Annotated in this window: 45 protein-coding genes and 1 pseudogene (2 of these 46 running past the window's edge); 19 read left to right on the top strand and 27 right to left on the bottom strand. The window is 44.0% G+C overall.

Translation table 11 applies throughout. The features are described from left to right. From ACRD7P_RS00665 to ACRD7P_RS00650, 4 genes are all read right to left on the bottom strand, one after another. On the bottom strand, window positions 1–133 hold the 5' end (the start) of the coding sequence (locus ACRD7P_RS00665) for a DoxX family protein (protein ID WP_430905534.1). 344 nt of this gene lie to the left of the window's left edge; 133 of the gene's 477 nt are visible here — the first part of the coding sequence; the start codon lies at window positions 131–133; its stop codon lies off the left edge, out of view. A 21-nt stretch (window positions 134–154) separates the two neighbouring features. Next, on the bottom strand, window positions 155–1,978 hold the full coding sequence (locus tag ACRD7P_RS00660) for an amidohydrolase (protein ID WP_430905533.1): 1,824 nt from the start codon (window positions 1,976–1,978) through the stop codon (window positions 155–157). Window positions 1,979–2,147: 169 nt separating this feature from the next. Further along, on the bottom strand, window positions 2,148–2,753 hold the full coding sequence (locus tag ACRD7P_RS00655) for a superoxide dismutase (RefSeq protein WP_430905532.1): 606 nt from the start codon (window positions 2,751–2,753) through the stop codon (window positions 2,148–2,150). 346 nt (window positions 2,754–3,099) lie between these two features. After that, window positions 3,100–3,927, bottom strand: coding sequence for a phospholipase A (locus ACRD7P_RS00650; RefSeq protein WP_430905531.1), 828 nt, complete (start codon window positions 3,925–3,927; stop codon window positions 3,100–3,102). A gap of 502 nt (window positions 3,928–4,429) precedes the next feature. Here ACRD7P_RS00650 and ACRD7P_RS00645 point away from each other — a divergent pair. Next, on the top strand, window positions 4,430–4,684 hold the full coding sequence (locus ACRD7P_RS00645; RefSeq protein WP_430905530.1) for a hypothetical protein: 255 nt from the start codon (window positions 4,430–4,432) through the stop codon (window positions 4,682–4,684). Between the two features lie 12 nt (window positions 4,685–4,696). Here the strand turns inward: ACRD7P_RS00645 and ACRD7P_RS00640 are convergent. Together ACRD7P_RS00640 and ACRD7P_RS00635 are read right to left on the bottom strand one after the other, a co-directional pair. Next, window positions 4,697–4,816 (bottom strand): annotated as a pseudogene (locus ACRD7P_RS00640) (transposase domain-containing protein); the annotation flags it as partial. A gap of 33 nt (window positions 4,817–4,849) precedes the next feature. Further along, entirely contained in the window at window positions 4,850–5,569 is a 720-nt protein-coding gene (locus ACRD7P_RS00635) for a ribonuclease activity regulator RraA (RefSeq protein ID WP_430905529.1), read from the bottom strand. A 163-nt stretch (window positions 5,570–5,732) separates the two neighbouring features. Here ACRD7P_RS00635 and ACRD7P_RS00630 point away from each other — a divergent pair, with 163 nt between their 5' ends. From ACRD7P_RS00630 to ACRD7P_RS00555, 16 genes are all read left to right on the top strand, one after another. Then, the gene (locus tag ACRD7P_RS00630) at window positions 5,733–7,751 is read left to right on the top strand and encodes a polysaccharide lyase family 7 protein (RefSeq protein WP_430905528.1); all 2,019 of its coding nucleotides are present in this window, start codon (window positions 5,733–5,735) and stop codon (window positions 7,749–7,751) included. Window positions 7,752–7,892: 141 nt separating this feature from the next. Continuing rightward, window positions 7,893–8,255 carry a cupin domain-containing protein gene (locus ACRD7P_RS00625; RefSeq protein WP_430905527.1) on the top strand — a complete coding sequence of 121 codons (363 nt, stop codon included), beginning with the start codon at window positions 7,893–7,895 and terminating at the stop codon, window positions 8,253–8,255. A 587-nt stretch (window positions 8,256–8,842) separates the two neighbouring features. Continuing rightward, window positions 8,843–11,947, top strand: coding sequence for a SusC/RagA family TonB-linked outer membrane protein (locus ACRD7P_RS00620; protein WP_430905526.1), 3,105 nt, complete (start codon window positions 8,843–8,845; stop codon window positions 11,945–11,947). A gap of 11 nt (window positions 11,948–11,958) precedes the next feature. Next, window positions 11,959–13,407 (top strand): RagB/SusD family nutrient uptake outer membrane protein, encoded by a 1,449-nt coding sequence (locus tag ACRD7P_RS00615; RefSeq protein ID WP_430905525.1) that lies wholly within the window; start codon window positions 11,959–11,961, stop codon window positions 13,405–13,407. Window positions 13,408–13,424: 17 nt separating this feature from the next. After that, window positions 13,425–15,386: a PKD domain-containing protein gene (locus tag ACRD7P_RS00610; RefSeq protein ID WP_430905524.1), complete on the top strand. Its 1,962-nt coding sequence runs from the start codon at window positions 13,425–13,427 to the stop codon at window positions 15,384–15,386. Between the two features lie 323 nt (window positions 15,387–15,709). Next, on the top strand, window positions 15,710–16,633 hold the full coding sequence (locus tag ACRD7P_RS00605; protein WP_430905682.1) for a polysaccharide lyase family 7 protein: 924 nt from the start codon (window positions 15,710–15,712) through the stop codon (window positions 16,631–16,633). Between the two features lie 9 nt (window positions 16,634–16,642). Further along, window positions 16,643–17,590: a polysaccharide lyase family 7 protein gene (locus ACRD7P_RS00600; RefSeq protein ID WP_430905523.1), complete on the top strand. Its 948-nt coding sequence runs from the start codon at window positions 16,643–16,645 to the stop codon at window positions 17,588–17,590. Window positions 17,591–17,771: 181 nt separating this feature from the next. Continuing rightward, complete coding sequence (locus tag ACRD7P_RS00595) at window positions 17,772–18,479, top strand: FadR/GntR family transcriptional regulator (RefSeq protein ID WP_430905522.1); 708 nt, start codon at window positions 17,772–17,774, stop codon at window positions 18,477–18,479. A gap of 67 nt (window positions 18,480–18,546) precedes the next feature. Next, the gene (locus ACRD7P_RS00590) at window positions 18,547–18,687 is read left to right on the top strand and encodes a hypothetical protein (RefSeq protein WP_430905521.1); all 141 of its coding nucleotides are present in this window, start codon (window positions 18,547–18,549) and stop codon (window positions 18,685–18,687) included. Further along, window positions 18,684–19,985: an MFS transporter gene (locus tag ACRD7P_RS00585; RefSeq protein WP_430905520.1), complete on the top strand. Its 1,302-nt coding sequence runs from the start codon at window positions 18,684–18,686 to the stop codon at window positions 19,983–19,985. Before ACRD7P_RS00590 ends, ACRD7P_RS00585 begins: the two co-directional genes overlap by 4 nt. A 32-nt stretch (window positions 19,986–20,017) precedes the next feature. Then, window positions 20,018–20,782: an SDR family NAD(P)-dependent oxidoreductase gene (locus ACRD7P_RS00580; protein ID WP_430905519.1), complete on the top strand. Its 765-nt coding sequence runs from the start codon at window positions 20,018–20,020 to the stop codon at window positions 20,780–20,782. Window positions 20,783–20,934: 152 nt separating this feature from the next. Then, window positions 20,935–21,975: a PfkB family carbohydrate kinase gene (locus tag ACRD7P_RS00575; protein WP_430905518.1), complete on the top strand. Its 1,041-nt coding sequence runs from the start codon at window positions 20,935–20,937 to the stop codon at window positions 21,973–21,975. 8 nt (window positions 21,976–21,983) lie between these two features. Next, window positions 21,984–22,652 (top strand): bifunctional 4-hydroxy-2-oxoglutarate aldolase/2-dehydro-3-deoxy-phosphogluconate aldolase, encoded by a 669-nt coding sequence (locus ACRD7P_RS00570; protein WP_430905517.1) that lies wholly within the window; start codon window positions 21,984–21,986, stop codon window positions 22,650–22,652. A gap of 170 nt (window positions 22,653–22,822) precedes the next feature. After that, window positions 22,823–23,077: a hypothetical protein gene (locus ACRD7P_RS00565; protein WP_430905516.1), complete on the top strand. Its 255-nt coding sequence runs from the start codon at window positions 22,823–22,825 to the stop codon at window positions 23,075–23,077. 84 nt (window positions 23,078–23,161) lie between these two features. Beyond that, window positions 23,162–23,842: a carboxypeptidase-like regulatory domain-containing protein gene (locus ACRD7P_RS00560; protein WP_430905515.1), complete on the top strand. Its 681-nt coding sequence runs from the start codon at window positions 23,162–23,164 to the stop codon at window positions 23,840–23,842. Between the two features lie 33 nt (window positions 23,843–23,875). Further along, the gene (locus ACRD7P_RS00555; RefSeq protein ID WP_430905514.1) at window positions 23,876–24,889 is read left to right on the top strand and encodes a transglutaminase domain-containing protein; all 1,014 of its coding nucleotides are present in this window, start codon (window positions 23,876–23,878) and stop codon (window positions 24,887–24,889) included. Window positions 24,890–25,020: 131 nt separating this feature from the next. Here the strand turns inward: ACRD7P_RS00555 and ACRD7P_RS00550 are convergent, their stop codons facing one another. The 3 genes from ACRD7P_RS00550 to ACRD7P_RS00540 form a co-directional block, all read right to left on the bottom strand. After that, window positions 25,021–25,770: a helix-turn-helix domain-containing protein gene (locus ACRD7P_RS00550; RefSeq protein WP_430905513.1), complete on the bottom strand. Its 750-nt coding sequence runs from the start codon at window positions 25,768–25,770 to the stop codon at window positions 25,021–25,023. Window position 25,771: 1 nt separating this feature from the next. After that, complete coding sequence (locus tag ACRD7P_RS00545; RefSeq protein WP_430905512.1) at window positions 25,772–27,889, bottom strand: tetratricopeptide repeat protein; 2,118 nt, start codon at window positions 27,887–27,889, stop codon at window positions 25,772–25,774. Between the two features lie 403 nt (window positions 27,890–28,292). Next, the gene (locus ACRD7P_RS00540) at window positions 28,293–29,645 is read right to left on the bottom strand and encodes a hypothetical protein (protein WP_430905511.1); all 1,353 of its coding nucleotides are present in this window, start codon (window positions 29,643–29,645) and stop codon (window positions 28,293–28,295) included. A gap of 657 nt (window positions 29,646–30,302) precedes the next feature. On the opposite strand from ACRD7P_RS00540, the gene ACRD7P_RS00535 reads away from it, so the two are divergent. Together ACRD7P_RS00535 and ACRD7P_RS00530 are read left to right on the top strand one after the other, a co-directional pair. Then, window positions 30,303–31,457 (top strand): sugar transferase, encoded by a 1,155-nt coding sequence (locus ACRD7P_RS00535; protein ID WP_430905510.1) that lies wholly within the window; start codon window positions 30,303–30,305, stop codon window positions 31,455–31,457. Between the two features lie 36 nt (window positions 31,458–31,493). Next, window positions 31,494–33,833, top strand: a complete 2,340-nt coding sequence (locus ACRD7P_RS00530; protein WP_430905509.1) for a GumC family protein — start codon at window positions 31,494–31,496, stop codon at window positions 33,831–33,833. On the opposite strand, the gene ACRD7P_RS00525 is transcribed toward ACRD7P_RS00530, so the two are convergent. The 18 genes from ACRD7P_RS00525 to ACRD7P_RS00440 all read right to left on the bottom strand — a co-directional run. Next, entirely contained in the window at window positions 33,816–34,760 is a 945-nt protein-coding gene (locus ACRD7P_RS00525; RefSeq protein ID WP_430905508.1) for a hypothetical protein, read from the bottom strand. The genes ACRD7P_RS00530 and ACRD7P_RS00525 overlap by 18 nt on opposite strands. Beyond that, window positions 34,761–36,197, bottom strand: coding sequence for an MBOAT family O-acyltransferase (locus tag ACRD7P_RS00520; RefSeq protein ID WP_430905507.1), 1,437 nt, complete (start codon window positions 36,195–36,197; stop codon window positions 34,761–34,763). Window positions 36,198–36,200: 3 nt separating this feature from the next. Continuing rightward, window positions 36,201–36,956: a hypothetical protein gene (locus ACRD7P_RS00515; RefSeq protein ID WP_430905506.1), complete on the bottom strand. Its 756-nt coding sequence runs from the start codon at window positions 36,954–36,956 to the stop codon at window positions 36,201–36,203. Beyond that, window positions 36,957–38,024 carry a DUF354 domain-containing protein gene (locus tag ACRD7P_RS00510; protein ID WP_430905505.1) on the bottom strand — a complete coding sequence of 356 codons (1,068 nt, stop codon included), beginning with the start codon at window positions 38,022–38,024 and terminating at the stop codon, window positions 36,957–36,959. It abuts the gene before it with no gap. Then, window positions 38,021–39,028, bottom strand: a complete 1,008-nt coding sequence (locus ACRD7P_RS00505) for a lipid II:glycine glycyltransferase FemX (protein ID WP_430905504.1) — start codon at window positions 39,026–39,028, stop codon at window positions 38,021–38,023. The genes ACRD7P_RS00510 and ACRD7P_RS00505 overlap by 4 nt, the downstream gene beginning before the upstream one ends. Further along, window positions 39,025–39,945, bottom strand: coding sequence for a glycosyltransferase family 4 protein (locus ACRD7P_RS00500; protein WP_430905503.1), 921 nt, complete (start codon window positions 39,943–39,945; stop codon window positions 39,025–39,027). Before ACRD7P_RS00500 ends, ACRD7P_RS00505 begins: the two co-directional genes overlap by 4 nt. A gap of 11 nt (window positions 39,946–39,956) precedes the next feature. Beyond that, window positions 39,957–41,021 (bottom strand): ATP-grasp domain-containing protein, encoded by a 1,065-nt coding sequence (locus ACRD7P_RS00495; RefSeq protein ID WP_430905502.1) that lies wholly within the window; start codon window positions 41,019–41,021, stop codon window positions 39,957–39,959. Continuing rightward, window positions 41,018–42,751, bottom strand: coding sequence for an asparagine synthase-related protein (locus ACRD7P_RS00490; RefSeq protein ID WP_430905501.1), 1,734 nt, complete (start codon window positions 42,749–42,751; stop codon window positions 41,018–41,020). Before ACRD7P_RS00490 ends, ACRD7P_RS00495 begins: the two co-directional genes overlap by 4 nt. A gap of 10 nt (window positions 42,752–42,761) precedes the next feature. Beyond that, window positions 42,762–44,171: a hypothetical protein gene (locus ACRD7P_RS00485; protein ID WP_430905500.1), complete on the bottom strand. Its 1,410-nt coding sequence runs from the start codon at window positions 44,169–44,171 to the stop codon at window positions 42,762–42,764. Next, window positions 44,158–45,252: a glycosyltransferase gene (locus ACRD7P_RS00480; RefSeq protein WP_430905499.1), complete on the bottom strand. Its 1,095-nt coding sequence runs from the start codon at window positions 45,250–45,252 to the stop codon at window positions 44,158–44,160. The genes ACRD7P_RS00485 and ACRD7P_RS00480 overlap by 14 nt, the downstream gene beginning before the upstream one ends. Continuing rightward, entirely contained in the window at window positions 45,253–46,083 is an 831-nt protein-coding gene (locus ACRD7P_RS00475; protein WP_430905497.1) for an FkbM family methyltransferase, read from the bottom strand. 24 nt (window positions 46,084–46,107) lie between these two features. Continuing rightward, complete coding sequence (locus ACRD7P_RS00470; RefSeq protein WP_430905496.1) at window positions 46,108–47,541, bottom strand: lipopolysaccharide biosynthesis protein; 1,434 nt, start codon at window positions 47,539–47,541, stop codon at window positions 46,108–46,110. Between the two features lie 8 nt (window positions 47,542–47,549). Continuing rightward, a complete protein-coding gene (locus ACRD7P_RS00465) occupies window positions 47,550–48,521 on the bottom strand; it encodes a Gfo/Idh/MocA family protein (protein WP_430905495.1) in 972 nt (323 codons plus the stop codon). A gap of 4 nt (window positions 48,522–48,525) precedes the next feature. Beyond that, the gene (locus ACRD7P_RS00460; protein ID WP_430905494.1) at window positions 48,526–49,125 is read right to left on the bottom strand and encodes an acyltransferase; all 600 of its coding nucleotides are present in this window, start codon (window positions 49,123–49,125) and stop codon (window positions 48,526–48,528) included. Next, window positions 49,122–49,694 (bottom strand): hypothetical protein, encoded by a 573-nt coding sequence (locus ACRD7P_RS00455; protein WP_430905493.1) that lies wholly within the window; start codon window positions 49,692–49,694, stop codon window positions 49,122–49,124. Before ACRD7P_RS00455 ends, ACRD7P_RS00460 begins: the two co-directional genes overlap by 4 nt. A gap of 722 nt (window positions 49,695–50,416) precedes the next feature. Continuing rightward, window positions 50,417–52,951 (bottom strand): RICIN domain-containing protein, encoded by a 2,535-nt coding sequence (locus ACRD7P_RS00450; protein WP_430905492.1) that lies wholly within the window; start codon window positions 52,949–52,951, stop codon window positions 50,417–50,419. 44 nt (window positions 52,952–52,995) lie between these two features. Beyond that, window positions 52,996–54,909, bottom strand: coding sequence for a T9SS type A sorting domain-containing protein (locus tag ACRD7P_RS00445; protein ID WP_430905491.1), 1,914 nt, complete (start codon window positions 54,907–54,909; stop codon window positions 52,996–52,998). A gap of 787 nt (window positions 54,910–55,696) precedes the next feature. Beyond that, window positions 55,697–57,671: the 3' portion of an Ig-like domain-containing protein gene (locus ACRD7P_RS00440; RefSeq protein ID WP_430905490.1), read on the bottom strand. It continues 1,874 nt past the right edge of the window; the window shows 1,975 of its 3,849 coding nt (coding positions 1,875–3,849); the start codon falls outside the window, past its right edge; it ends in the stop codon at window positions 55,697–55,699.

Here is a 57,671-nt window from a genome sequence, read left to right as displayed (position 1 = left end):
ACAAAAAAGCCACGGAAATCGCTACACGATATACCAACAGTAATAAATCAGGCCTACCGTGAGGTACTTTCGTATGGAGAATCTGTTTCATCCATTTTTGAAATTTGTTCAGCTGTAACGTCGTAGTTTCCATGGGTTCTATTTTCTTTTGAGCTTAGTTGTCTTGATATCCGCCAAAATATTTGACAGGAGACCATTCCGGTAAAACCTCGGGTAACTCTGGGTTGAGATTTTCAAATTCGTTCGCCGCGTATACCACCTTCCCATTGGTGACGGTCAAGACCGAATGCAGGTTGTTGATTTCCGATTCCGGAATGTTGAAGTAATCGTCTGACAGTACTGCAAAATCCGCATACATTCCCTTCTCCAAAGTACCCTTTACATCTTCCTCCTGTGAGAACCAGGCGCTTCCCTTCGTGTATAGGTGAAGGGCCTCTTCACGCGACATTCTATTTCCGGCCTCCATATATTGGAGTCCTCCAACCGTTTTGCCAGACACCAACCAATGTAACGCCGGCCATGGATTATAACTAGCTACACGTGTGCCATCGGTACCCGCTCCAATAGGGATTTCCATATCCAAAATTTTTCGAACAGGGGGTGCTTGGGCCGCCTTTTCCTTTCCATAGCGTTCTACGAAGAACTCGCCCGCATAAGCCATTCGTGCCTGTACCGCAACACCTCCATTTAAATCCTTGATACGCTGTAGTTGTTCTTCCGTTACGGTCTCCGCATGGTCGATGGCCCACCTAATATTGGAAAATCCGTTGTTGGTCTCCTTGTTAACCTCTTCAAATACATCCAAAAACTGAGCAATGGTCTCACCGTAGGTAGCATGTATTCGAAAGGGCCATTTCTTGTTCACCAAAAGTGTAACGATCTTCTTCAATTCCGGTCGCCAATTCTTTCTATCCTTCAACATCGGCTGGGGCGCTAGAAAATTTTCAAAATCGCCTGCACTCCATACTAAAAATTCACCACCGCCTTCCAATTCATAACCATGATCAAGATGCAATGCACCATCGTGAAATATGGTATTATTGTCCATCCAAGTCTCAAATTCCTGAAATTCTTCCCCTTTGTTCTGTGGAAAAAGATAATATGACAATCGTATGGGCATTTCACCATCTTCGGCCAACACCTTGGTTCCGGAATAGTCTTTTGGGAATTTATGTCCGCCTCCGCCCGCATCGATTCCACTGGTAACACCCAATCGGTTGAGTTCACGGTAGAATTGTTTGGTAGAATTCACCATTTGATCTTCGTTCAGCGGAGGAAGTGCTCCTATACGTGCGTATAGAATTCCAGGGTTCGGTTCCGCCAACAGTACGCCGGTCAATTTACCGTCCTCGCCCTTTTCAAAAGTGCTTCCTTCGGGAGCCTTCGTAGTTTCATCTATTTGGAGTTCTTTCAACGCGGCTTGGTTGAGCCAGCCTCTACTGTAGAGAAATAAGACGTACGTAGGGACGTCTCCGGTAGCTTCGTTGATTTCTTCGGGAGTAGGAAATCGGTTTTCTTCAAATTGATATGGACTCCAACCTCCAATAACGCGTACCCATTGTCCGTCAGGAGTTCTTTCTGCCTGTTCCTTGAGCATTTCAAGAGCCCTTTTCAATGTCTTTACGCCATCCCATCGAAGTTCGGCATTGTAAAAACGCCCCCCACGGGTAAGATGCAAATGCGAATCGTTCAAGCCCGGTATAACGGTTTTGCCCTTAACATCAATGATTTGCGTATTCTCACCTTTAAAATCTTGCAAGGCTGCCGTGGTGCCCACTCCGGAAATCAACCCGTCTTTTATCGCTATGGCCTCGACTGTAGACCTACTTTTATCCATGATCGCAATACGACCATTGGTGATGATCAAATCGGCAGTTTCTTGACCGGAATCTTCGGAATTCTTATTTGTTTGTGACGTCCCATCTTTACAGGAAATCGATAGTAATATGACCAGTGAACATAGTAAGGTGGACTTCATGACTATAGAATTAAGTTTTTTCAAAATTGTTTAAATCCTTCAAAAATTCCGTAACACTAATTGATGCTTTCATATTACTTTTTAGGGTGATCGGTTTATCTAAACGAAGAACTCCCTAGAAAACCAATTCAAGTTTTCTAGGGAGCTATTTAACTATCAAATTAATATCTTACTTCGTATTCATATAGTTTGTAGCCACGGTAGGCCAGTCAATTAGTTCAAAGAAGGCGCTCACGTAGTCGGGTCTTCTATTTTGATAATTCAAATAATAGGCATGCTCCCAAACATCCAAGCCTAAAATGGGAGTCCCGTTTTGTTCTTCAGTGTCCATCAGTGGATTGTCTTGATTTGCAGTACTTGAAATAAAAAGCTTTCCAGAATCTTCAACCGAAAGCCACGCCCACCCCGAACCGAATCGTGATTTCGCGGCATCGCCGAAATGACCAATAAAATTCTCCATGGTACCAAAAGTTTCGTAAAAGGCGTTTTTGAATTCACCCTCCGGAATTTCGGTTTTGTCCGGAGCCAAAATGTTCCAGAACAGGCGATGATTATAAAATCCGCCACCGTTGTTCCGAACTGCCGTATTGTATTTGGAAATATTTCTCAAGATATCCTCCATGTTTTCGTTTTCCCAGCCGCCTTCTTTCAAAGCATTGTTGAGCTTGTCAGTATATCCTTGATGATGTTTGGTATGGTGAATACGCATGGTCTCTGCGTCAATATAGGGTTCCAATTCATCATAGGCGAACTGTAATTCAGGTAATGTGTACATCGTTTAAATTTTTAAGAGTTATAGTTATTCTTAAAGTTACGGATGGTATCCGTTTAGAAGTTTCAATTATTGAAGAATTCATGTACTAAAAACTGAGATAAGGCTATCGTGGGGCTCGTTCTTTGACCACGTGAATTATATGAAATAGAAGTTTTCCTTGAGTTCAACTGCTCCATATCAACGGTGTCGTTCAAACCAATAAATAAATTTTATTATGATCTACATTTGGCAAACATTAAAGTCCATTGCGTGGGCTTTGGACTATACCGTATTTCGTTAAGGTCATAGTTTGTACTACATTTAGTTCTGGCAATCTCAAACAATAGCAGTAAAAAACTATCAAGGCCTAATCCCAAAACAACAAATCCTTGAAAACAATTCCTATCCTTAGAAAATTCGAATTCATCTGATAGTCCAACATCGATTCGCCCTGTCCCACAAAGTATTGGAGGTACAAAAACTGATTCGTTCTTTTAGAGTATCTTAAGTTCACCGAAATTTGCGCACTCCCGCGCCAATCAGCTCGTAGTGCTTTCCTGAATTTGCCCTCGATAAAGAGGATGTCGGTCGGTCGCCAAGTAGCAGTCAACTCACCATAACCGATATATTCCAAGAGGTCTTGATTACCATCTTTAGTTCCGATCGGCGCCCAAGCCTCCAAGGAAGAATGGAATTTATCCGAAAAAGCTTTATAGTAAAGTAGGGAGAAATAGTTCCAACTTCTGGAGTCCTCCTCGTCGCGACCGTTGGATTGATGTTCAAAAGCGAACCACAGACCACCGTTTATTTCCCCGGCTTTATCGAACAACAGTCTGCCTAGACCAATGGATGGATTGTAATTCGTATCCCGAAAGGGAAAGGAATCTTGATAGATGTCCCAAAAGGAGATTTGTTGATAGGTAAAAAACAAATGAGTATCAAAAGGCAATAAATCCCTTGATATAATTTGCTTAAAGCCGAGTTGATATTTGGCGTCGCTATTCTGAGAATTCGGCGATTCATTTATCCTGGTTCCCGTTACGAAATAATTATCCCCGTAGATGGAGAAGGACGGTGTTTTCGACAATTCTTTTTGATACCTGCCGTCGTCTTGGTCCGTATCATTTTGTGCATTTAAATATGTCGATAGACAACCTATTAAAATTATAGCGGAAAAAATTTTCTGATAACTCACTTTAAGGAGGTTTGCGATGGGTAGAAAGCCCAACAATTCTTAGTCCTCAAATGTCAGTTATTCACACCGCTCATGAATCTCACGAACTATTGCGATGATAGTACTTTTTAGGGTTATCCAGAGTTCTGGACTACTTTTCCCGTTAAAGATTCTAGTAAGGAATAAAAAGTCCGGAACACGGAATTTAATAGGGATTGGTTTAGATTGTTCTAAAATATTCAGTTACCTTTAATGGTACGGAGGAAATCCGAGCAAAAGTTACCTATTCGGTTACCTAGTTTAAAAATTTAAGAGTAACATTTTGATTGTTAAGACTATAGGGTTTGGCGGTTAGTTCTGCCACCCCGACGAAAGCCAGTTCGTTTATGAACTGGCTTTTTTGTTATGTAAAGTATGATGGCAGGTTCTCCCGATGCTTCGGGACTGCCACCCCGACAAAAGCCAGTTCAACTTATGAACTGGCTTTTTTGTTTTGTAACGTATGTGATGGCAGGTTCTCCCGATGCGACAGTATAAAAAAGCTTTAGAATACCTAGAACTAGCCAAAACATATGGGGCAAACACAAAAAATGATATTTATTATGCAGAGTATGAGCATATGGTGTATTATAAAAATGGACTATTCAATAAAACAATAAAATCTATCGAAAAGGCGCATACCTTTGGAAAGCGGTTTAAAAATAATGTAAGTTTGAAAAAAACATACGAAGCTGCTAAATCAAAATTAGATTCAATTCGATTAGCAAAATATAAGTAAGCCTCCGAGCAGCTACACCTCTAGTTTTTGATAGCCGGGCAGCAGCTCTTCCAGTTTTTGAATGCTGTGGTCAGGTAACCGCTCAAGGGTCTGGGCAAGCCATATCCTAGGGTCGATGTTCTGCATCTTGCAGCTACCGAAGAGTAAGCATTTTAATGCACACCCTCATATAGGATTTTGCTTTAGCCACTGTTCGAAGGCTGCTTTCAAACGGGAATCCGTAAGAGGGTAGAGCCCGATTACCGGGCTCCCGGAAGTCACTTTTTCCAGAACGAACGCCTCATAGGCCTCCATAAGCAGGCATTCTTTCGCAACTTCCCTTGCCAAATATTGGGGAATGACCATAACACCGTCGTTATCGCCAACGATATAATCCCCTGGGAAAACCGCTACGTCGCCACAGCCAATAGGTTCGTTGACCGCAATGGCCTGGTGTAGGGTGAGGTTGGTGGGGGCCGAAGGTCGTTGGTGAAAGGAAGGAAAGTCCAAGTCGGCAATTTCCGCAGCATCCCGAAAACCACCATCGGTAACCATACCGGCAACACCCCTGATCATCAATCGGTTGGCCAAAATACTACCCGCGGAGGCCGCTCTGGCATTTGCCCTGCTATCGATGACCAATACATGGTCTTTCGGACAGGTTTCCACGGCCACCCGTTGCAGATGCTTTGGGTCTTTAAATACATCAATGGTGTTGAGGTCCTCCCGAGCGGGTATGTAACGCAAGGTATACGCTTGTCCTACCATAGGTTCGGTCATCTTTTTTAAGGGAACCACATGCTGTATATATTGATTTTTGAGCCCTTTTTTAAACAGGCAGGTCGCTATGGTCGCCGTACCGGTTTTCTTGAAGTGTTCCCGAATTAGGGGCGCTGAATTTTCCATAAGTTTCTTAGTGGATGAAAACAATTATTTGCATAAGTTGTAAATATACGTATATTTGGTAAACCAAACTGGTTAACCAATTAAACGAATACAGGTTTCAACTTGCCAAAAGGTGAAATTGGTTTTCCATGGGCGAGACGCAACAACCGATATAAGAGCTACTATGAAAATCAAAAAAATGACTGCAAAGGCTGTCCCATTCTTTTTAACGGCAAGTGCTTTGGTACTGCTCAATTGTTGTGCGGAGGGAAAAAAGAAGCAGGTTTTTGCTAGCGATGTTATTCCATTTTTTCAGCACTGGAACCTTATTTTGGGCGATGGTACCAACGCCGGTGAAGTGACCGACTATGAGAACGGCGATTTCTTTTATACCGCTTCGGACGATGCCGGTGATTGGGTGGTTTTTAAAACACCCAATGCGGGAAATACCCATGGTACCTCCAACAATACCAGAACAGAACTGGCCCAACTAAAAAAATGGTTGCCGACCACCGAGGCGCAAATGGAGGCTACCCTTAAGGTAATGCAGGTAGCCACCACGGGAGATGCCCGTGTTGCGGCATCGTACTCCGTAGTCGTCGGGCAGATCCATAGTGCCGATGGCCATGAAAACGAACCGTTCAAAATATTCTACAAAAAATTTCCGGGCCATACCAAGGGCTCCGTTTTTTGGAATTATGAAATCAATACCGCGGGTGACGATAACTCCCGCAGATGGGACTATTCCTATCCAATTTGGGGCCATGATTTTTCCGTGGTAGGTCCCGATAAAGATAGTTTTCCGCCCGAACCTGAAGACGGTATCGCCTTAGGCGAAGCGTTCAGTTACGCCGTTAAGATTGAAAAAGGGATGATGCACCTTACTTTTACGAGTGCAGGGCACGAGACGAAAACGTTTACCAAAAACCTGATCTCCTCCGAGTATTCCGAACCCTCAAAAATACCGAACCAAGTAAACAGCCTGTTCGTGCCTATTGGTCAAGATGGGGTAGAACGCAAGAATGCCTATGCCGATGAAGGACTCTTTTTTAAACTGGGGTGTTACAACCAAACGAACGGAAAAGACCCTAAGGTCAACAAGGTATGGTGTTCGGGGGCCGAAACCCATAGCGGAGACCTTCAAAAGCAGTACGCGGACGGGAATTACGCCGAAGTTTGGTTCCGATCGGCGGCAATCAGCATTAGTGACGATGCGATATCCAATGCCGGATATTTTCGGGCCAATGATGGCCTGAGCGCAAAAACCGTTTATCCGAGCGAGGTCATCCCTTTTATGGATAAGTTTAAAATGCTGATGGGCGATGGTACCAATGTGGAAAATTTGGTCGGTTTCGAACACCCGGATTTTTTCTATACCGTTATAGATGGTACCAGAAGATGGGTCGTGTATAAAACCCCTAATTCCGGGGTCACCTCAAAAAATTCCAGCAATACCAGAACGGAACTGCACGAAAAACGGGAATGGACGCCCGAAGAGGGCGGAAGGCTCACCGGTACCTGTAAGGTAATGCAGGTATCCGTTTCCGGTGATGCCAGGGTTGCCGCTTCCTATGCTACCGTAGTAGGGCAGATCCACAGTGGGGAAGGCCATGAAAATGAACCCTTAAAAATATTTTACAAAAAATTTCCGGGCCACGAAAAAGGCTCGGTATTCTGGAATTATGAAATCAATACCGAAGGCAGCAACGACAAAAGATGGGATTATTCCAGTGCGGTATGGGGGCACGATATGTCCGTTGTCGGATCGGGGAAAAACGCGTATCCCGCAGAGCCGGAGGATGGAATAGCATTGGGCGAGGAATTCAGTTACGAGGTAAACGTGTACAAGGGTATTATGTACCTTACCTTTAAGAGCGATACCCACAAAACCAAAACCTTTACCAAAAACCTTATTGCATCGGAGTATACCGACCCGTCCAATATGCCGGAACAGGTACGGCAACTGTTCGTGCCGATCGGGCAAGATGGTACCGAACGGGCAGCGGGCTATAAGGGCGAGCTCAATTTTTTCAAACAGGGCGCCTATAACCAGACCAACGGAAAAGACCCAGAAAAAAGTATGGTATGGTGCGCCGGTGCGGAAACCTACGGGGGTGATATCGCCAAGCAATATGAAAACGGTTGTTTTACCGAAGTGTGGTTTAGGGAAGCCACCGTGGGCCCTGGGCTGGCACCGAAATAAGGAGTTAAGGAAAAGGAAGTGGCGATGGCCAAAACGATACCATTGGTCGAAACCATAATGGACATGGATCGAGGGCCTACCGGAACCTGGGGAACACAACCCAACAAGAACATTTGATAACCAATAAATAGTAATAACAGGATGAAAACATTCGGAGCAAGTAAAGAATTTATATTGGACCAGGAGCTCGACTGGGAAACGGTCGGAGAAGGGGTACAACGCAAGATTATGGGATATGACGATAAGATCATGTTAGTAAAAGTTCATTTTAAAGAAGGCGGTATCGGGTACAAGCATGAGCATTACCATTCCCAAGTTACTTATGTGGAAAGTGGAGAGTTCGAATTTTCAATAGGGGAACAGACCAGAACCGTAAAAGGTGGCGATACGGTTTACATACCACCTCATACACTGCACGGTGCCATTTGCGCCAAAGAAGGAATTTTGATCGATGTGTTCAGTCCCATACGGGAGGACTTTATGGAAGCCAAAGAAAAAGGGTAATACCATTTTAGCTTTGAAATCGCGCGTATAGAAATTGAATTATTTTTTAGTTGTTCGAGGCAAAAAGCCTGTCCCGGCTTGACCGGGGATCTAAGCATAGCCTTAGCTACGGTTATTTTTTTTAACGAAGGACAGCTGAAAAAGAAACGATTTATTAGTGCTATTTCAAAGTTAAAATGGTATAATACTTTCGTTTACAGTTATTTGATAATCATCAAACAAAACTGTCAGTAGCCTAAAATTTTAACATTTAAATGAAAATTTCATTTTTTTTTAACTGTTACTTCACATATATTTGGTAATCCAAACTGGTAAACCAATTTGGTTTACCAAATAATCAAACAAGCGTACATGAAAAAAACACAGAAATAAAAAAAGGATAGGTGCACGCCTATCCTTTTTAAAAAACTTACTTCTTTGGAGGGAAGTAAAACTCGACAAACACGCATTGCTGCAAATTTGAAGAACTCAAAAGTAACGATTTCTTATCAAAAATTTGCTGCATATAGGCGATAACTAAACGCGATCGGTAGCATTCCCAAATTTTTGGGGGAGCGAATTGAACTTTTGAAACTAACGAAATGAAAATGAACTTAAAAACGAAACTATTGATAATTGCGACCTTGTTGGTCAATTTGCAATTATTCGCCCAGGATACCTATAGTGTATCCGGAACGGTCAAAGATGCGAACAACGTGCCCATTCCGGGAGCAAATGTGATCGTATTGAATACCACGCGCGGTACCCAGACCGATTTTGATGGGAATTTTTCCTTAACGGTCTCCAGTGGGGAGGCATTGCAATTCTCTTATATCGGTTATGCCGGACAAACCGTAATACTCGACGGACAGACCAGTCTGAACATCGTACTACAGGAAGATACGAGCCAATTGGATGAAGTGGTGGTCATCGGGTACGGAACCCAAAAGAAGTCAACGATAACCGGATCGATTTCAAAGGTGGTCAACGAATCCTTGGACCAGATTGCCGTTTCCCGTGTCGACGATGCCTTGGTAGGGCAGGTTTCCGGTGTAAACATTCAGGCGACCAACGCCGAAGCGGGAGGGGCCCCGACCATTACTATTAGGGGTGTCGGTTCCGTTACCGCCGACTCCGGTCCTGCTTTGGTGATCGATGGAATCGTGGTCAGTTCGGAATTTTTTGCCAATATCGATATGAACGATGTGGAGTCCTTTGAAATTCTTAAAGATGCCGCCTCCGCGGCTATTTATGGTAGTGAAGGCGCAAATGGGGTGATTTTGATTACCACCAAAAGCGGTAGGGCAGGAAAAACAAAATTTAGTTATCAAACCTATACCGGATACAAACAGGCCCATGGAAGCGACGATTACCGCAAAAGTGTGGCCGATTGGGCCCGGGAAGAGCAAGCGGCGACCGGAACCCTTTCCGGGGAGACCTTATATGCCCAGTTGTTGGTGGCCACAACCGGTATCGATCGGGATTGGCAGGATGTTTTCTTTGATGGGGGAACCGTAACCAGCCATTCGCTTTCCGCTCGCGGGGGAACGGAAGATACCAGTTTTAGTGCTTCGTTACGCGCATTGAGCGACGAAGGGGTGGTCATTACGGATGATTATCAACTGTATACCGCTAACTTGAAATTTGATACCAAGATCGGGAGGAAATTAAAATTCGGACTTAGGGCATCCCCGTCATATACCAAACAGAGAAGATTGCCTACCTCGATCCATAACCCCACACGGCAGTCGCCATGGTTGCCCATCTTTCATACCCAAGAGACCCTTCAGTTTATCGATCGGTCCGTATACCCGGATGTTGGCGTAGGAGATTACTTTTTTGAGAACCATTTGGTCAATCTGGATCTGGATAATGATGGAAACACTGAAAGACCAAGAACTTCGGGCGACTCCAACCCCTATCAACAATATGTAGAGCGGCAACATTATGAATTTAATACCAAATTGTTCGGTTCTACCTATTTGAGCTATAAGTTGGCCGATGGCCTTGTTGCCAAAACCTCTTTGGGGGTTACCTTGGAACAACGGAAAAGAGATCGTTACGATGGTGTCAATTACCATGCGGCCGGTGCCGGAAGGTCCAACTACTTTTTGGAGAACAGGTTCCGTACCAGGCTAATTTCCGATAATACCCTGTCCTACAACAAAATGTTTGGCGATCATAAACTCAGCTTGTTAGGGGGGCTTACGGTACAACAGCGTAAAAGTGAGACCAGTCAGGTAAATGCAAACGGTTTTACCGACGATCGCCTCAGAAATGTACAAGGCGCCAACCCTGACAATACCACCGTATTTCAGTCCAATACCGAGCTGAAAAAAATTGGGATGTTCGCTCGGATAAATTATGATTACAAGGACAAATACCTGTTCAACGCCTCTTTTAGAAGGGACGGTAGTTCCGTTTTCGGTCTAGATTCCAAGTGGGGTAATTTCCCCTCGGTTTCGGTCGGTTGGAACGTGGCCAAGGAAGATTTTCTATTGAACAGTGATGTCATAAGCAACTTTAAACTCAGGGGCAGTTATGGTTTTACAGGTGCCGAAAACTTTAATGTAGGCAATGAGGTGGTGAATACATGGCCCTACCTAGCGCTTTTGCAAAATAGTAATGCCATTGTGGACGGAAGCATCGTTTCGGGCATATCGCCCTTGAACATCGCCAATGCGCTATTGCAATGGGAGGCCTCCGAGGAATTTACGGTCGGTTTGGACTATGGTTTCTTGAACAATAGAATTTCGGGCTCCATTGATTACTACCAAAGAAATAGTGACGAGCTGCTGTTGCAAAACCCGGTTTCATACATTACAGGATTTTCAAGCGGAATCGTAAACCTGGGCGAAGTTCAGAACAGGGGTGTGGAATTTGAACTGCGAACGAAGAATATCGTCAAAGAAAATTTTCGCTGGAACTCCACGATCATCGCCTCTACCAACGAAAATGAACTATTGAGCTTTGGTGATTCCAACAACGCCTTGATCGAGGATACCTACGGTAGAAACTCCCAATGGATCAATAGGGTCGGAGAGCCTATCTCTTCCTTTTGGGGATATGTAGTGGATACGGACGCCTATGACGAAACCTCCTTCAGGACCACATACGTAGACAATCCCTGGAACCGTATCAACGGTGAGGCCGATGATACCATTGTAAAAGATCTCAATGGTGATGGCCTGATTACCGAGGAAGACAAAACCATTTTAGGGGACCCTTATCCAGATCTGATCTATAGTTTTACCAATGAGTTTCAGATCGGAAAAGTAGATGTATCCTTTATGGTACAGGGCAGTTTGGGGGCCCAAGTAAACAACATTGGAGATCAATACTTTTATAACTGGTTCGGCAACAGAACTAGAAGTGGGGGAGAGGCCCAGGCGGTTGCCGACGGTTTGGTTTCCCATCCCTCCTTTATTCAGGAAAAAGTATTGACAAGCGAGGTTATCGCCAGCGCGGACTATTTCTCGCTTCGAAATGTGAACATTGGCTTCAATTTTGACACGGACACCGTTTCGCGTCTCGGTTTGGATGGCCTAAGGGTATATGCTACCGGTCAAAACCTGTTGTACGTTACTGCGGACGATTATCACGGGTTCAACCCAGAGCACGTCGATGGTGCGAACCCTAGGGCGTATGGTTCGCAACGGGCCGGCACCCCTATTTTTAGAACACTTACACTAGGCCTAAACATTGACTTTTAAAAAAAATGATCATGAAAAACATCAAATATATAGCAGTTGCAGTGGCGACACTTTTTATGTCGTGTGACGCTGACGAGTTTTTAAATCCGATACCGGACACCGTAGTCGTAGAGGAATCGTTTTTCCAGACCGATGCCGATGTGGAAGCGGGCATATTGGGAATCTATGATGCGCTTCAGGGCGTTAATGAAAATACGACGACCAATATCGGTCGGGCGAACAGAGGGATGCAATTTGAACATTTGTTGACCGAGCACAGAACGGACAATACCAGAAATGCCACTTTGGAAGGTTCCAAATCCGATTTTCACAGGTATGTGGTCAATGCCAACAACGTGGAATCCGAAGATTTTTACCAATCGATGTACGAGGTCATTTTTAGGGCCAACAACATCTTCAAATTTATTCCCATCGCGGATGCCGGCAATCAGGCAAGGTACAGCGCCGAAGCCAAGTTTTTAAGGGCCTACGCCTATTTTAAATTGGTACGGTTGTTCGGGGACGTTCCCTTGGTTACCGAAGTGGTGGGTGTTGAGGACAAAGAAGCACTTTTTACCCGAATACCGGTAGCGGAGATATACGCCCAAATCGTGGAAGACTTGCAGGAAGCGGTAGCCGTATTGGACAATACCTATAAATCAAGGGCGTCCAAAGCAGCGGCACAGGGTATTTTGGCCAAGGTTTATCTGTCACTGCCAAATCCCGACTATACCGCAGCGCAACAGCTATGCGAGGCCATTATCGCTAACGGGGATTTTGCATTACAAAGCAATTTTAGCGATGTGTTTTACAATGAATTGAACGATGAAATTATTTTCGCCCTACAGTACGATTTTGGAAACCCCTTGGAAAGCCAGAGCTTTTCTTCGGAGTTCACCTCCTCGGTACGTCAAGGTCGGGAAGACGGCCAAAACATCGTAAACGATAATCTGGTTGCCGACTTTAGTGCCTTTGGCGGTGTTCGCGGACCACAGTCGTTTATCAATCTGGGCAGTTCGATCGAAGTTACCAAGTTTTTGCCCGAGGGATCGGACATCACCGTTTCACCGCCAACATATGGTGAAAATCCACGGAACGCGGGTAACGACTACATCGCCCTGCGCTATGCGGATGTGTTGTTGATGCACGTAGAGGCGGCCATCGGACCCGGAACCAGTACTACGGATGCGGGGGCCGTACAATCCTTTTTACAGATTCGCGACAGGGCTTTCCCTGATACTGCGCCAAACGCCCTAACAACCGTATCAAAAGAAGAACTCTTAACGGAAAGACGGGTAGAACTAGCATTCGAGAACCAGCGCTGGTTCGATCTGTTGCGCTTCGATGAGGCGGACAACGTACTGAGCGACCATGCCGATGAAATGGGATATGTCTTTTCACCAAGGGCCCTGTTGCTACCGATTCCTGCAAGGGAAATCAATTTGAGCGATGGGCTGTTAACACAAAATCCTGGGTATTAATACTAAGCTAAAAAATTATGAAACATACAGTAAATAAATGGGTAAGGACAAAACTGCTACTGCTCACTTGGGTTGCCGCCGGTATGGTTGCAAGTTGTGTCGGGGACGAAGCTTTTAGGGAGGAGTTGCCCGATTCGAACTCCAAGGCAGATGAGGTGTTCCCAGAGGCCAATTTTTCCTATGCGTCTTCTGCGGACGATTTTATGACAATCAATTTTACCAACCTTTCTTCGGAGGCGATAACGTTTGTATGGGAGTTTGGCGATGGCAATACCGCTACCGAAGAAGACCCTTCGTTTACCTTTGCAGATGGTGAAGGCACCTATCCCGTAACCTTGACCGCTACGGATGGCAATGGGATAACGGGAACCACCACTATTGATGTTATCGTTGTGGAAGGCCCGTTCCAGCCCATCATTTTAGAGCCCGGTTTTGAAGACGATACCCTGCCGGAGGGCGGTGGTGATGGAAGGGACTCTTGGCGGAACAGCGACCTGGGCGGGGTGATCCAAATTACCGGTAGTCCGGTAACCTTTGGAGATCAAGGCGCCAAACTGCCGATTCCTGCCGGAAATCGTATCGGTTATCAGGAAATTACCGTGGATCCGGACACCAATTATGATCTAAGGTTTTGGTACACCATGCTTAGCGGTTCATCGGATGCACGGGTCATCGTTTCCATATTGGGGGTTACCGAAAGCGGTACCATTACTACCACGGAAGAAGCCGTCGATGCTACGATCGCCTCGGTTACGGTAACGGATGATTCGGAACCCGATGTGTATGTACAACAAAAGTTGCCCTTTAACTCCGGTGTCAACAACACGGTCGCCATTTATTTCACGAACGGGGATGTAGAGGCCAGATTGGACGATTTTACGATCGATATCGGTGCCGAAGGAGCCGTACCGCCCTCTGCCGGATTTACGCCTGAACAAAGCGAGATCGACTTTTTAGAATATACCTTTGACAATTCATCTACAGGGGCCGTTACCTATGAATGGGATTTTGGCGATGGAAATACTTCTACAGAAGAATCACCGACACATGTATATGCGGTCGCGGGCATGTATCCCGTCACATTATTGGCGACCAACGCGTCCGGCCTGTCGACTAGCCTGACACAGTCTATTGAAATTTTGGCACCGGTTACCGCAGCTTTTACGTCTCAGGTAGATGCCGCCGATTATAGAACCTTTAGCTTTATGGATGCCTCTGAAGGTGCGGAAATGTTGTTATGGGAATTTGGGGACGGATTCCAGTTTGCCGGAGCCGATCCATCCCATACCTATTCGGAGGACGGTATTTATACGGTAACCTTAACGGCGACCAGTATTACCGGAAATACCGATGTGGCCACGGAAGAACTTGTGGTCTCCGATGGGTTTGTCGTTCAAGTGCTCAACGGAACCTTTGACGAGTTTACTGTAAATACGGGCGATAATGCCGATGCTTGGGACATGACCCCCAACAGCACCGTTGTCGATAATAACGGTACCGAAATCCCCAGCCCTTATGACCCGCTTTGGGATAACGGAGCGTTGGATAGTTGGTTGGAAGGCGCCTATGGCGATGGTAGTGAACAAGCAGGTTCTACCAGCGATGGAAACAATGGTACCAGAGGGGCAAAACTGGACGAATCGGGCCGCCGTTTGTATCAGGTGGTGACCGTACAGCAAGGGGCCACCTATACCTTTTCCATTGATGCACGTACCACGGCCGCGGGAATTACCTCCGAAGTGTTTCTATTGAATACGGAAATTGCCGATGAAACCGGAATCAATGTATCGACCTCCGATTCCGCTGTTGACGCGTATTATGCCATTCCGAATATTTTTGCGACGGATGGGGATGCCTATGCTACCAATACCTTTGAATTTACGGCATCGACCAATCAGATCATCATTTATGTTAGAAACATAGATGTAGTGGATGGTGTTGCCGAAGCATTTTTTGATAACATTACGATTACCAATTAGTAAATTGACTAACCATTGCGAATCGCCCGGTCATCGTATTCGGTACCGGGCGGTTCTAAGGTTAGCCACTGAAACGTCCGGTCTAGCGCAGTTGAGACCTTGTTGAAAAATAAAGCAGTATTGAGATGTCAGGTCGAGCGCAGTCGAGACCTCTTTCGAAGAGAATGAGCTACTGAAATGTCCGGTCGAGCACAGTAGAGACCTTGCTGAAAGATAAAGCAGTATTGAAATGTCAGGTCGAGCGCAGTCGAGACCTCGTTTGATTAGGGTTATACAACAACGATACAGAAAAGCCTTTTGGTAAAACATACACAGGATTAATGATGCATAACACGAAAGTTCACATAGCGAAATCCATATGGATCGGTGTCATGGCCTTTCTAACGGTCGGTGCCGTTGCTCAGGAAAAGACCGATCGTGCGGCGGATGTAAAAACCAAGCTTGTTAAAAAAAAGAAAAGGGGTAAAGGAAAAATAAAGTTACCAAAAGTTGATCTGAGCCATTGGAAGGTGACCATTCCCGTGGGAAAGGGAAAAGGGGGCGCTGTAAGCGTTTCGCCGCCCGAAATTCTGGGTTACGCTACCGATTCGGTATTGACGCCTTATATGTACAACGATTCTACTTCCGGGGCCTTGGTTTTTTATGCTTATCCGACCAGCGCCACCACCGCGAATACCAAATATTCACGATCGGAACTTCGGGAACAGATGGAACCTGGGAACGACAAAGTGAATTGGACATTTGCACAAGGCGGTACCTTACGGGCCAAAATGGCAATGGGCGAAGTTTCCAGAGCGGATGATGGAAAGTACCATAAGGTGATTATTGCCCAGATCCACGGTAGGCTAACGGATGAGCAACGCAAGCTCATAGGGCAAAAGGAGAACAACGCGCCGCCCATTTTAAAGATCTATTGGCAAAACGGAAAGATCAGGGTCAAAACAAAAGTGCTAAAGTATGCCGGGGTCGACCAAAAAGGAATTTTGTTCAAGGAGGCATGGACCGATGATAAGGGAAGAAACTTTGAGCAGGAAGTGGGCTTTAAAAAGTTTACCATCGAAGTAAAAGTGACCGATGGCAAAATGGTGGTCTCCCTCAATAAAAGCGAGTTTTTTGTTTATGATGACATGAGCATAAAACGCTGGGGGATTTTTGAAAATTATTTTAAGGTCGGCAATTATTTCCAATCTCGGGATAAAGGGGCATTTGCCAAGGTAAAGTTGTATGAACTCGATGTGGAACATTGAAATACCGAAATGAGGACAGATGTAAAATTGCGTTTAGGGAATATGATCGGGTCGAAAAGGATTGGTCTTGTTTTTTTGCTACTGCTCACGTACGCCTGTAGCAGCGAAAAAAGTACCAAGGACGTAGAAGAGGTGGTGCAAGAAGAAGTGGTTCCCGAAGTCGATCCGGTAGCGGAGGATAACGATACGTTCAACCTTCCCGAAATCGATTTGAACAATTGGAAAGTAACATTGCCCATTTCCGAGAATGGCAAACCGATAGAAGTGGAGCCGCCCGCAATTTTGGAGTACGCTTCAAATATCGTTCTAAAGCCGTTCATGTATAACGATTCCGTGAATGGGGCACTTGTTTTTTATACCTATCCGGGAGCTACCACCACTAACACCAAGTATTCCAGAACGGAGCTAAGGGAACAAATAGATCCGGGTAGCAATACTACAAATTGGACGTTCGGTGAAGGGGGAAGTATGAAGGGAACGTTTTCCTTGGACGAGATTTCAAAGGATGGTGATGGAAAGTATCATCGTACTATGGTGATGCAGATCCACGGAAGGTTGACCAACGAGCAGCGCGATCGTATCGGTGAGAACGACAACAACGCGCCCCCTATGCTAAAGATATATTGGCAAAATGGGTACATAAGGGCGGTAACCAAGGCCTTAAAAGACTTGAGCGTTACCGACACGGAACTGTTGCATACCGATGCGTGGCAAGACGGGGAAAGCCATACCTTTTCCGAAAAGATTGATTTTGAAAAGTGTACCATTGAAATAAAGGCATCCGACGGAAAAATTGAGGTGATATTGAACGAGGGCGATTCCAAAACCTTCGAGGATATTCACATGCAAAAATGGGGCGTTTTTGAAAATTATTTTAAGGCGGGAAATTATTTGCAGACTACCGATGCAGAGGCATTTGCAAGGGTGAGCTATTATGCTTTGGAAGTCGTTCATTAACGGTCGCAGGGTTAGGCTTGGTAAGGTTGCGGAACATGCGATTAACCAGTGTTGTGCCCGCTTGTAAACCGTCTAAAAAATTATGTCGATATAATCGCGGGCAATAGCGAAAAGTTAAAGTTATTTTCCTAAATTTAACAAACCAATCTGGTTAACCAATTTGGCCGATTAAAGAAATAGTATGAAAGTTGAGGTGTTGACGAATAAGGAAAAACGGGATGTACAACAAAGTATCATTGCGAAACTTCGGGATTTAATTGAATATAAAAATTTGGAGCCCGGTGATAAATTGCCTTCGGAACGGATGCTTTCTGAAAAATTTGGCGTAAGCAGGAGCAATATCAGGGAAGCCATTCAAAAACTGGAGTTTTACGGAATTCTATATTCCAAACCACAGAGCGGAACCTTTATCGCCGATATCGGGCGTGTTGCCATGAGCGGTATGATGGAGGATATTCTTGGATTGGAGGAACCCGATTTTAAGGCATTGGTGGAAACGAGGATCTTGTTGGAGCTAAAAACCGTACGATTGGCGGCCTTAAGAAGAACGGCAGCAGATCTGGAAACCTTGCAAAGCGCTTTGGACGCCTATAAGAAGAAGGTACTGAACAAGGAAGATGCCGTTGAAGAGGATCTGTTGTTCCATTTGGCCATTGCCAAGGCGAGCAAAAACAGTTCCATGAATACTTTTATGTTGATCATTACCCCTGAAATCATTACCAATTTTGAAAAGTATCATGTTTGCGATTCCAATCAATCGTTTATTGGGATCAAAGAGCACGAAGACATATTTCAGGCCATAAAGGACCAAGATCCAAAGCGGGCCAAAGAAATGATGAAAGTTCATTTTAAGGTTTTATATCAATACTGTTATCATACGGATAATTAGCATAGCGTACTGAAAACGGAAAGTGCACGATTCTGTTTTCAACGAATAAAAAAGGAGGGAGTAAAACTTGATGAATACCATACCGGTCGTTTTCCGAACGGTATTGTACAGTCATTTTATAATAACGATCGAAATAGAACGAAAGATGATGGGCAGCAATGCCCTGCTGTTACCGTTCGTACCGGTCGTCATTAGAATACTATTATGAAAATAAAAGGATTAAGATGGTGGGTGATTACGTTGATCGCATTGGCAACGGTAATCAATTATATGGACAGACAGGCGCTTCCCGTGCTTTGGCCGGATATGGCCGAAGATTTGTATCCGGATAAAACGGCCGATGAGCGCAAGGGCATCTATGCCATTATTTCGACCATTTTTATCTTTTCCTATGCCTTCGGACAGGCCATTTTCGGGAAAATTTTTGATAAGGTCGGTACGCGGTTGGGGTTTACCCTATCCATTGGTTTTTGGTCCATTGCAACGGCATTGCACGCCTTTGCCAAAGGTGTGGTAGGGCTGAGTATTTTTCGTTCGTTATTGGGTATTTCCGAAGCAGGAAACTGGCCCGGTGCGGCAAAAGGGAATGCCGAGTGGTTTCCTACCAAGGAACGGGCATTTGCACAGGGTATTTTTAACTCCGGAGCCGCCATTGGGGGCATCATCGCGTTTCCTACTATTGGGCTGCTTTCGGCCTATTTTGGATGGGGCTACATTTTTTTGATCGTGGGGCTGTTGGGGTTGTTATGGCTCGTTCCGTGGTGGATCTTGGTAAAGTCGCCACCTTCCAAACATCCCTGGATATCGGATGAGGAACGGCACTACATTTTAAGCGGACAGCAACATAACACAACGGGTCATGATGAGGAGGAGGACGAAGGTTATAATCCCGATACCCTAAAATTGCTTTCGCACAAGGAAAGTTGGGGGGTAATCATCGCCTCCGCCGCGATCGATCCTATTTGGTGGCTGTTCATCTTTTGGATACCCATTTACCTCAATGAAGTGTACGGTATGGATGTAAAAGCGATCGGCTTTTATGCCTGGGTACCCTATGTGGGCGCCATGGTCGGGGCTTGGTTTGGCGGACTTTTGGCCCAAAATCGAATAAAAGCGGGGTGGTCCGTAAACAAAACGCGCAAATTGGTAATTACCTTGGGATGCCTGATCATGCTCCCCACTTTGTTGGCAATGTCGGCTCCGGGAGGTCCCGAAACGGCCGTAATCTTAATGGCCGTGATCCTATTCGGTTTTCAAACGGCGATCGGAAACGTGCAGACCTTGCCCAGTGATTTGTTAGGGGGGCGATCGGTAGGTACCCTTGCAGGTTTTGCGGGAATGGCGGCCAAACTGGGCGCATTCGGTCTAACGGCATTGGTTCCCTGGCTTACTTCCGGCGGAAACTATACCCCGGCCTTTGTGATAGGGGCGGCGTTGGCCATTATCGCAATGGCCAGTATATGGGTACTATGCCCTAAAATAGCACCCTTGACAAGTAAAAATTAAACATATAATACGTAATAATACAACACTAAAAGATGAAGGAAAATAATGGCAAAGTTGCTATAATAACAGGAGCAACAGGTGGTATAGGTTTCGAAGTTGCAAAAAGATTGGGCCATGATGGCTACACGGTGGTATTAAACGGTATCGACGATAAAGCGGGAGCAACACGTTTGAAAGAACTTACCGATCAAGGTATTACCGCGGAATATTATGGTTTTGATGTAACCAAGGAAGAGGCCGTAACCGCCAACATCACCAAAATTGGTGAAAAATATGGAAAAATAGATGTTCTGGTCAACAATGCTGGCGGTCTAGGGGGCCGATCCAGGTTTGAAGAAATGTCGACTGATTTTTACCGGGGCGTCATGGCACTAAACCTCGATTCCGTTTTTTTTGCTTCCAGGGCGGCAATCCCTTTTCTTAAAAAAGGGGAACATCCCTCCATCATTAATTATACCTCGAATGCCGGGTGGACCGCAGGCGGACCTGGAGCCGGAATCTATGGAACATCCAAAGCGGGTGTACATGCCATAACCCGGGCCTTGGCAAAGGATCTGGCGGAATATGGGATCCGGGCGAACGCCGTATCCCCGGGAACCATCGATACCCCGTTCCATGCGCAAATAAAAGCGACCAAACCCGAAGTTTTTGCGTCTTGGGCCAATAACATTATGCTCGGGAGACTAGGGCAACCTGAAGACGTGGCGGGGGTCATATCATTTTTGGCCAGTAAAGACGCTTCCTTTATCACTGCGGAGACCATCCAGATAGGAGGAGGACAAGCGTTGGGCATTTAATCCGATAACTATACATATCGGCTTAAGGCCATATGTAATGATGTACACGATCGAAGGTCCCAAAACCATATTGGCACAAGGGAAACAAGAACGGTTTCTGTTCCAAAGGAGCGGACCTTCAAATAAAACGTACCATAAAACAATCTAAATAGATGAATAAAGTAGTGACCTTTGGAGAGATTATGCTCAGACTGGCACCTCCGGGATTTTTAAGGTTTTCACAAGCCAATAGTTTTGATGTGGTCTATGGTGGTGGCGAATCCAACGTAGCCGTTTCTTTGGCAAACTATGGGGTACCCGTGGATTTTGTTACCCGATTGCCCAAAAATGACATCGGGGAATGCGCCCTCATGGAAATGCGGAAACGGGGAGTTGGTACCGACAAGATTATTTATGGTGGAGACCGCCTTGGCATTTATTTTTTGGAAACCGGAGCCGTAAGCAGGGGGAGTAAAGTAGTTTATGATCGCGCACATTCTGCCATAGCCGAAATAGAAAAAGGAATGGTAGATTGGAAATCCGTTTTTAAAGCGGTAAAATGGTTTCACTGGACCGGTATTACCCCGGCCATTTCCCAAGGCGCCGCAGATGCTTGTCTGGAAGCCGTAAAAGTGGCCAGCGCCATGGGGGTCACCATTTCAACGGACCTGAATTATAGGGCCAAACTTTGGAAGTATGGTGGTGATAGGGAAGCCATTATGACGGAGCTTACCTCATATTGCGATATTGTTTTAGGAAACGAGGAAGATGCCGAAAAACACTTCGGCATCAAACCCGAGGGCTTGGACATCACTACCCAAGGCGAGCATGTGAAGGCGGAGGCCTTTTTATCGGTATGCCAACAGATGATGAAAAAGTTTCCCCGGGCCAAAAAGGTGATCACTACCTTACGCGGTTCGATATCGGCTTCCCACAACAGTTGGGCGGGCGTCCTTTACGATGGAAAAACCATGTTTAAATCGCCGGAATACCAGATTACCGATATTGTGGATAGGGTAGGCGGCGGCGATTCCTTTATGGGCGGACTGATCTATGGATTGTTAAAGTATCCCGACGATGATCAAAACGCCCTGAATTTTGCGGTAGCGGCATCTTGTTTAAAACATACGATAAAAGGGGATGCCAATTTGGCCACCGTAGCGGAAGTAGAAAAATTAATGGGAGGCGATGCTTCCGGAAGGGTAGCGAGATAAGGAGAACTATGGCACAATATTCAAGATTGGAAGTGGCAAGTGCGATGCATGAAAACGGCATGGTACCCTTGTTTTATCATCCCGATATTGCTTTGGGCAAAAAGGTGCTAAAAGCATGTTATGATGGTGGGGCACGTTTGATGGAGTTTACGGCCCGTGGCGATTTCGCCTTCGAAGTCTTTTTGGAACTGAACAAGTATGCCATAAAAACGTTGCCGGGAATGATTATGGGAGTGGGTTCCATAACGGATGCCGCCGCAGCTTCGTTGTTCATGCAAATGGGCGCCAATTTTATCGTTACGCCATCGCTTCGGGAAGACATCGCTATGGTCTGTAACAGACGAAAAGTGTTGTGGTCGCCGGGTTGCGGTTCGTTGACCGAAATAAACAAAGCGGAAGAACTGGGTTGCGAAATCGTAAAACTATTTCCGGGCGCCACTTATGGTCCCGCTTTCGTAAAGGCCATAAAAGGTCCCCAACCCTGGACCAGTGTTATGCCCACGGGCGGAGTAAGTACGGATGAAGCAAATTTAAAAGAATGGTTCGATGCCGGGGTAACCTGTGTTGGTATGGGATCAAAACTTATCGGTAAGGAAATTTTAGATACCCAAGACTTCGAGAGCTTAGAAGAAAACGTTCGAAACACCCTACAAGCGATACGACGTTTAAGAAGTTAACGTATCCGGCACACGGAACATCAATGCGTACGAAAAATCTAAATAATTTAATGAACTCATTTAGACTTTTTTAATTGGCTAAAAAATTGCCCTTTACAGTCCTGTTTTTGTCTTTTTTTCCTCCCGTAGCTCTGCTATGAAACTCAAAAAAGTCTTCAACAGGCCTTAAAATGGATAATTTTCGCTTCAATCCAAAAAGTCTAAATGAGTTCAATATCAACTTTACCACATTTCAATTTTACCTAAATGTTTTTGGAGGTGATGATGAACTGGAATTCGCGTCCTTGTTTTTGCCTATAAACTTGGTGGGCAATGTTACCGATACCAATACCGATAAACTGGTGCTCGGGAATTTTGGGGTATCGGGACTGAGTACGATGAGCATGGGTTTTGATTCAGTTTTCGCAACTAGGCACGTTAACTAAGTGACAAACGGCGTTCCCTCGATCGGGGTTTTATTTCGGCTATTTCGGTCTTATGTTTATCGAATAACCAAAAAAAGCAGAACGATGGAAAACCAATTTAGCTTAAAGATCGATAGCCCCTGTGCCCAAGATTTCAAAAATTTTTCTACTACGGGTAAGGGAGGTTTTTGTGGTGCCTGTAAGAAAGAGGTCATCGACTTCACGGATATGGATACCGAACAGATTATCACCTATTTTAAAACCGAAGCCACCCAAAACACTTGTGGCAGGTTTAAAAATGGGCAACTGACAACCTATCACAACAACATTCGGAAAGGAAACAGGTTTCGTTTTTCCAGTGGGTTGGCAGCGGCCTGTATCGCACTTTTTTCCTTTGGTAAAATGAACGGTCAGGCCGTGGCTAAAGAAGCCAAAGAGATGGATCAAAGAAATCCGAAGGTTCAGGATACGATACGGCAGAAACGTATCGCGGTCACAGGCACCGTAACCGAAAATGGAGTTCCGCTACCAGGGGCCAACGTTTATTTGGAAGGTTCCGAAATAGGTGTGGTCACCGATTTTGACGGGTATTTTGAATTTCCCGAAAAACTGGAGGAAGGCTCTGTTTTAGTGGTGAGCTATATCGGTTTTAAATCGAAGAAAGTAACCGTTCAGGATCGCGCCGCTACACAGAACATTGCTATGGAAATCAATCTGAATGTAGATTCCTGCATACTTATGGGTAAAGTAGCGGTAAATAAGGTATACCGATCCAAAAAAGACTGATCGATGGGCGTTTATATCAAAAACTGCCTTTGTATGTTGGTTTTTATTGTATTGAAAACCCACGCACTGCGGGCACAAGTTTCGGATTTTAAGTCCTTGGATTTGGTACGGGTCGATAACAGGGTAAGGTCGCTCAAGGGTGCCGCTTTGGACAACCTTCCAATATTGGCGCACCGACTGACGCAGGGGTTGCCCACCGAAGTAGAAAAGTTCCGGGCCATTTATACTTGGGTCTGTACGAATATCAAGGGCGATAGGGCGCAACACAATACGGTAGATCGCATGCGGAAAAAATTAAAAAATGATAGCCTCGCACTCGTTGATTGGAATGCCGAATACAAAAAAGTGGCCTTTGCAAAATTAAAGCGCAAGAAGAAGACCATGTGTACCGGTTACGCCTATTTGATTAAAGAGCTCTGCTATTTGGCCGGTATCGAAGCAGTGATTATTGATGGTTATGGAAGAACGGTCGATGCCAACGTAACGAAACTGGAAAATGCCAACCATTCCTGGAATGCCGTACGCTTGAACGATAAGTGGTACTTGTGTGACGCCACTTGGTCCAGCGGATATATGGAAGAGGGCAGGGGATTCGTAAGCGATTACAATGACGGGTACTTTTTAACGGATCCTGTGCTGTTCGGCAAAAACCATTATCCCTTGGAACAAAAATGGTCGTTGCAAACCACTTTTGCACAGGAGGACTTTGCAGCTTCCCCTTTGGTGTATGGTAACACCTTTGCACAGCGGGTAATTCCGTTGCTTCCAAAAAAAATGGAGACCGTGGCCCTCAAGAACGAAACGGTATTCTTTTCACTTAAAACGCTTACGAAAGCGGTAGACCAAGAGCTATCGATGAGTTACTATAGCAATAATGAGGAAAAAACATTGACCATTTCAAATTTGCAATGGAACAATGGTACGGTGTCCTTCACTCATCAATTTAAGCGTAAGGGCATTTTTGACATCCATTTAAAAGTGAATGACGATATTATCGCCACATATGTTTTTAAGGTCACCGATAAGGATCAGCCTTCCGGTCCGTAAACACGCCGGTTACGATTAAAAAAGGAGAAAGTACAAGATAATCGAGAGGTATTCCACAAGGAATTTTTCACAGGAGGGTTTCGAATGCAACCACGGGTTTAAAGGGAGCGGACCCTGGCACTATTGCTCCTTTAAAGGGTGCTATGTTTGTTTCGATATTCTTGCGCCGATATGCCGACCTGGTTTTTAAAATTGACGCTAAAATTACTATGTCGGCTAAAACCGAGTTCATGGGCTATCTGTACGACCGGCATTTTGGTTTCCCGTAACAGTGCTTGGGCGCGATTTATTTTGACCAATAGTACGTATCGGTAGGGGGTGGCGCCAACGTATTTTTTGAAATTCAGGATGTAGTGTTGTTCTTTCCATCCGGATATCTTGGCAAGTGTGGCCACCGATATTTTGTCTTCAAGATGTCTGTGGATGAAATGGAGCGTTTTTCTGATTTTAAAGGGAACCTCCGTAGTATTTGGTAGTGGAATACCTCGTGTATCCACCGTGTTGAATTTGTGAAAATTATTCAAGATGATCTCGGCGGAAGTGGTAATGTCCACCGATCGAAACGGTTTCACGATATAACCCCTAGGACGCGTATTTTTTGCGCGTTCAAGGGTAAGCTGGTCGGTGTATGATGTAATATAGGCGTAAGGGATAAGGTCGTCCTCCTGTAAAACTTCGCCCAAGGCGATTCCATCCATTTTTCCGGAAAGATTGATATCGATAAATACCAGATTGGGTTTTGTTCGTTGTATACTTGCCAAAGCTTCTTTTACCGACATGCAAATATCGGTTACCGCAAACCCCTCGGACAACAGGCTGTCTTTGATGTCCTTTGCGATCCATAGTTCGTCTTCCACAATTAATACGGAACCTTTGTCCATCTCATTTCATTTTAAACGTTATGTTGGCTTGTGTACCATTTTTGGTGCCCTTTATGGTGGACACCCCTCTTAATTGATTTGCCATTAGGGAAACCAACTCTAGGCCCAAACCCGTTTTAAAGGGGCTTTCGCTTACAAAACCGGTTCCGTTATCGCTTACCGTCAAGCTATAGGAATCGAGTTCCGTACGGCACATCGAAAGCGTTATTTTTCCGTTTTCACGCCCTTTAAAGGCATGTTTTAACGCATTGTATACCAATTCGTTTACAATAAGGCCGATCGATATTGTTTTGTTTATGCCAAGAAAAATACCCTCTGCATTTATTTGGTAATCGATTTTATGGGTACCATTTTTAAAACTGAGCGCTATGCCCCGTGTTAGATTTTCCAAATAGGATTGGAGCGGTATTTTATCCAATCGTTTTGAGGCATAAAGGGTGTCTTGGACCAAAACCATCGATTTGATCATTAACTGTCCGTTTTCAACAAAGGTCTTAATATCCAAATCTGCCTTTGTGCGCTCCTGAATGTTCAAAAAGCTAGAGATCAATTGCATGTTGTTTTTTACCCGGTGATGGACTTCCCGAAGTAAAAGTTCTTTTTCCGTAAGTGCTTTTTGAAGTACTGCACCTTGTTGTTCGAGTGTTTTGTTGTTTTTGTGGATGGTAGCATTTTTAGCCGCTAGGACCTTTATGACCCTTTTTTTGTTCATAAAGCGGGTATACCACACAAGGGTAGCCAGTAAAGAGCAGACTAAAAGGCCCGCTGCAAGGGCGATCTGCATTCGTTTTCGGGCAATGTCCTTATCCTTCAAGGCCATGGCCAGGGCCAGGTTGGAATTGTTCCGCTCAATTTCTGCTACCTCATACTTTATTTGAAGCTGCTGTAGCCTTTTAAGGTTTCTAAGCTTGTTAACACTGTCCTTAAGGTGCAATAACGTATTGGTATGCCCGTACGCCGCATCAAATTCATCTTTGCCGGCATGGTAGGCAGCCAATTTTTCCAAAATGGTGATACGGTACTCCACCAGCGATTTTGGGTAAGCGGCCTTCAAGGCCTTTGCGTACATTGCTTTTACTTTTGAAGAATGCTTTAGGCCTTCATAGCAGGCGCCAAGCCCCATTAGGGCTTTCACGCGTTCTTCCTGATTGGTTTTGGGCAGCGACCGCAACGCAAAATCAAATTGGCCAATGGCATCGGTGTAGCGCTCAAGACCCTTGAAGGCATTTCCATAGCCAATGGCATTATAGGCCAACCCAGTAGTATTGTCGATATCACGGTAGATGATTTCACTTTTTTTAATGACTTCTAATGCCTTTTGGTATTCCTTTTGTTTGATATGGCATGTGCCGATATTGTTCAAGCTAAGGGCTGCCTGCTTTTTGAAATGGTTTTTCTCGTTTATGGCAAGCGCCCTTTTGAATTCTGCAATCGCTTTGTCGTATTGACCGTTGGCATTCATATATAAGAGTGCCAGATTACTATGGACTTTGCTGATGCCGAGTGGATTGTGCTGTTCGGTGAACAATTTTTTGGCGATGAGAAAATGCGTGATGGCCGTATCATATTGCTCACTATCAAAATAGGCCATACCTATTGAATTGTTGGCAAAGGCCATATGCGTTCGATTGTCCAGGGCTTCGCTTATAGCGAGGAAGGTTTTAAAATAGGCAATGGCCTTTTCGGGCAGGTCCTTCCTAAAGTAAATATTGCCCATATTCAATTGAAGGAGACCGAGTAAGCTACTGTCCCTTAACTTTTCATTGAGCGATAAGCTTTTTTTGTAAAAATAAAGTGCAGAGTCCAGTTGCACGGAATGGGTAAAGGACAAGCCTTTGTTATGATAATTGTAGGCGAGCCCTTTGGTATAGTTTAACCGTTGGCTCAAGGCGATTCCCTTGTCCGCAACAAAACCGGCCGAATCGGGGCGTGTTTTTTGATATTCGGACCATAAATAGGCGTATAACAGGGCCTTGGTAGTATCGTTGGGCGCAGAGCGTATAACCGATTTTAGACTGTCCATTTTGCGATGCTGCGCTATCGTTCGCACCATGCCACAGCTCCAAATCAGGGCTAAAAGTAGTATCGCGTAGCTGTTGTTCGAACGATATTGGTGCATAACACTAAAATATACTTTTTACCGTAGACGATATGTCTGCAAACAAAGGGAAGGTAGAGCGACGCAGGAAATGCGATTAAAACACTAAAGGGAGCTTGCATGAGAATGTTGCGGATAATTTTGCGCTGCGAAATTGGGATATTGATGCAGTAGTAATGATTATACCTTTTTTAAGGGACCTTGATGTCGAGCGGTAACGTCCGCCACCTCATGATGGGCCATCGTTTTATAATGATGATAGGGTCATATTTTTCGGATACCATATTTGCCGATACGTATGATAGGCAACGGTGTTATCAGGCAAGTTCCAAATTGTGTTATTGCTTTCTTATGTCCGTCCTGTCCTGGGTTTTGACCCAAGAAAAGAACGGGCCCTTTTGGTAGGGCCCGTATTTTATCGTTTTTAAAAGGGGAGCAAGACATCAAAACGCTCCCACCGTTTCGCCCTATTGCGATTGCAACGTATGGCCCGTTGTCCGTTTTCCGAGCTCACATACTTTTGGTTAAAACCCTGTAAGGTGAATTTTCCATCGGGTAGTACGGTGAGCATAAATTTTTCATTGGTTCCAATGGTAGCGCTGGTGGCCCGCATCAATTGTGTAGTACCGTCCACGGTTACAAAAAGGCCATTGTTGGCTTTTAGGGCAACACTACCATCGTCCTGATAGCGCAATTCGAAAACTTCAAGAGCAGGGTCGGCATTTCCGGTACTGACCATAGCCGCCAAACCGTTTTCAGAACTGAGGTTCGTACCGATATTGGCTTTGAACAGCACGGGGACATTCCTGTCCGATTGACAGTATTGCACATTGTCCGCAATTGCCCGATAGGTGCCCAGTCCGTCTACGAGTTTTCCCTCTATGGTAACCCCGTTCACTGCTATGGATACCTCACCATTGTCCGCAGCGAAGGTTTCAAAAACCCTTTCCCCGTTCAATTCTAACAGCAATAAATCTCCGGAACTCTGCAGTACGGTAACGATATTGATGACTTCACCACCGATCAAACAGGGCGATAGATCAAAATTTCCCTTGAACGGAAGCAAATTAGCGACATCTAAAGATGTGGAACAATACCGCGTAATATCTTTGAACGCTACCAGAAACTCGGGAACACCATCGACCAATTTACCGGTAAAGGAATAGCCCTCGTATTCCAAGCTAACGATTCCCCCCTCTTTGTTGGTGAAGAATTCAAAAGGTACTTGATCTCCATTGAGCCGAATGAGCGCAAGTTCCCCTCCTTCAAAAGTATTGACCGTAAAGGAAATGGGTTCGTCAAAACCGGTACATGGCGCTAGTGTATATGCCCCATCAAACGTCAATAGGGCTTGTATCGTTGGCGGATTGGAACAATAGTTATATTCATCAAAAAATACGTCAAAAACGGGAACGTCATTTTCCAACCTTCCCGTAATAGAAAAAGAGGGAGCGGTCAATTGAATTTGATTGCCGCTTACATCGGTTTCAAAATTTAAGCGATACGATTGATCTTGAAAACGGATAAGTTGCAGTTTGTTCTTTTTGTTCCTTATCGAAAAACGAAGTTGTTCGAATTCATCTTGCCTACCGGCCAAACATACGGCAACCGTATGGTTTCCCGCAAAACTGTCGTTGAATTCTTTTTCGTCCAATACTACTCCGGTAGTTCTTAATTTTACTTCTTGTTCGTCAGGGTATCCTACTTCTTCATGGGAACAGGAGAACACCACCATAAGAATGGCTGCGCATTGCAAAAAGGCCTTACATCTTTTCATTGTTGTTTTTTTAGGTTAAAACTGATTGTTGGGGAGTTGCGCCAAAGCGCGTTAACGTTGTTTGTTTCAACAATTCCATTGAAACAGCTGCAAGGAAATTAAAATTTGCTGAACCTTGTTTCCGAAAATACTGTTAATAGTGTTCTTTTTATGATTTTTTGCCGTGGGCGTTCCCCTACATGTGTTTTGTTGGGACCTGGCGTAATACCGTTATGCTATAGACTTCCAATCATAACCTTGCCGTAAACTGTTCACGAGCGACCAAACCGTAAAATCCAGGAATATCCTGGGTTTTAGCATGGAAAAATGCGGGGTGATCCTTATACTTTTTTTTGGCAATCTTTTAAGTAGGGAAAGGTGGTTGGTACGGAATAAAAGGTAGTACCTACCACTACTTCGCTTAAGAACTCAAACATCGTCATATTGGGATGTTTTTTTCCATTATTGATTAACACGAGCAGAACAGCTACAACCCTTTTCTTACCGTTTAACGACCATTTTCATCGACCTAAACCACAAATTAAGGGCGTTCAGCTACAAAAGTGGGGTTTTCACAACATAAAATTATTGTAAGTAATTACTTACTATATATTTATAATAATCTTACTTGGATATAGCGGAGTCTATATTTCAAACTTAACCTCAAATAGTACCAAAATGCTTGAACTACTTTCTGCATCGCCAGAGTTTACCCTGACCAGGGCAGATGCTCCCATTCGAGTCAAAAAGAAAACAAGAACAAAACAAAAGGATAAACGTGCCGTGGCTACTTTTCACAAGGAGCAGGCCGATTACCATTTGAGTTATGAAATAGGAGAATTTATCTCTAAATATACCATGAATTTTGACCATGATGAAATTCGCTTTTTCAATACCCGGAGCAGCGATAAGGTTATTTTGAATACCCCATCAAAAACACGGGCCATTGTAAACTTGGAGCGGATAAACAACTATAGAAAAATCAATCGTTTTTTTGAGGACGTCAATTGTTTGCTACAAAACAACGACCTCTTCATATCCAGTGTGGAAACCCACACGGTGCGGAAAAACCGTATTCTAAAAAAGGTTCCTTCCTTATTACGAGGGGTATACTATACTTTGGATTTCGTATGCCATAGAATATGCCCCAAGTTGAACCACGTTAAAAAATTATATTTTAAGTTGACCAGAGGTTACAATCGCGTATTGACCAAGGCAGAGGCCTTTGGAAGGTTGTATGCTTGCGGTTTTGAGATGGTCGACGATATGGTGATCGATGGTCGCCTGTTTTTTGTGGCAAGAAAACGTGCCGACCCTTCCTATGACAGCAAACCTACCTATGGTCCCCTGATTTCCTTAAAAAGAGTGGGCAAAAATGGGAAGATCATCAATGTCTTTAAAGTACGCACCATGCACCCCTATGCGGAGTACCTGCAGCAATACCTTTATAATAGGAACAGTTTAAAGACCGGCGGCAAGATAAAAAGCGATTTTAGAATTTCCAGATTTGGCAGGTTGTTCCGAAAATACTGGATAGACGAACTGCCCATGCTGATCAATTTTATAAAGGGCGAAATGAAATTTATTGGTGTAAGGCCCCTTAGTGAACACTACTTCAGCCTATATCCTAAGGAGTTACAACAAAAACGGACCCAGGTAAAACCCGGACTTTTCCCCCCTTTCTATGTAGACATGCCCGAAACGTTGGACGAAATCATAAAATCCGAAGAGAAATACCTGGACCTGTACATGAAAAACCCCATTATGACGGACATGGTGTATTTTTTTAAAATTATCGTCAATATCGTTTTTAAGGGAAACAGAAGTGCATAGCAACCCTGTGGGGGTGCATAAATAAAAGTCAGTTCAATGGAGCATGAAGATATCGATAATCAGGAACACTCGATTATCAAAGACTTACTGGAGAAGTATGTATACCATTGGAAACTGTTTCTCGCGTTTTTTCTGCTGAGCTTTCTGCTCGCTTTTTTCTATTTGCGGTATACCCAAAAAACCTATAACGTAAGCGCCAGTATTCTGATCCGTGTGGAAAAGGACGGTATTTTTTCCGAGCTCTCCGCACTGGAAGATCTATCCATTTTCAAAAATGCCAACCAAGAGGTCGAAAATGAAATCGAAATTTTAAGATCGAGACCGCTTATAGAAAACGTGGTAAAAGAATTGAAGCTGAACGTCTCCTATTTTACCAAAACGAAATACACCAAACGTTTCGTTGAAATTACGGAAGGACTACCCTTGGAGATAGCGTTTTTTGGTCCATCGCAGTATCAAAAAAATGAAAACTTTATTGTAAAGTTAAACTCCGCACAGGAATACGAGCTTTACGATAACGACGGTAGCTTTTTAAGCAAACACCAGGTTCGGGATACTTTGGAAACCCGCTACGGCAACTTTAAGGTAACCGTTAAGGATGCCCAGGCCAAGGCCTATCTGAATACGCCGATCTATGTTCGATTGACATCATTGCCCGCTGCGGTGGAGCGGTATAAATCCCAGCTGAACATCGGGATCAACGACCCCAAATCTACGGTAGTGATTTTATCCGTAAAAACAAAGGCACGAGAGCGGGCCAAACTGTTTTTGAACGCCCTGATTTCCGAATACAACCAAAACATTGTCGACGATAAAAATGAAATCATACAAAACACATCCGACTTTATAAAGGAACGACTGGATATCATTAACCAAGAATTGGTCGGCTTGGAAGGCAACCTACAGTCCTTTAAAATCGACAACAACCTAACCGATATCGAGACGGAGGCGGCGTTGATGCTGAAGAGCGAATCGGAGAACGAACGGACCATGATCGACAACTCCGTACAACAGGAGTTGGTGAAACTGGTATTGGATTTTTTGGATAGTAAAAAGGGCGATCTGCTACCCGCAACTTTGGGCTTCGACGATAATGTGGTGGCCAACCTTATCGTAAAATACAATGACATTGTGGTAGAGCGCAACCGTATTGCAAAAAGTTCCAGTGAAAAAAACCCAATCATTATAGCGCTTGACGAAAAACTGAAAGTGCAGGAGCAGAGTTTAAAACAAAGCTTGCACAACCTTCAAATAACCCTTCGATCCCAATATGCGGGACTACAACGTATTGATGGCGGTTTTGATCTGAAAAAAGGGGAAATTCCCGGGAAGGAACGAAAACTTAGGGATATCGAGAGGCAACAACAAATAAAGGAAACGCTGTTTCTTTACCTTTTACAAAAAAGCGAGGAAGCTTCCATATCGTTGGCGGCAACGGCCACCAACGCCAAAATTGTGGAGCGGCCCTTTACATCGTCTACCCCGGTAAACCCCAAAAAAAATAAGACCTATATTTCCGCTTTTCTTGCCGGCATTCTCATTCCAGTGCTGTTATTGTTGATAAAGGATACGTTGGATACCAAGGTACATGATCTTAAAAACCTGAGAAGGGTATTGCCCCTTCCGTTGCTTGGTGATATTCCCAGCTCAAAACAGCTCGGTAAAGTACAGGATTTGGGCGAAGATCGCTCCGATGTGGCCGAATCGTTCCGATTGTTGGATATTAACCTGAATTTCCTCCTCACCAATATTGAAAACGAGAGTAAAACTATTTTGATCACATCCACCAGAAAAGGGGAAGGTAAATCCTTTGTAGCGAGTAATTTGGCCATTACCCTTGCCAGATCGGAAAAAAAAGTGGCCCTATTGGAAATGGACCTACGATCGCCAATGATACGATCGCATTTAGGGATCAGGGCGAAAACGGGACTCACCAACTACATAAAGGATACCGACTTGCAACTATCGGACATTACGACCCGAATGAAAGGCCTCAATAACCTCGATGTGATTACTTCGGGTACCACGCCACCAAACCCGGCGGAGCTTTTAAAAAGCAATCGGGTGAAAAACCTTTTTATAAAGTTAAAGGAGCAATACGACTACATCATTATCGATACGCCTCCCGTGAGTTTGGTTGCCGATACGCTATTGTTGAGCCAATATGCAGATTTATGTGCCTATGTAATCCGGTTCAATTACTCGGACAAACGCATGCTGGATATTCCAAAAACCCTGCATCAAGAGAAACGTTTTAGCAGTATGGCCCTTTTGGTCAATGACGTGGACTATAAAAAAACCTATGGTTATGGCTACGGTTATGGTTACGGCTATGGCACCAAGCAAAAGAAAAAGTCCCTATTCAGCTGGAACTAACCGGACGTTTACACCGGTTGTTTTGGTTTCCCCGGACAGCATTTGGACCAATTTTTTAGTATGGATGTCTCTTCCCGATTTGGTCAAGTGATACACATTATCAAAAAATAGGCTATCGGGATAGACGAGATCCCCAGGTTTGCCCAACATTTTGATATGCATCCGGTCTTTGAACTTCTCGTGAAGTAAAATAAGCTCTTTTTGGTTTAACGTATACTCCGATCGGGCGTATGGGCTATAGGTAAACAGCACTGTAATGCCTTTTTCTTGAGCAAATCGATAGAAATCGTTTAGGACCTTTATTTCATTTTCCTTGTTTGAATCTATGATGTATCTGCTGCCTAAAACGGATGGAGCCTTCATAGTAAGGTGCTTTACCCCATCACCAAAACGGTTGAAATCATTACGGGTATAGGCAGGCCCACCTTTGGTGATCCAATCGCTAATCAACTTTTTGTACAACATATGGCGATACTCGAAAAATCGTTTGAAAACGGAGTTCGATTTTGGTGTGTAGTATGCCAATGCCTGGGGATTGTAGTACGATGCAAGCCGATGGAGATCTTCATCCCCCTTGGTATCCATAAAATATTCCATGGAGAGCAAGACCACATCATTTTTATCGGCAACATCCCTTAACTCGTTCAGTATAAAATCGAGTCCCAAATGTGCGCGCAGGCCTAAATTGACCACGGGAACATTCAGCTTTTTTCCCAGCGTTTCACTGTCCACGCCAAAAATCAAGTTCGAGCCACCTGCAAGGATAAGTTTGGGCCGATCAATGGATGCAAGGCGTTTGTGCTTGTCACTCATCGCCGCCATAAATTCTGAAGACGTTGCTGCGTTACCGTCCAATAAGGGAAGCGATAATAACACTAGAAGCGTAACGGTAACGAACAAACCTAATTTGAATAGAAACTTTTTCATCTAAAATTGGAAATAAATAAATTGTTGTTCTTTTCCGGAATAATAGAGAATTATCCCGGTAAGCATGCAATACGCGACCCATCTACCATAAAACGGTATTTGATAGCGAATGTGTTCGATGGCATATTCCTGTTTTCTGCCCAGCCATTCAATTCCCATAAACACGGCCAAAAGCAATAGTACCTTTTTTGGAAAGACCTCGGGATAGGAAACAAGGGAACCCGAAAATATTACTGTTATGTACGATACCGCGTGACCAACGGTCTCGGCCCTAAAAAAGATCCAGGCCAAAACGGTGCCCCAAAAAGTGGCGAACATCCCCATCAATTCCCTAATCGATGGCAGGTGCCCATCGTTGGCAACGGTATCCATGTTTTTTCTATTGCTATTGGAAAGTAACAGTGGTAAAAAGTAAATGGCATTGAGCGCGCCCCAAACGATAAAGGTCCAGTTGGCCCCGTGCCAAAAACCGCTTACGATAAAAATGATAAAGGTATTGCGCACCTTCATCCAGGTGCCGCCCCTACTGCCTCCCAAGGGAATGTACAGGTAGTCCCTAAACCAGGTAGAAAGCGAAATATGCCAACGCCTCCAGAACTCGGCGATATCCCTGGAAAAATAGGGGAAGGCAAAATTGCGGTTCAAATGAAAACCGAACAAACGCGATGTTCCAATGGCAATATCGGAATAACCGGAAAAGTCCCCATAAATTTGAAAGGTGAAGAACAGGGCACCGAGTACCAGCGTACTTCCCGAATACATTTCCGAATTATTAAAAATGGTATTGGCGTATTCCGCACAGGTATCCGCGATCACTATTTTTTTAAAGAGTCCCCACAATATTTGGCGAAGTCCGTCCACTGCCTTGGAATACTCGAACGTTCTTTTTCTATAAAATTGGGGCAACAGATTGGTAGCCCGCTCTATGGGGCCGGCCACCAATTGTGGAAAAAAGCATACAAATGCCGCAAAGGCTACAAAATCCTCGGTAGGCGTTAATTTTTTACGATAAACATCAATGGAATAGCTTAGCGTTTGAAAGGTATAAAAGCTAATACCCACGGGCAGTATAATGTTCAAGGTGTTCGGTTGGATCGCATTGCCCAAAAAGGAGAAAGCGGTCACAAAATTTTCCAGAAAGAAGTTGTAGTATTTAAAAAAGCCCAAAAGGCCGAGATTGACCACTATACTGGTGCCTAACAGGAGCTTTCTATATTGTTCGTTGGTACATTTGACCATAGTATTTCCCACCCGGTAATCCACAATGGTGCTGAATAGGATCAGGGATAAAAAGGTCCAGTCCCACCAGCCATAGAAAAAGTAGCTGGCCAAAACGATGACGAAGTTCTGTAGCCGCAGATTTTTATTTGCCAAAAACCAGTAGACTACAAAAACGATAGGTAAAAAAACAGCAAAATCGAGGGAGTTGAAAATCATATGTCAGGCTTTTACAAAAAAATGTTTTTTGATGACGTTCTTTACGTTTTGAAAAACCAGTTCCTTGCCCCATAACATCATGTTATCGCTCCAGCGCTGCGGGTGAAACGTGAACATTACCCTTTCCGGAAAATGATCCGTTGTTATGGCCTCAATGATCTCCGAGGTGGTGTGGTATGTTCTTTTTTGGGAGGTTTGAACGCGATCCCGAACGCTTACGTTATGGCCGTCCCACTGTCTGCCCGTATCGGTAAGGTAGAAAACACGGTCGTAATCGATATCGAAATACGGTTCGGCCAGGATACCATATTCCCGATAATCATAGGTGTTCCAAAGGTCCTTCGAATCGTATTTGGACATGGGACTACCATGCATACAAATGGTGGATACCGGTGCCAGTTTTCTCAGTTCACCCAAGTTTTTTTCAAAATCCAAAATCCCTTTTTCAAGATTTCCACCTGTGGTGCTAAGGCATTCGTAGTGATAGCCAATTTCATGGCCCAAACCTGAAATTTCCAGGATCACCTGTTCGTCCCAACTTTCAGGTACCGCCCTAAAATAATAGGTTCCCTTAATTCCGTGATTGGCCTGAATTTTAGCAAACTCCAACGAATGATGGGGCAGTAGATCAACATCGTGTCGCAGTACAATGGTTCTATTTCCGGTCGACCGTACAAAAGTGTCGAAGGTTTCAAAGGTATAACGCGCCTTTAATAATGATCCGATGAGGGTTTTGTATGTGGCTAAAGTAAAATCCATCTATTTAAAGTTGTATTGGTAATCGGGGTTTTCCATCATAATGGTCTTGCTCTCCGGGTAATTTTCAACAAACCATACCATTAAGGCGGTAACGTCTATTTTATCGGCCAACAGCTTTTCGCGCCTGTCCTGAAATGTTTTTTTAAAATCTTTGGTGGCCTCTAGTTCCTGTATTTTTTCGAATACGCCCTCTTCGGACTGAAAGTTAAAAACGAGACCGTACTTTTCTTGGTCCTCGTTATAGGCCCTTCGAATGGAATTGATGTATATTGCCGGTATCCCCAGAACGCCCGATTCGGCCGCCATGGTGGCGCCTTCGCCAACAAAGAATTCCGCTCCGGCCAATACCTCGTGCATCTGCTCCGGTGCAATTTTTATTTGATAGGGGAGGTACGCATCCGGGAGTTTCCCCTCTGAAGTGATAAAAACGCGATACCTTCCGGAAAGGTAGTCGATGATCCTACTTTTTTCGCCGTCCGAAATGCCAACATGGCCCTTGTCGTGGGAAGCATTCCAGGAAACGAACCTTAGGATCACATACTTTTCATCGGACCGTAGTTTTAATATGGTGGCGGCATCTCCCGTTGGACGGAAATATTTTGGATGCAAATAGGCCAACTCATGGTACGATCGGTATCGGATCTGTTTGGTCCCTAGATCTTCGAACAACACATCTGGAGTGAGTACCGCACCGGTAAAGGGCAAATACAGTTTCATTTGCTCCCAATTGCCCGAATCCTCTAAGGAAATGTGTGGTTTTTGAAGTACTGCCGCCGCATGGGACGCATAGGGCGATCCATGGCTCATAAACACATCCGGTTTAAATCGAAGCCCTTGGATCACCGAGAGGAAATCGAACTTCAGCAAACCAAAAAGTTTGCCTATGGTGGTATTGAACTTGCTTCCAAAGGATTTAAACGGAAACCCCTCGGCATTCAACAGTTCGATTTCGAACTCCTTTTGCCTGCAGGTAAAAAGAAATTCGTGCCCTCTTTTCTGCATTTGTTTGGTGAAGTTTTTGAACAGATGAACATGTCCGGGATGTCCGATATCTATGAGTATTCTCATGTTGTTTTTTTAAGAAGTTGTACCGCTTTTTTTCCGATTTCAAACAGAACGGGCTTGGTAACGTAACAGTATCGTCCGTGTTCCACGAGGTCGCCCCCAAATTTTGATTTGAACTCCCGTACACCATAATGCGCGTCCGGCTTGCCCGCTCCCATAAAATCGAAACGTGGAATATTGTTCTGTAGGGCATAATCCATAGCGGCCCAGGTGGCCAAAATGCTTGGGTATACATTCTTGAATTGGCCATCCTTACCGCAAACGAACCATTCGTAAATGACTTTTCCCGGTAGGATAGGGGCAACGATACCGCCGATAATTTCGCCCTCATATTGTATCAACAAAAATTTGGCGGCATCCCGTAGCCATAGTTGTTCGAAAAGGTCAAGAGCGGGTAAGGGGGTCTTTACCTTGGTGGTATAGAGATGTACTAAAATTGCGTAAAAGACGGCAATTTGGTCGATGTTTTTGGCCGCTACAATGGTCGCCCCGGTAGCGATACTTTTTTTTACCTGTCGCAGTTTGCTCTTGCTCATCCGCTTTTTCATTGAGGTTTCGTCCGAACAGTCCAAATGGAAGTTCAAATGGGGATGATAGGTATAGCCGGCCTTTACGAACGCTCGGTGATAAGGGCTATAATCGTTCAGGTTTCTGAATTCGATATAAATGACCTTTTGCTTTAATTCTTGGATGAGGTGTCGGAGTAATTCCGTGTGCTCGTCATAATCTGTTTGGTCCAAAAAAAGAGGACCGCCATAAATAATTGCCCTACTGGTAAAGTTCGATTTGATACCGCTTTCCTTTTGTATGGTCCCCGAAAGAACGGCGACGACCATATTATTTTGTCGAACGGCATAGGTAAAGGTCTCCAGCCCCGAAGCTTTAAAAAAAGCGATCGCTTCCGGGGATTGAAAAAAGTTGCCCGTAGGGGAGTTCAATAGGTTTTCCCATTCCGTTTCGGAAATGGAATGGCTGTCCGTTTCAATTTGTAGGGTAGGCTGTGTCATGCTATACTGGTGTAAATGGAGGCTAATTTTTCCGCGATAAGCGCGGAACTCAGGTGTGTTATTGTTGTTCTTCCGCTAGTTTTGGTATCGAGCCGTAGGGCGTATTCGAGCTTTTTTGAAACATCGGAAACGGTGGCATCGGCAATAAAGCAACCTTTGGTGTTGCCGATTACTTGCCTTACATCGCCCACGTCAACGGTTACGATTTTGCAGTTACAGGCCATTGCTTCCTTGATCACGTTTGGCGATCCTTCCCACCGACTGGTGAGCAACACCACTTCCGCCGCGTTAAAGTAGGCGGGCATAAGCGCGTTGGGAACATCGTTCAAAGTATGAAGGGCAACAGGAACATTGATATCCATGGCTTGAAAACCGTCCTTGGCGAGTTGAAAGTTTTTTTCGCTGCGCGTGGGGTTGGCGGCAAAAAGCACATGTTTTTGATCCGGATCCCAGCCAGTAACCTTTAGGGCCTTTTCTCGGGGGATAGGTCTGAACGTATTGAAATCCACGCCGTTGGGGAGTACTTTTGCATCTTTGAGTTGAGCCGAAAGCCGCATGTCCTCCGATTTTACGATGACTTTTTTCCAAAACAGTCTTTTGAAAAATTTGATCATGTACTTTAATATTGGTGAGGCCTTTACATCACTTCCCATTAGGGATACCACCAAAGGTCTGGCGCCCGCCAAGGCCGCGGTAATGGCGCTTAGGGAGTAGTGTGCATGTACCACATCATAGGAGCCGCTCCTTAGAAAGTTTCTCAGGATGAAAATGTGTTTTAAATAACCTTTTATGCCTTTTCCCTTTATAGTGAAAAAAGAGATGTCATGGCCCAGCCCTTGTAAGGAGACCCCTTGGTTACGGACGATGGAGGAAATGCCCTCGCTTGTATTTCCACTGCTTACAAAAAGAATGTTCATCGGATTTCGGTTTAAGAGATGCGTTTTAAATTGGGCTCCAGTACGGGAAGCGCTTCGTTATGGATATGGGCCGCTATACTGTCGGCATAGGCCTTTTCGATGTCCAATTTTTGTGGTATAAATTCCCATTGCCCGGATGCTTTGGAGAAGTAACCATCGGAATAGGGAATGCCAGCGGTACCGAAATAAAGTGATTGAAATTCGATGAGATAGAAGGCCTTGCCATCAAAGGCGATATCGATTGAGATATGGGGAACGTTCATTTTTTTAAAGATATCCAAGGCATAATCGAAAAGACCCTCCGGTGCTTCGGCTTCCAGTCCATAGAAATAGTTATCATACCCGCCTCCGCTGGCCTTTATGCCGCGCCCTTTGAGAATCGGCCGTTTGAATATGTATAGTTTCTCTCCGAAAAAGTATACCTTCCAGTCGTTTACCAGGTTGGGAATAAGCTCTTGAAGTATGAATTTTTGCCGGTACAACGACTCTCTTTTGTACCCCTTGTGCCGAAACGATCTGAGGTAATCGCGTAGGTCGCTCTTTAGGTTCCTTTTCCCGATTTCCTTTACTTTTTTTATGAGCGCGTGTTTGTTTTCGATAAGGGCGACACCCGTACCTGAGGCTCCTCCGGACGCTTTAAAGACGATCGGAAAACGAATTTCGTCCAGTTTCATTCTTAGATCTTTCAATGACCCGAAAACTGTGGAATGCACGTTATCGGTGATGCCCAAATAGTCCCGCGTGAGCTCCATGAACACCTTATTGTTGTTCATTTTTAGATGTCGGTAACTTGGTATTACGTTGGCTCCGGAAAGTTCCAGTGCATAAATGAGGTCTTCGATATAGGATTTGTATTGATAGCCATTATCTTCCGAGGAGGTATAAATAATATCCTTTCCCTTATAAAAGTTGTCCTTAAAATCGATCTCACGGAAATACCGGTATACGATATCGATGCCTAGGGCATTAAAATATTCGGACAATTTTTTTTTGTCCATCCCGCTTCTGTAAGGGGTGTCAAAATGTTTGGAACCAAATTTTGATTTATAGTCTACTAGTGCGAATACGGTTTTCATGCGCTTTGGAGTTTTAGGTTCGTTTTTTTTGTTCGGATGTTGTATACTATGGCCAAGCTCATGAGCAGCATGTCCCGCTCTTTTTCCGGGGTAAAATCCGAGAGGTCGGCCAATCGTTTTTTAAGTTCCATGGTATTGAATAAGGTGGTTTCGTTTAAGAGGTCCATGAGGGTCGCCTTGTTTTGTCGGATGCCCGAAACGATACCCAGGTTATCCAAATAGGTTTTTTTCACCTTTCGTTGAAGTCGTTTTTTAAAGAAGGGCAAAATGATGTTTATGCGATACAGCGGATTACTGACGTCTCGGGGGGTATAGCCCTTTCCTGTTTTTTGACGGTAAATGGTACGGTTCGTTTTTCCGATGATATCGGCGTAAATGAGCTGTCCCTTGATCCGTTTTAAAGGGTTGTTGGTAAAAAAGTCGTTATTGGCTCCGGCGTATTTGGATCCGAGCAATGCGGTAACGAAATCAAAATCCAGAAATGGCGTTCTGATATGCAGTTGCTGCCGCTGGGCCGCTACCCATTGTCCAAAAAACTTTCGGAATATTTCTTCAAAAACGACCGTATAAAACTTTTGATTTAAGGAGATATCCTGTGGGAGTCCAGCCTTAAAAGCAACGATTTCTTCCACAAGTTCGTCCAGTTCCGTTTCAAATTCTTGTCGGTGTAGGGCAACCAGGGTTATTGATTGTTTTAACTGTGTTCGCAGTACGCTATCGTTATCACATTTAAAAATATCGATCATGGCCTGTGAGGTTACGGCACCAGGGGAATGTAGCGCCCTAAAAAGTTCACTACCACAAATACCCGATAACAGGTATTTCGATTTTTTCGCAATGGCCTTTGCACTGTACGGGAAATGTGCATATATAAATCCGTTTCCAATACCGTTGGCGTTGGTAAAGTCATAGGCGTTTTTAAGGTAGCCGCTGTTGCAATACTCGGGTGCGCCCAAATCAAAATAGCGGTATGGGATTCCCAAGGCCATGGCATTTTTTTGTGGGATGCTGACGTCATCGTTTTCTGGCCTGCCAAAGGAAAAGGTAGCGAAGTTCTTTTGGTGGTAGTGCGCACAGCTCACTAGGGTCCTTCCATCAAAACCACTGGTAAAAGCAATATCAAAGTGGGTGTCCGGAAAATAGGATTTGGAGGTCTCTATGAACAGTTCGCTTAGTTGACTCGCGGTTTTTGGCTTTGCCGTTCCCTTAAAGAAGTCGGTAATCTCAAAATGTTTTAAAACGCTCAGCGTGCCATGTTGTAACTGTACAAAACTGTTGCTGGGTAACAATTGTATTTCCTGGTATTTGGTTCTATTGAAAAGGCCGTAATTGAAAAGCAGTTGCTCTAGAATAAACTTTTTATCCAGGCGCAAGGGATAGGGGGCCAGTTCTTCGATCCATGAAAAGGAGGAGCTGATCTGTTTTTTATCCCGTGACATGTAAATGGGAAGTATGCTAAAAAAACTAGTAAAGACGGTGATGGTAGAACCCGCTATGACGATAATGTGAAAATTGCCCTTCAGTTTGGGGATATCCTTATCTTTTGTTTGGAAGAGCGTTTCCTTTGGGGCAATCAGATCTCCAAAAACAAAATACTCTTTTCCGTTTTTTTGAAAATGGGAGTAGTCATCGTTTTTGATGAGCACGTTCCATTCTTTCGAAAGCACTATAGTATGCCCAACGGTGGACCGCTGTGGTGTTTGGCTATGTAGTAATATAAATTCGTTCATGGTTTGCTTTTTAAAAAAGACCTCTGTTCGATAGTTTAAACATGTTCCACGCCAGGATGGCAAAAAAAATAAAGCCCAGGTATACGAACCAATGCTTTTCTTTTTGGTGGTAATCCACGGCTATACCGTCCGACATGAAAACGATCAGGAAGGGAAGGGCCAAAATTTGGAAACGATCTTGAAATGATATTCCCGAAACGGCCAAGATCATGATGTACAGCACGGCAAAGCTGGCGGGAAATATGGCCGTTGCCTTTCGGAACTTTATAAAACGGAACAACCCTATAAAAACGAAAAAGTACATGATGTTCCGCACGATCTCGTTTTGAAAATGGGCATAGATACCCAACTGCCGTTCTTCAAAGTCCAACAAAGAGGGAAACGGGGTAATAATCGCTCCCGAGATCAACAAGGGCGACACTAATGCCGCAGTGTAGTTGATGCCCCTGTCTTTGGAAGCTTTGTCCAGTTCGTTTCCAAACTGCTCCGAACTGGCTTCTATGGCAGATTCAATATGCTTGTCCATCGAAAGTTCATACGTGATGAACAAGCTTCCGAAAATCAAGATCAGGGTAATAAAACTGGCAAACACCCGATAATTTTTATTCCGGGTCCTGTAAAATACGATCTGTAACAAAACACAACCGACCAAAAGGGGCACCAAAACGGTCCTAAAAAAGAAAATGGAACCAAAAAGCAACAGAACCATTAAGGTATTGACAATCCTAAAGGCGCTTGTTTTTATGATTTTTGTACAGTAATAGCCAATATTGGCTATAAGAAAAATGAGTAATGTTTCCTTTAGCAACATACCGGTAAACCATAATAACGGAGGCATTAACATGGTGAGTATTCCCGCTATCCTGGCCTGTTTTTCGCCATAAGCGAATTGGGTGATCTGGTAGATGCGAAGTACCGTAACACTTCCAAGAATAGCATTTAAGATTTTGACAGCGGTTACGCTTTTGCCGAATATGGTATAGATAAACCCGATACACAACGAAAACCCATAATCGGCCTCGCTCTTCCAAAAATGGGATAGCGCTTGAAACACATTTCTATTCTGATCGAGGGCGTCCGCTACGATTACTCCGGAGTAATGATAGTTCCATGCATCCGAGGCGGCAATTTCAAAGGGTAGGTTGGCCGGGTCGTATTCCATTGTCAGTACGTACATGGCGGCAACGGCAAGTAGTCGGTACATTAAGCTATGGAAGAAAAGCCTCGTTGCGAAATCGCTTCTATTTTTCCAACCGTTCACATAGGCCCTGACCCCCAAAAAGAAAAAGAGTACCGTGGCAAAGCCGACCAATAGTATGGGTAAGGGCATAATGTAATTCGGAAAGAAAACAATATGGCACAACAACACCGCAAGGGTGAAAAAAAGGGCGATCTGTGTATGTCTCTTACTCCAGGCCATAGTGCAATTTATATTGCCGTTCGGCAATGGTGATATCATAATTTTCGCGGAACATTTTTTTTGCATTAGCGGCTAGTTCACGCTTTTTGTAGTAGGATAAGGCCATAAATTGCCGTAGTGTTTTTTTAAAGGAGGTCACTTCAAAATCATCGGAGACGAACCCAATGGAGGGATTTACAATGTCGGGCATACCCCCGGCAGGGGTGGTAATAATGGGAACGCCCATCGAAAGTGCCTCAAGGGCGACGATGGGCATGCCTTCCTGAACCGAACTGATGACCAGTGCGTCGGCCTCGGTCAACAGATCGGCAGCATTGCTTACGGCCCCCGCCAAAAAGACGTTCGGGGCATTGATCTGTTTTAACTCTTCCGTAAGCGCCTTGTCGGAAGGGGCCCCTACCTGTATGCACATCAGTTCGGGAAACTGCTCGCGCAAGGCCTTAAAACTTTGTGCAAGCAGGGCGTAGTTTTTGTTATCACTGATGTTGCCAATGGCCAAAAACCGAAACCCTTTCGTCGGTGGAACGCCGAACCCGTGCCAGAACCGTTTTACCGCACCTCTTTGTCTACTCGGAACGTAAGGTCGAATGCCATTGGCGATGGTGGTGGTCCGGAATTTTGGAAAATCCTTTTTTATGGCGTCCGTTATCGTTTTGGATAGGGAAACGTGTACGATGCGGTTGTTGAGAAAACGGAGTTTGTAAATGATGCCTAGCACTCTTTTCCAATTCCCAAAACTACTGTGCATGGTATGGATGTACTTAGGCTTCCGTTTAAAAAAGGATAGGGCAAAAACGTAATAGAACGGGTTGTGCAAATGTACATGTACGGCATGGGGGCCTATGTTGTTCAACTGTCGGTTCAGTTGGTATGTCTGGCGCAGACTATACTTCACGTTCCATCCCAATTCCAAATAGGCCACATCCGAATGCAGTGCCGCAATATAATTGTTCTCAGGGTCGGTATGTCCAAGAACCAGAACGGTAACCCGGTTTTGCGACACCTGGCTGTTGGCCAGTTGTACCACAAAATTCTCGGCGCCCCCGATGTTTAAGGTCGATATGATATGAACGATTTTCATTTAGGTACGTTTCCCATAGATCCAGCTATCCACTACCTGATGACCCGTATTGTTGTAAAAAACCTCAAATCCGTTCGCGACCAGGAATTGCGACATTTTTTCCTTGATCTGTCGGTTATCTTCAAAAAGAAAATCGTGACAGGAGACCGCGATATGTTTGGTTATTTTTATGGCGTTTCGCATGCCATCGATCATCGGTAGCTCGGAACCCTCGATGTTGGCTTTTAAAAAATCGATTTTATCGATGTTTTTGACCTTTACCAAATGGTCCAGGGTAATGCCGTCCACTTTTGTTCCTTTGGCATTTTTGTTTACCGCATCTACCTGATACCGATCACTTTCTTCGATCCACACTTCTTGGTTATGGTCGGTAATGGCCATATGCAGGTTTTCTGAATTTTGAATGTTGTTCTTCACACACAATTCTTGTAATTTTTCATGGCTGGCCTTACTGGCTTCAATGGAATATATTTTACCTTCTTTTTGAACATGTTCGTTAAAAAACAGGGTTTCCGTTCCGATTCCGGCACCTACATCAACGATGACGTCCCCTTTTTGCGGTAGGTAATGCTTGCAGGCAATTCGTTTTATTCCATTGTATAGTTTGGTTTTACTGAAATAGAAATAGGGCTCTTTTACCATGTACAAATGGCTTCCGTTACTTTTTAGCCAGTACATATCGTGTTCGGGGTCGTATGAGATGGTATTGTTTTTATGGATGAGAACGCTACTTACCATACTCAAAAAGCGTGCTTTCTGTGTTTTCTTCGGAAAAAGTGCCGCTATGGTGTTAACCAGAAATTCGGTGGATTTGCGCAGTTGTTTTTTCATGGTCGTTAGGGTAGAAAATTGGGTTTATAATTTTTTTGAGATGATTCGTTTTATTTCGTACAGTTCCTGAAATTTCATGATGTGGGAAATACCCAAGTAAAAAATGCCGCAGAGTACGCCCCCGCTTACCAGGCGAAGGGCGATGCTCGGTATCAAAAAACAAATAAAAAAGCTTGGGATAACCGCCAAACAGGCGGCAACGGCATAGGGTGATAGGTCCGCCAACTGTTTAAAGGCGCCATATTTAAGGTCCTTTCCCGTATAGTGGGAATTGATGAAAAAGCTAAGGCAGGAAACGCTGATATAGCCAAAGGTCATGGCCGTTAAACCGAACTTGTACGTCAGTACTATGGCGACAACCGTTAGTGCGTTCTTGATCATTTCCAGCTTTAAAAAAAGGTCGGATCTTCCTTTGGCGTTCAGGTAGTTGAGGTTGATGTATTGCATCGGATGGAACAAAATATCCAGGCAAAGAATTTGTAGCAATAACACCGTCGGCAGCCATTTTTGGGTAAGCAATACCAGTATGAGCGGTTTCGCAAAGAACAACAACCATAAAATGACCGGTAAAAGAATAAAACCGGTAAGCTTTGTGCTCCGTACCAGAACGTGTTTGGACTTTTCGGTATCATCGATAACCTTGACCATTAACGGAAAGGTTACGCTCTGTAAAATATTGCCCACCAAGGTACCGGGAACTTGTTTGAACAAGGAAGCACGGGTATAAAAACCCAATTCTTCCGCCTTGTAAAGTTTGCCGATGATGATCAGGAACAGGTTTCTAAAGAATATTTTCAACAGTTCGGAGAGCATTAGTTTTGATCCAAAGGAGAAGAGAGATCGAAAAGAAGTCTTGTTAAAGATCAGGGTGGGATGCCATCTGTTTAGCATCCAATACAACAGGGCAAGAAGTACACTTCTGGAAAGGGAATGATAGACCAGGGCCCAAACGCCGTGGCCATTGACCGCTGCATAAATACCGATACTGCCACTGATGACCGACGATGTAATATGGGCAATGGCCTGCGTCCTGAAATCTATTTGTCGCGCCATCATCGCCTTATGTACCACTGTGGTGGAAAGGATGATGACACTGAGGGAAACTACCTTTACAAGGTCCGTAAGCAAGGGTTCCCCATAAAAAAGCGCAATGTACTTGGCGGTGCTATAGAGTAGTACATATAGCAGCAGGGCAACGCCCATATTAAAGAACAGAATGGTGGAATAATCGGTATGCGAAATATTCTTTTTCTGTACCAAGGCCGTATAGAAACCACTGTCGACCAAGCATTGCGAAATGGAAATGAATATGGTGATCATACCGATCAACCCAAAATCTTCAGGGGCTAATATTCGAGCCAAAACGATTCCTACGGAAAACTGTATCAACAAGGTCGAAAACTTATCGATACTGCTCCATAAAAGTCCTTTTTTTGCCTTGTTTTCTAATGCCCCCATTTTTTGTTTTAAGATGCTTGATGCAGCATGCGGTTCGGTTTCATAAAGGGGTGATAATCCCCCTTGAGTTTGGCGATGGGTGCGGTTCGGATCGCATGTACGATTTCAATCGATTGCTTGGCATCCATTAGTCCGAACCCCTTGCCCTCCAAAATGGCCTCGTAACTCTTGTTATGCAACTCGGTAAAGCCCGTACTGAATTCAATTTCTTCCCCGTTTACCCGAATAGAACGGTAGGTACGCTTACCGTTTACCTTTATGGGGTCGGGAATGGTATCGTAGTCAATGGACAAGTACCAGCGAACCCTGGCCTTTTCAAATTCCAGATAACCCGACGCACTTTCGTTGTTCAGTAAGTGCACCTTGTTTCGGGTGACCTTACCAAAGATCCAGGAAAGCATATCGTAAAAGTGTACCCCGATGTTGGTGGCGATTCCCCCGGATTTAGAGACGTCCCCTTTCCAGGAGTTATGGTACCAATTGCCCCGTGAGGTCAAATACGTAAGGTCTATTTCATGAATCTTATCCGTCGGCCCATTTTCAATTTTTTCCTTTAGCGCAATCATACTGGGGTGTAATCGTAATTGCAGAATGGAATTCACCTTTTTGTCCGACTCCTTTTCGATCGCTACCAAGGAATCGATGTTCCAAGGGTTGATCACAATGGGCTTTTCGCAAATAGCGTTGGTGCCCCTACGAAGTGCCATGCGAATATGGGCGTCGTGCAAGTAGTTGGGTGTACAGATACTCACATAATCCAACTGGATGTTCTTTCGTCTTTTCAGTTTTTCGATATGGCGATCAAAACGTTCGAATTCCGTAAAAAAATGGGTCTTTGGGAAGTAACTGTCCATAATACCGACGCTGTCCGATTTGTCCAATGCGGCGAGCAAGGTATTGTTGGTATGTTTTATGGCCTGAATATGGCGGGGAGCAATGTACCCGCCAACACCTAAAATAGCAAAGTTCTTGTTTTCCATGGGGTTATGATTTGGTTACTGTATCGTTTTGTAAGTGGTAGGTTTCTGAACTTTCTTCGCAGATCGCCGTACCGGTCTCATCAAAATTGAGCCGACAACCGTATTCGCTCATCCACCCCATTTGCGTGGCGGGGTTTCCTACCATCAGGGCATAATCCTTGACATTCTTTGTGACTACCGCCCCGGCACCGATAAAGGCGTACTTACCGATATCATGACCGCAAACGATGGTGGCATTTGCTCCAATGGTGGCACCTTTGCCAACATGGGTCTTTGCATAGTTGCCCCTGCGGTTGACCGCACTTCGGGGATTTGTTACATTGGTGAATACGCAGGAAGGCCCTAGGAACACGTCGTTTTCGCAAATGACCCCTGTATAGATGGAAACATTGTTCTGTACTTTTACATTGTTTCCCAAAACCACCTGCGGGGAAACGACTACATTTTGTCCTATGTTACAGCGTTCTCCTATTTTCGAATCGGACATGATATGGGAAAAGTGCCATATTTTGGTACCTTGCGCTATAACACAGCCGGAATCGACCACGGCGGTTTGATGAATAAAAGGATTGTTTTCGGTTTGGATGTCCATTGTTTTGTTCATAACCATTTTATTAGTGATACGGAATGTTGTAAATGATTTGCATTGCCGGGAGTGGCATTATCGATAGAGAATTTTCCCAGTGTCTGGAAACTCAATCGCAGTTCATGTTCAATTTTAATATTAAAGCCAAAACCGGTGTTTAAGGTTTTGTTGATATTTTTATTAAAGTAGCTGCCGCCCGCCCCGGCAACGATAAAACCGGTGAACCAACTTCTTCTGGGATTTAAAAAATAGTTGGTAGTGTAGTTTTTAAAAAGTAGGTCCATGGAATAGTAATTCGTGTTGTTCGTATTGTTCAGACTGTTGATTACCTTGCCCTCGTTAAACCGGTTAAGGGCAAAAATGGCCTTTAGGCCGTAATCGTAACGAAAGCGTTGTTCTGCCGAAACCATAATGAGTTTTGAAATGTTCCAATTCTCACTGGCGTTCAACAAGCCGCTAAACCGACTTCCCGAGTTATCGACCACGTTAAACCCGACCCCTACGACCAAAGGATCGTGTTCTTGGGCCGATACCATTTGTAGCGGTAGCAACAATATGACTAAAAGAGCTCCCTTTACTAAATTCATATGTAATCATAATGAATTAACTATGTAGTAATATTACTACAATTTTAAAATGGGTAATTATTAATGTTGTGAAGTGCCCCAAATGTGTTGAGAAAGTGCCCTGTGGTGTGTTACCGATGTCTTTTCCGGTTACTTGTAATGCTAATGTTACGGTACAGGAATTTCTTTAACGATATGAATTTCAAGACTCTGGAGTTTAGTGGAAGAGGTTTTGGTACTTCAAAATGACCAGATTTACTAACGAAAGAGGACTTATGCCGTTGAAAAAAAAGATTAAGATATTGAAATATAAAGAGTGTTTTTTTCAAAATCTTTCATCGATATGATACTATCACACAGCTTTTAAATGGATAGCCCATTTAATAAGTATAGGATGAATGTCGCCATATTAATACACTAAAAGATTTCACATATGCTGTTATGGTAATCATTCCAACTTGTCAATGATTACTCATTTTTTGCACGTTTTTGATGTGTTTTATAATCTGGTTCAGTTTCGTTTTAAATCTGTAGAACTAAAATCATCGAGCGTTTTAAGTGCACCAAACTTCTCATATTTCAAAAGTTTAAATTAAGGGCAAAGATGCGGTACGCTTTAAACAATAGCTATTGGTATCATTTTTTTAATTCCTTTTTTGCGTTCAAAAGTTACTTTTAGCCTTTCGGTTTAAATAGGGCTCATACTGAAAAATAGTATGTTTCCGCTTTCTAAACCTAGTAGGTTATTCCACTATAAATCGGGAACTCCATGCTCTTCCGCTGGTAAAATCAAGCTTTAAAATATAGGTTCCTTTTGCAATACCGGATACGTCGATACTCATTTCTTTTAGCGCAAATTGTACTGTCAGTGTTGATTCTAAAACAACACGTCCTTTGAGATCAAATACGCTTATTAAGGAGACATTTCCCGGTATATCCGAGGTATTCAATTTTAGTGTCCCAGTCGTTGGATTGGGATACATGCTAATTACGGGTTCATCGGCCACATTAGCTTTAAGCCCTGTGCTATTGCTATTTGGTACTTCCAGCTTCCATTGCGTGCAATTGCCCGTAAAATCCTTACTTACCTGGGTTATGGTATTGCCTGCTGATCCAGAGCACCCTTTTGACCGGAACCATTGTCCGGTCTGTCGATTTTCTATTCGGTAATATCCCTCTGTTGTAGGAATTAATCGCCATTGTTCGCACCATCCAAAAGAAGCTTCCCCTACCTGTACAATTTCGACGGTGTCGTTTGCTGTAGAATCGCAATTTTTTGGACGGTACTTCCCTTTAGTAACCTGGTTCCGTATAAAAAAATAATCATCTTCTGTTGGAACAAACTCAAATACCGTACAGTTTTGGCTATCTGTACCACTAAGAATCAAAGGGGTGTTTTCCAAATTTTCCTTTGCACAACTTTTAACTGCTAATTTACTATTGGTAGCCTTGTTTTTTATTTCCCAGATGCCTTCAAATTTGGGTTCGACACTAATGTCGTACAAGTCCCTAATGGCCAAGTTATCGTTAAAATTTTTTCCGATCGGTACTATAAAACTACTCCATTTATAAGCAGTCTCGGCAACCGGTGTCTCATATGCGATGGGCACCCTTATGGTTACGGACCCCTTTCCTTTGGTAACCCTTGTTTTACGATATCCATATTCTGTAAAAGGGGTATCTTGCAGTTGAAATAGTACTATAATATCTCTTTCGGCCGCAGCCTCATAGGCAATTTCAATATCATAACTGGAACCACTGTTTACTGAGCGCACGGCGTCTATGGCGTTTATTACGTCCAAGGGCGTTACATTTTCGCCGAATTCATATGCTCCAATATCGGGAGTGCCGTTGGAACGACTTTTTCCATCCAAGTCTACGACGGAAGATAATGAATTGGTACCGGCATCAATTGCCGGGGAGTCATCTTTCAAACGAAAGTTCTGATTTCCTTTATTCACGAACGACGGATTTTCCTCAATAGCATTGGTTCCCAAAAATACTTCCATACCGGGTAAAAAAGCATTCTGCTCGCCAAATACAATATTGTTGTCCATGGTTACCGCTCCCTTGTTTTCGGGGTACAAGGTTGCCGAGTTGCTCCATCTGTTTTCCGCAAAAATATTATTGGCTATCCTTATGTCAGAAATGTTTTTATTGAATACGTGCATGGCATACTGTCCACTATTAAACACCGTATTGTTATATATGGATATGGCATAGAGATTATTGTCTCCTTCAACAATGGTGTTGTTGGCCGAATTCAATGAAATACCGTTCCACCCGGTGTTGTAGATGAGGTTATTGTATACTTTTATGTCATGGACCGTACCGCCTTCCTCCGCTCCGATCGGAATACCGGTGTGATCAATGTCATGGATGATATTGTTGTAGATTTCGATATTATAGGCTTCGCTATCCCAACCATCGACGTAAATACCATTGGACTTTCTTAGATTATAGATTTCGTTTCCATACACCTTACCGTTTCTTACGTTAATCTTAGAATCAATACCTATTGGTAAATTGGGTTCCCTGCCCACAGCCGTTTGGTCATGAACCTTGTTATTACGTATAATGTAATTTTCAACGCCAAGGGCAATGGTAAGATGTTCATTAAATCCATCGTTTACCGCCCCCGATATGTCACAGTTTTCAACGATTATATTACGGCAACCGGTGTAATCGTCATCAAAAGTTTGCCCCCAAATAGCAATACCGGACGAGCGAGTATTTTCGGTAACGCAATTTTTGATGGTCACATCGGTAACATTAGGTCCCCGCACGATAATACCTGTGGCATTCCCTGCATTTGGACCGGGGTTTGCGTTCATGACCTTAAGACCGTCCAGCGTAATATAGCTACCTCTAACATTGAACAAACCCGTAGACTCTGTCCATAAATAGTTATAGGCCAAACCGTCTCCATTGATGATAGGGATTTCACTTTGGTAGTTTTTTACCAGTATACGGGCGTTCGAAGTTCCCGAGCGAAACATGGTGACGCTTTCCACATAAGTTCCACCTCTAAGGTAAACAACATCGCCTTCTTTAAGGTTTTGAAAATTAACGGCATAATTTATAGTGCGCCAGGGAGCGGAAAAGCTACCGTTATTTCCATCATCTCCGGATGTAGAAACATAATAGTCCGTTGCATGGGCAAACTGTATGCCGATGAAGAAGATTAGAGCACAAAGTGATAGTATTTCATTTTTGTACTTTGATAAAGCGCTATTTGTATTGGGAATATAAGTAAAGCGTTCTAGAAATGATATCATTGAAGTCATAACCAATGTTTAATTGTTTATATAGGTGGTGTTTTTTAATTTTTGATAACAAATGGGGTACTCTTGGTGGTGCCTTGTGAAAAAGTGATATTAAGAATGTACATTCCTGCTCCCATGGCAGAAACATCCAGTACAGGTTCAGTGACGGCGGGCAGGTCATTTGCCGTGAACCGACGGACAATTTTGCCTTGTAAGTTAAAAATGTTGATTTCTTTGATAGTGTTTTGAAACAGTTCGCTATTCAGTTGAAGAACGTCCTTCGTTGGGTTGGGAAATACTAATAAAGACGTGTCGGAGTTTTTTACGACACTTTTGGAGGCAACTATTTTTGAACTTGCACCTTGGAATACTGAAATGTTATCGACGAAAGCGTCCCCTGTACTGTTCTTGCGTCTCCAGACTCCCACAACGGCGGTACCGTAGACGTTAGGTGCTTTGAAACTGACCGATTTTGTTTTCCAATTTCGAGTTGTTGCGCCAATATTATGAGTAGCGATAATATTATCTTTATAATCCCTAAACTGAACAAAAACTGTTACCCCGCCATCGGCCCGATCTGATTTCAGATCTGCTTTCAGGGTATAATTCCGGTTGGGTAGAATGCGATAGCGCAAATCTCTCTTTATGGAAGTAGCGTTTGGAGTTGCGTTCGCTTTTAAGAACTTGTTTTTGCCTTCTGTACGTATTTCGGCAGTTCCACTGATATCCCAATGCACAGGTTTGTCGTTAAAATTACCATTCAAAACAATTGGGTCTTTGTAATCGAGTGTATACACTTGTACATCAGTAGGTTGAAGTAGTCCCTCCAATATATTTCCATTTAAGCTTAGTGTATGTCTTCGTCCATTATTTTTAAATAATGGTTTTAGGTTTGATACGTTGTTTGGAAGATCTTCGATAGAAATATATCGCTCAGCGTTTCCTCGTACTTCCTGAAAAGAGTTTACAACGATTACATATACTTTGTCTCCAAAAATCCAATAGCCATAATACACGTCATAATTGGGATTAAATGGTGAAAAATGCAATTGACCAAAGAGCAATACTTGTTCTATACTGCGCAGTTCGTTCTTAATTTGTATCGACTTTTCCCATATGTCCGGTTTGTCAATGTTTAAACCGTTTTCGGTGGCGACATTTGTTTTCCCAAAAGTGTAGTAAAAAATTGATTTAGCCCCTGCGATAACGCCTAAATACGTATGAGCATCAAATTCGCTTGGAGTCAGCCAACGTTGGCCGTCTTTAAAAAAGTCGTTGTTGTTTGTAGTTTGTCCGTGGAGTACGGGAACTTTATCCCATAACCGACTTGCCTTGACCAAGGTCAATGTACCTACATAGGTATTGTGTAACCACGCGCTGCTAACAGGATAGCTTTGTACTCCGGGTGCATCAGCCGAGGACACATATTCAGGATCGGTACTGAATATAGCTGCGGAAGAGCTGTGAAAGGTAAGGTGGTCATTATCTAAACGTTTCACCAACTCTTGTTTATCATTCAGCTGTTTCGCAGTTAGCCTAAATACATCATCACTGTGATAATATCCTAAAAAAGAGGGGTTGTTTCTAATGTTATTTCCTTGATCGGTAAATATCACGTCATCGGCCGGACTTAAGTTGGGAGATATAGGTGCTGTACTTCCAAAAAGCCCATAGGCCACTCTGACGTCATACGCATCGGCGGTATTAAAAACATTGGTCAAACGACCGAAAAGTGATTTAGGTACTCCGTAGGTAATCATATCAAAACCGGAATTTCCCAAAACTTCAACGGCTGATTCCTTTTTTTCTATCTCATTAAACTCCATCCAGTATCCTATGGGAAAGATAGCCTCCCCATTATGGATGACATTGCCCTTGTGGCGCCAGGTTTCATTCTGAGCGGATAGGAAGGTGCCATTGGTGATGACAAAAAGTAATGCTAGTAATGCGGAATGTGATAACTTTTTCATGTCTTTTTTAATAGATTGTAGTTGTTTTTAAGTTTAAAGGGTATTTTTTGCTCCATTTGTGATGAATAGCCCGAAAAATGAAGACTTCCATTCCAATAAAAGGTATTGAGCTTCGGTTTTAGGGAGTCTTAGATAGTGTTCCGTATTGAAATCTTATTTTGATCTCTTGGATAGCCTGTCCAATAGGCGTATTACGATGACATCATTCGGAACATGTTCGGTGGATAATATGTCCCTTCTTTAAAAACGAATCGGTACCGTTGAGCAGTGAATCTAGTAGTAAAGCAAACGTAAAGAAATCACTCTTTTGTATTATTCAAAAAACGCTGGAATTTTGCATACAAAAAGGGAAAAACATCTGGTCTATCGTATACTAATAGAGAAACACCTTATATGACGTTAGCAAACGAACCGAGTTTATTAAAAGATGTAATTTCGAGGGGTAACTGTTTTTCATTTTAAGCATTTTAATGGTGAGTATAACGCCGAGTATGAAAACTTGTCTTGAAGTAGCTGTGCTTGGTCGAGCATTAACGCTTTTTGATATACGTAAAAAACGAAAGAAAAGATTACCAACAATAAAATTTTACAATGCAGTTTGAAAGCGGTAGGTAGCTAAACATTTGGGACAGAAGCAGTAGTGGTATTGAAGATGTGGCAGGCCAAATACGAAATAACACTATCAACAGCAGGGAAGGGATTTTATAGCTTTTAAAAAAATACAGGGCCTGACTTTTGGTAAGACCCTGATTGTCAAATATCTTTTGCGAAGTTAACCGGTGGGTATTTACTCTACAATCAGCTTAGTTGTCTGTTCGGTGTTTCCATCCCTAACAGTTACAAGATAAAGACCTGATGGTAACCGCAATGTTGAAGTATTTAAGGTTATTTCGGAACCGGTGACCGATTTTTGATACACCGACCTTCCTTGAAGATCAAAAATTTGGAGGGCTCTGGATACCCCTTCCTTGCCTAAGGAAACCGTGAAATCGCCCTTGGTGCCGTTGGGATAGATCCGTATTTCTTGATTATCCGAAATCGTACCGGTCAAACGCGGACTACCGCCCTGTGTCAATTCAAAATCATCGGCAAAGCCGGTTTGTCCATTACCGATCCATAGGTAAACTTCCGCTTCGGTATTGTTGGCTCCCGTAGTAAACGTCAGGGTGTTTTCTGTCCATGTCGTGGCAGTTAGGGCGAGCTGTTGGTCGTCCCCACTACGATTTACCCCTGCATACATCGTATTCCCGTTGTTGGTTTTGCTCCAAAAGCCTAAGGTATAGGTGGTATTTGGCGTTAAATCTGTAACTACTTGCGACAGGTATCCGTCGGTATTGGCATTGCCCCCCATACGTACCCCGAACTGTCCGGTTTTTCGGTTCTTCACCCGTACCGCAGCATTATAGGCGCCCCAAAACTCCAAAGGTGTGTTTCGTTCAAAACCGGGGTTTTGGATGAGGTTGGTACTGTTTTCCTCTAATACGGTGACGTTTACCGTGGTCGTGGCATTGCCAAGTACGGCCCGGATAACAATTGCCGTATTGCCCGGCGATACGGCGGTTATGGTTCCGTTGGCGTCCACTGTAGCAATGGAAGTATCGTTGGAACTATAGGAAACTGTTTTGTCCGTAGCGTTTGACGGGTTTACGACAACGGTGATGGCCTGTGCGGCACCCACCAGGAGTTCTGTTTCGTTTGGTGTGGCGGTAATATCGCTGGGAGGTATACTGATAGTTCCTATGGTCTCCAGCGAAATGTCATCGAGCCAGATCCATCCCAAAGGCATTTCAGATGCTTTCAAGGTCAGTGTTGCGATGGTGTTCGATACCCCGGTAGAAAACGTAATATCGGTCTTTATCCAGGATAAGGTGGTAACACTGTTTTTGGTTACCGTAGCGCCTCCAAAATCCGATGCCGAAACGGACAGCGAACCGGAAGTACCGTCAACATAGGTCCAGACCGTAATGGCATAGGTGGTATTGGGCGAAAGTCCGGTCAAGTCTTTCCGAAGCACATCGGATGAAGCGGTCAAAACGGCTCCATAATTTCCGGTCCGTGCCGCCCAAGTTTCGATACCTGGCGTACCCGTGGTATCCCAACCGGACAGATTACCGGTTTCAAACCCGTAATTTTGGCCATTGCCTCCGGTCGTGCCTTCCGTAACAGTAATGGTCGAAGTTGCCGTTTTATTTCCATCCCGTGTGGTGGCCGTAACCGTTACGTTCCCTGGAGCGATGCCACTTACTTTTCCATTGGAATCGACCATGGCAACAGCGGTATCGTCCGATATCCAGGTTACTGCCTTGTTGGTGGCGTTTGCCGGGCTAACGGATTTTTGAAGTTGCACGGTCTCGCCTACCTGAACACTTGCGGTGCTTGGGGTCAATACGATTCCATCTACGGCTACGGTCGTTTCTCCGCCGGAAGTACCGGAAAAGACTCCGAACGATTCCGTACCGACATATACTTTGCCAAAAACTTCCTTATCACCGTCCATACCGCCTATGGTACCATAAGTGTCCAAGGGGAACGTCCCTATTTGTTGCCAGCTGGCCCCACGATCGGTAGAGCGGTAGTATCCGTCCTGACCATTGAACCGGCCCTGTACAAAAATGGTCGGATAATCGTTCAATGCTTTTCCGATGCCGAAGTTGTAAACCACATTGTCCCCGGAAATGCTGGTAAAGGTAACCCCACCGTCAGTAGATAGCATTAAGGGGGAGTCTCTGTCATAACCTGCGGACCATAAAATATGGCCTTCC

It is taken from the genome of Maribacter sp. 2-571, from assembly GCF_050589625.1.
GTDB lineage: Bacteria > Bacteroidota > Bacteroidia > Flavobacteriales > Flavobacteriaceae > Pelagihabitans.
Note: the sequence above shows the minus strand (reverse complement) of the source record. Positions and strands in the feature narration are given on the sequence as shown.

What these genes read in the sequence shown, in the direction of transcription:
- ACRD7P_RS00660 (WP_430905533.1), bottom strand. Translation starts at nt 1,978, where the DNA reads ATGAAGTCCACCTTACTATGTTCACTGGTCATATTACTATCGATTTCC.
- ACRD7P_RS00655 (WP_430905532.1), bottom strand. Translation starts at nt 2,753, where the DNA reads ATGTACACATTACCTGAATTACAGTTCGCCTATGATGAATTGGAACCC.
- ACRD7P_RS00645 (WP_430905530.1), top strand. Translation starts at nt 4,430, where the DNA reads ATGCGACAGTATAAAAAAGCTTTAGAATACCTAGAACTAGCCAAAACA.
- ACRD7P_RS00635 (WP_430905529.1), bottom strand. Translation starts at nt 5,569, where the DNA reads ATGGAAAATTCAGCGCCCCTAATTCGGGAACACTTCAAGAAAACCGGT.
- ACRD7P_RS00630 (WP_430905528.1), top strand. Translation starts at nt 5,733, where the DNA reads ATGAAAATCAAAAAAATGACTGCAAAGGCTGTCCCATTCTTTTTAACG.
- ACRD7P_RS00625 (WP_430905527.1), top strand. Translation starts at nt 7,893, where the DNA reads ATGAAAACATTCGGAGCAAGTAAAGAATTTATATTGGACCAGGAGCTC.
- ACRD7P_RS00620 (WP_430905526.1), top strand. Translation starts at nt 8,843, where the DNA reads ATGAACTTAAAAACGAAACTATTGATAATTGCGACCTTGTTGGTCAAT.
- ACRD7P_RS00615 (WP_430905525.1), top strand. Translation starts at nt 11,959, where the DNA reads ATGAAAAACATCAAATATATAGCAGTTGCAGTGGCGACACTTTTTATG.
- ACRD7P_RS00610 (WP_430905524.1), top strand. Translation starts at nt 13,425, where the DNA reads ATGAAACATACAGTAAATAAATGGGTAAGGACAAAACTGCTACTGCTC.
- ACRD7P_RS00605 (WP_430905682.1), top strand. Translation starts at nt 15,710, where the DNA reads ATGCATAACACGAAAGTTCACATAGCGAAATCCATATGGATCGGTGTC.
- ACRD7P_RS00600 (WP_430905523.1), top strand. Translation starts at nt 16,643, where the DNA reads ATGAGGACAGATGTAAAATTGCGTTTAGGGAATATGATCGGGTCGAAA.
- ACRD7P_RS00595 (WP_430905522.1), top strand. Translation starts at nt 17,772, where the DNA reads ATGAAAGTTGAGGTGTTGACGAATAAGGAAAAACGGGATGTACAACAA.
- ACRD7P_RS00585 (WP_430905520.1), top strand. Translation starts at nt 18,684, where the DNA reads ATGAAAATAAAAGGATTAAGATGGTGGGTGATTACGTTGATCGCATTG.
- ACRD7P_RS00580 (WP_430905519.1), top strand. Translation starts at nt 20,018, where the DNA reads ATGAAGGAAAATAATGGCAAAGTTGCTATAATAACAGGAGCAACAGGT.
- ACRD7P_RS00575 (WP_430905518.1), top strand. Translation starts at nt 20,935, where the DNA reads ATGAATAAAGTAGTGACCTTTGGAGAGATTATGCTCAGACTGGCACCT.
- ACRD7P_RS00570 (WP_430905517.1), top strand. Translation starts at nt 21,984, where the DNA reads ATGGCACAATATTCAAGATTGGAAGTGGCAAGTGCGATGCATGAAAAC.
- ACRD7P_RS00565 (WP_430905516.1), top strand. Translation starts at nt 22,823, where the DNA reads ATGGATAATTTTCGCTTCAATCCAAAAAGTCTAAATGAGTTCAATATC.
- ACRD7P_RS00560 (WP_430905515.1), top strand. Translation starts at nt 23,162, where the DNA reads ATGGAAAACCAATTTAGCTTAAAGATCGATAGCCCCTGTGCCCAAGAT.
- ACRD7P_RS00555 (WP_430905514.1), top strand. Translation starts at nt 23,876, where the DNA reads ATGTTGGTTTTTATTGTATTGAAAACCCACGCACTGCGGGCACAAGTT.
- ACRD7P_RS00550 (WP_430905513.1), bottom strand. Translation starts at nt 25,770, where the DNA reads ATGGACAAAGGTTCCGTATTAATTGTGGAAGACGAACTATGGATCGCA.
- ACRD7P_RS00545 (WP_430905512.1), bottom strand. Translation starts at nt 27,889, where the DNA reads ATGCACCAATATCGTTCGAACAACAGCTACGCGATACTACTTTTAGCC.
- ACRD7P_RS00540 (WP_430905511.1), bottom strand. Translation starts at nt 29,645, where the DNA reads ATGAAAAGATGTAAGGCCTTTTTGCAATGCGCAGCCATTCTTATGGTG.
- ACRD7P_RS00535 (WP_430905510.1), top strand. Translation starts at nt 30,303, where the DNA reads ATGCTTGAACTACTTTCTGCATCGCCAGAGTTTACCCTGACCAGGGCA.
- ACRD7P_RS00530 (WP_430905509.1), top strand. Translation starts at nt 31,494, where the DNA reads ATGGAGCATGAAGATATCGATAATCAGGAACACTCGATTATCAAAGAC.
- ACRD7P_RS00525 (WP_430905508.1), bottom strand. Translation starts at nt 34,760, where the DNA reads ATGAAAAAGTTTCTATTCAAATTAGGTTTGTTCGTTACCGTTACGCTT.
- ACRD7P_RS00520 (WP_430905507.1), bottom strand. Translation starts at nt 36,197, where the DNA reads ATGATTTTCAACTCCCTCGATTTTGCTGTTTTTTTACCTATCGTTTTT.
- ACRD7P_RS00515 (WP_430905506.1), bottom strand. Translation starts at nt 36,956, where the DNA reads ATGGATTTTACTTTAGCCACATACAAAACCCTCATCGGATCATTATTA.
- ACRD7P_RS00510 (WP_430905505.1), bottom strand. Translation starts at nt 38,024, where the DNA reads ATGAGAATACTCATAGATATCGGACATCCCGGACATGTTCATCTGTTC.
- ACRD7P_RS00505 (WP_430905504.1), bottom strand. Translation starts at nt 39,028, where the DNA reads ATGACACAGCCTACCCTACAAATTGAAACGGACAGCCATTCCATTTCC.
- ACRD7P_RS00500 (WP_430905503.1), bottom strand. Translation starts at nt 39,945, where the DNA reads ATGAACATTCTTTTTGTAAGCAGTGGAAATACAAGCGAGGGCATTTCC.
- ACRD7P_RS00495 (WP_430905502.1), bottom strand. Translation starts at nt 41,021, where the DNA reads ATGAAAACCGTATTCGCACTAGTAGACTATAAATCAAAATTTGGTTCC.
- ACRD7P_RS00490 (WP_430905501.1), bottom strand. Translation starts at nt 42,751, where the DNA reads ATGAACGAATTTATATTACTACATAGCCAAACACCACAGCGGTCCACC.
- ACRD7P_RS00485 (WP_430905500.1), bottom strand. Translation starts at nt 44,171, where the DNA reads ATGGCCTGGAGTAAGAGACATACACAGATCGCCCTTTTTTTCACCCTT.
- ACRD7P_RS00480 (WP_430905499.1), bottom strand. Translation starts at nt 45,252, where the DNA reads ATGAAAATCGTTCATATCATATCGACCTTAAACATCGGGGGCGCCGAG.
- ACRD7P_RS00475 (WP_430905497.1), bottom strand. Translation starts at nt 46,083, where the DNA reads ATGAAAAAACAACTGCGCAAATCCACCGAATTTCTGGTTAACACCATA.
- ACRD7P_RS00470 (WP_430905496.1), bottom strand. Translation starts at nt 47,541, where the DNA reads ATGGGGGCATTAGAAAACAAGGCAAAAAAAGGACTTTTATGGAGCAGT.
- ACRD7P_RS00465 (WP_430905495.1), bottom strand. Translation starts at nt 48,521, where the DNA reads ATGGAAAACAAGAACTTTGCTATTTTAGGTGTTGGCGGGTACATTGCT.
- ACRD7P_RS00460 (WP_430905494.1), bottom strand. Translation starts at nt 49,125, where the DNA reads ATGAACAAAACAATGGACATCCAAACCGAAAACAATCCTTTTATTCAT.
- ACRD7P_RS00455 (WP_430905493.1), bottom strand. Translation starts at nt 49,694, where the DNA reads ATGAATTTAGTAAAGGGAGCTCTTTTAGTCATATTGTTGCTACCGCTA.
- ACRD7P_RS00450 (WP_430905492.1), bottom strand. Translation starts at nt 52,951, where the DNA reads ATGATATCATTTCTAGAACGCTTTACTTATATTCCCAATACAAATAGC.
- ACRD7P_RS00445 (WP_430905491.1), bottom strand. Translation starts at nt 54,909, where the DNA reads ATGAAAAAGTTATCACATTCCGCATTACTAGCATTACTTTTTGTCATC.